This is a genomic window from Hominenteromicrobium sp. (assembly GCF_046974225.1).
In the GTDB taxonomy this organism is placed as follows: Bacteria; Bacillota; Clostridia; order Oscillospirales; family Acutalibacteraceae; genus Hominenteromicrobium; species Hominenteromicrobium mulieris.
On record NZ_JBKWAE010000005.1, the window covers coordinates 1 to 57,671 of the forward strand.

General features: G+C 54.5%; 49 protein-coding genes and 1 other annotated feature. Of the genes, 34 read left to right on the forward strand and 15 right to left on the reverse strand.

Annotation, left to right across the window (positions count from 1 at the left end; translation table 11 throughout):
- The first annotated feature begins 199 nt into the window (after positions 1–199).
- The 9 genes from rbr (at position 200) to ACLTX1_RS05185 (ending at position 9,696) form a co-directional block, all read left to right on the forward strand.
- On the forward strand, positions 200–739 hold the full coding sequence (gene rbr, locus ACLTX1_RS05145; protein ID WP_412330565.1) for a rubrerythrin: 540 nt from the start codon (positions 200–202) through the stop codon (positions 737–739).
- Between the two features lie 158 nt (positions 740–897).
- Positions 898–1,764: a sugar phosphate isomerase/epimerase family protein gene (locus tag ACLTX1_RS05150; RefSeq protein WP_412330566.1), complete on the forward strand. Its 867-nt coding sequence runs from the start codon at positions 898–900 to the stop codon at positions 1,762–1,764.
- Positions 1,765–2,065: 301 nt separating this feature from the next.
- Positions 2,066–2,902 (forward strand): Mrp/NBP35 family ATP-binding protein, encoded by an 837-nt coding sequence (locus ACLTX1_RS05155; protein ID WP_176820188.1) that lies wholly within the window; start codon positions 2,066–2,068, stop codon positions 2,900–2,902.
- A gap of 323 nt (positions 2,903–3,225) precedes the next feature.
- Positions 3,226–3,455, forward strand: a binding site (T-box leader).
- Between the two features lie 79 nt (positions 3,456–3,534).
- Positions 3,535–5,850 (forward strand): AMP-binding protein, encoded by a 2,316-nt coding sequence (locus tag ACLTX1_RS05160; protein WP_412330567.1) that lies wholly within the window; start codon positions 3,535–3,537, stop codon positions 5,848–5,850.
- Positions 5,851–6,012: 162 nt separating this feature from the next.
- Positions 6,013–6,948 carry a diacylglycerol/lipid kinase family protein gene (locus tag ACLTX1_RS05165; protein ID WP_395506698.1) on the forward strand — a complete coding sequence of 312 codons (936 nt, stop codon included), beginning with the start codon at positions 6,013–6,015 and terminating at the stop codon, positions 6,946–6,948.
- A gap of 145 nt (positions 6,949–7,093) precedes the next feature.
- Positions 7,094–7,942 carry an ABC transporter permease gene (locus tag ACLTX1_RS05170; protein WP_395506697.1) on the forward strand — a complete coding sequence of 283 codons (849 nt, stop codon included), beginning with the start codon at positions 7,094–7,096 and terminating at the stop codon, positions 7,940–7,942.
- 13 nt (positions 7,943–7,955) lie between these two features.
- Positions 7,956–8,687 carry an ABC transporter ATP-binding protein gene (locus tag ACLTX1_RS05175; protein WP_308449777.1) on the forward strand — a complete coding sequence of 244 codons (732 nt, stop codon included), beginning with the start codon at positions 7,956–7,958 and terminating at the stop codon, positions 8,685–8,687.
- Between the two features lie 39 nt (positions 8,688–8,726).
- Complete coding sequence (locus ACLTX1_RS05180) at positions 8,727–9,236, forward strand: hypothetical protein (RefSeq protein ID WP_308449778.1); 510 nt, start codon at positions 8,727–8,729, stop codon at positions 9,234–9,236.
- An 85-nt stretch (positions 9,237–9,321) separates the two neighbouring features.
- Entirely contained in the window at positions 9,322–9,696 is a 375-nt protein-coding gene (locus tag ACLTX1_RS05185) for a RidA family protein (RefSeq protein ID WP_176820182.1), read from the forward strand.
- Between the two features lie 101 nt (positions 9,697–9,797).
- On the opposite strand, the gene ACLTX1_RS05190 is transcribed toward ACLTX1_RS05185, so the two are convergent.
- From ACLTX1_RS05190 to ACLTX1_RS05200, 3 genes are all read right to left on the reverse strand, one after another.
- The gene (locus ACLTX1_RS05190; RefSeq protein WP_308449779.1) at positions 9,798–11,159 is read right to left on the reverse strand and encodes an AI-2E family transporter; all 1,362 of its coding nucleotides are present in this window, start codon (positions 11,157–11,159) and stop codon (positions 9,798–9,800) included.
- A gap of 133 nt (positions 11,160–11,292) precedes the next feature.
- Positions 11,293–12,258, reverse strand: a complete 966-nt coding sequence (locus tag ACLTX1_RS05195; RefSeq protein ID WP_308449780.1) for a Gfo/Idh/MocA family oxidoreductase — start codon at positions 12,256–12,258, stop codon at positions 11,293–11,295.
- A gap of 23 nt (positions 12,259–12,281) precedes the next feature.
- Positions 12,282–12,680 carry a hypothetical protein gene (locus ACLTX1_RS05200; RefSeq protein ID WP_308449781.1) on the reverse strand — a complete coding sequence of 133 codons (399 nt, stop codon included), beginning with the start codon at positions 12,678–12,680 and terminating at the stop codon, positions 12,282–12,284.
- A 330-nt stretch (positions 12,681–13,010) separates the two neighbouring features.
- Here ACLTX1_RS05200 and dinB point away from each other — a divergent pair, with 330 nt between their 5' ends.
- The 3 genes from dinB to ACLTX1_RS05215 are packed head-to-tail and all read left to right on the forward strand — an operon-like array spanning position 13,011 to position 16,327.
- Positions 13,011–14,258 carry a DNA polymerase IV gene (gene dinB / locus ACLTX1_RS05205; RefSeq protein WP_308449782.1) on the forward strand — a complete coding sequence of 416 codons (1,248 nt, stop codon included), beginning with the start codon at positions 13,011–13,013 and terminating at the stop codon, positions 14,256–14,258.
- A gap of 27 nt (positions 14,259–14,285) precedes the next feature.
- Positions 14,286–15,590 (forward strand): putative DNA modification/repair radical SAM protein, encoded by a 1,305-nt coding sequence (locus tag ACLTX1_RS05210; RefSeq protein ID WP_308449821.1) that lies wholly within the window; start codon positions 14,286–14,288, stop codon positions 15,588–15,590.
- Positions 15,569–16,327, forward strand: coding sequence for a TIGR03915 family putative DNA repair protein (locus tag ACLTX1_RS05215; protein WP_308449783.1), 759 nt, complete (start codon positions 15,569–15,571; stop codon positions 16,325–16,327). The genes ACLTX1_RS05210 and ACLTX1_RS05215 overlap by 22 nt, the downstream gene beginning before the upstream one ends.
- A 63-nt stretch (positions 16,328–16,390) precedes the next feature.
- Here the strand turns inward: ACLTX1_RS05215 and ACLTX1_RS05220 are convergent, their stop codons facing one another.
- Complete coding sequence (locus tag ACLTX1_RS05220) at positions 16,391–16,990, reverse strand: hypothetical protein (RefSeq protein ID WP_308449784.1); 600 nt, start codon at positions 16,988–16,990, stop codon at positions 16,391–16,393.
- Between the two features lie 133 nt (positions 16,991–17,123).
- Positions 17,124–18,719 (reverse strand): MGDG synthase family glycosyltransferase, encoded by a 1,596-nt coding sequence (locus tag ACLTX1_RS05225; RefSeq protein WP_308449785.1) that lies wholly within the window; start codon positions 18,717–18,719, stop codon positions 17,124–17,126.
- Positions 18,720–19,150: 431 nt separating this feature from the next.
- Between ACLTX1_RS05225 and ACLTX1_RS05230 the strand changes: the two genes are divergently transcribed.
- The 7 genes from ACLTX1_RS05230 (at position 19,151) to ACLTX1_RS05260 (ending at position 28,325) form a co-directional block, all read left to right on the forward strand.
- Positions 19,151–20,707, forward strand: a complete 1,557-nt coding sequence (locus tag ACLTX1_RS05230; RefSeq protein ID WP_308449786.1) for a VanW family protein — start codon at positions 19,151–19,153, stop codon at positions 20,705–20,707.
- A gap of 100 nt (positions 20,708–20,807) precedes the next feature.
- Positions 20,808–22,706 (forward strand): NAD(+) synthase, encoded by a 1,899-nt coding sequence (locus ACLTX1_RS05235; protein ID WP_308449787.1) that lies wholly within the window; start codon positions 20,808–20,810, stop codon positions 22,704–22,706.
- The gene (locus tag ACLTX1_RS05240; protein ID WP_412330568.1) at positions 22,703–23,653 is read left to right on the forward strand and encodes a D-2-hydroxyacid dehydrogenase; all 951 of its coding nucleotides are present in this window, start codon (positions 22,703–22,705) and stop codon (positions 23,651–23,653) included. Before ACLTX1_RS05235 ends, ACLTX1_RS05240 begins: the two co-directional genes overlap by 4 nt.
- Before the next feature lie 6 nt (positions 23,654–23,659).
- Positions 23,660–24,805, forward strand: a complete 1,146-nt coding sequence (locus ACLTX1_RS05245) for a cysteine desulfurase family protein (protein ID WP_412330569.1) — start codon at positions 23,660–23,662, stop codon at positions 24,803–24,805.
- 32 nt (positions 24,806–24,837) lie between these two features.
- Entirely contained in the window at positions 24,838–26,004 is a 1,167-nt protein-coding gene (gene thiI / locus ACLTX1_RS05250) for a tRNA uracil 4-sulfurtransferase ThiI (protein WP_412330570.1), read from the forward strand.
- A 17-nt stretch (positions 26,005–26,021) separates the two neighbouring features.
- On the forward strand, positions 26,022–27,275 hold the full coding sequence (locus tag ACLTX1_RS05255; RefSeq protein ID WP_412330571.1) for a competence/damage-inducible protein A: 1,254 nt from the start codon (positions 26,022–26,024) through the stop codon (positions 27,273–27,275).
- Positions 27,276–27,278: 3 nt separating this feature from the next.
- The gene (locus ACLTX1_RS05260; protein ID WP_395506687.1) at positions 27,279–28,325 is read left to right on the forward strand and encodes a class B sortase; all 1,047 of its coding nucleotides are present in this window, start codon (positions 27,279–27,281) and stop codon (positions 28,323–28,325) included.
- A gap of 78 nt (positions 28,326–28,403) precedes the next feature.
- Here the strand turns inward: ACLTX1_RS05260 and ACLTX1_RS05265 are convergent, their stop codons facing one another.
- The gene (locus ACLTX1_RS05265; protein ID WP_395506686.1) at positions 28,404–30,284 is read right to left on the reverse strand and encodes a heavy metal translocating P-type ATPase; all 1,881 of its coding nucleotides are present in this window, start codon (positions 30,282–30,284) and stop codon (positions 28,404–28,406) included.
- Between the two features lie 122 nt (positions 30,285–30,406).
- Entirely contained in the window at positions 30,407–30,625 is a 219-nt protein-coding gene (locus ACLTX1_RS05270) for a cation transporter (RefSeq protein ID WP_176821090.1), read from the reverse strand.
- Positions 30,626–30,802: 177 nt separating this feature from the next.
- On the opposite strand from ACLTX1_RS05270, the gene ACLTX1_RS05275 reads away from it, so the two are divergent.
- From ACLTX1_RS05275 to ACLTX1_RS05285, 3 genes are all read left to right on the forward strand, one after another.
- Positions 30,803–31,612: a metalloregulator ArsR/SmtB family transcription factor gene (locus ACLTX1_RS05275; RefSeq protein ID WP_412330572.1), complete on the forward strand. Its 810-nt coding sequence runs from the start codon at positions 30,803–30,805 to the stop codon at positions 31,610–31,612.
- 84 nt (positions 31,613–31,696) lie between these two features.
- Positions 31,697–31,936, forward strand: coding sequence for a hypothetical protein (locus ACLTX1_RS05280; RefSeq protein ID WP_412330573.1), 240 nt, complete (start codon positions 31,697–31,699; stop codon positions 31,934–31,936).
- 112 nt (positions 31,937–32,048) lie between these two features.
- A complete protein-coding gene (locus ACLTX1_RS05285) occupies positions 32,049–33,449 on the forward strand; it encodes an MATE family efflux transporter (protein ID WP_412330574.1) in 1,401 nt (466 codons plus the stop codon).
- A 108-nt stretch (positions 33,450–33,557) separates the two neighbouring features.
- Here ACLTX1_RS05285 and ACLTX1_RS05290 read toward each other — a convergent pair whose 3' ends face one another.
- A complete protein-coding gene (locus ACLTX1_RS05290; protein WP_412263264.1) occupies positions 33,558–34,217 on the reverse strand; it encodes an HAD family hydrolase in 660 nt (219 codons plus the stop codon).
- A 249-nt stretch (positions 34,218–34,466) separates the two neighbouring features.
- On the opposite strand from ACLTX1_RS05290, the gene ACLTX1_RS05295 reads away from it, so the two are divergent.
- On the forward strand, positions 34,467–35,051 hold the full coding sequence (locus ACLTX1_RS05295; protein WP_176819542.1) for an ECF transporter S component: 585 nt from the start codon (positions 34,467–34,469) through the stop codon (positions 35,049–35,051).
- Between the two features lie 210 nt (positions 35,052–35,261).
- A complete protein-coding gene (locus tag ACLTX1_RS05300) occupies positions 35,262–36,707 on the forward strand; it encodes a S1C family serine protease (RefSeq protein WP_412330575.1) in 1,446 nt (481 codons plus the stop codon).
- A gap of 465 nt (positions 36,708–37,172) precedes the next feature.
- Here the strand turns inward: ACLTX1_RS05300 and ACLTX1_RS05305 are convergent, their stop codons facing one another.
- The 4 genes from ACLTX1_RS05305 to ACLTX1_RS05320 all read right to left on the reverse strand — a co-directional run bounded on the left by ACLTX1_RS05305 (position 37,173) and on the right by ACLTX1_RS05320 (position 42,055).
- A complete protein-coding gene (locus ACLTX1_RS05305) occupies positions 37,173–38,510 on the reverse strand; it encodes a penicillin-binding transpeptidase domain-containing protein (RefSeq protein ID WP_412267011.1) in 1,338 nt (445 codons plus the stop codon).
- Positions 38,507–40,417: an FtsW/RodA/SpoVE family cell cycle protein gene (locus tag ACLTX1_RS05310; RefSeq protein WP_412330576.1), complete on the reverse strand. Its 1,911-nt coding sequence runs from the start codon at positions 40,415–40,417 to the stop codon at positions 38,507–38,509. Before ACLTX1_RS05310 ends, ACLTX1_RS05305 begins: the two co-directional genes overlap by 4 nt.
- Before the next feature lie 27 nt (positions 40,418–40,444).
- A complete protein-coding gene (locus ACLTX1_RS05315) occupies positions 40,445–41,125 on the reverse strand; it encodes a UDP-N-acetylglucosamine pyrophosphorylase (protein WP_176819546.1) in 681 nt (226 codons plus the stop codon).
- A 168-nt stretch (positions 41,126–41,293) separates the two neighbouring features.
- Positions 41,294–42,055, reverse strand: coding sequence for a nucleoside phosphorylase (locus ACLTX1_RS05320; protein WP_412330577.1), 762 nt, complete (start codon positions 42,053–42,055; stop codon positions 41,294–41,296).
- Positions 42,056–42,242: 187 nt separating this feature from the next.
- Between ACLTX1_RS05320 and ACLTX1_RS05325 the strand changes: the two genes are divergently transcribed.
- From ACLTX1_RS05325 to ACLTX1_RS05365, 9 genes are all read left to right on the forward strand, one after another.
- Positions 42,243–43,976, forward strand: a complete 1,734-nt coding sequence (locus ACLTX1_RS05325; protein ID WP_412330578.1) for an ABC transporter ATP-binding protein — start codon at positions 42,243–42,245, stop codon at positions 43,974–43,976.
- Complete coding sequence (locus tag ACLTX1_RS05330) at positions 43,973–45,757, forward strand: ABC transporter ATP-binding protein (RefSeq protein WP_412330579.1); 1,785 nt, start codon at positions 43,973–43,975, stop codon at positions 45,755–45,757. The genes ACLTX1_RS05325 and ACLTX1_RS05330 overlap by 4 nt, the downstream gene beginning before the upstream one ends.
- Positions 45,758–45,978: 221 nt before the next feature.
- Complete coding sequence (locus ACLTX1_RS05335) at positions 45,979–47,970, forward strand: LTA synthase family protein (RefSeq protein WP_412330580.1); 1,992 nt, start codon at positions 45,979–45,981, stop codon at positions 47,968–47,970.
- Positions 47,948–48,877 (forward strand): hypothetical protein, encoded by a 930-nt coding sequence (locus ACLTX1_RS05340; protein WP_373367788.1) that lies wholly within the window; start codon positions 47,948–47,950, stop codon positions 48,875–48,877. The genes ACLTX1_RS05335 and ACLTX1_RS05340 overlap by 23 nt, the downstream gene beginning before the upstream one ends.
- A gap of 104 nt (positions 48,878–48,981) precedes the next feature.
- Entirely contained in the window at positions 48,982–49,542 is a 561-nt protein-coding gene (gene folE / locus ACLTX1_RS05345) for a GTP cyclohydrolase I FolE (RefSeq protein ID WP_176819551.1), read from the forward strand.
- Positions 49,543–49,552: 10 nt separating this feature from the next.
- Complete coding sequence (gene folP / locus ACLTX1_RS05350) at positions 49,553–50,386, forward strand: dihydropteroate synthase (RefSeq protein WP_412263247.1); 834 nt, start codon at positions 49,553–49,555, stop codon at positions 50,384–50,386.
- Between the two features lies 1 nt (position 50,387).
- The gene (gene folB / locus ACLTX1_RS05355) at positions 50,388–50,750 is read left to right on the forward strand and encodes a dihydroneopterin aldolase (protein WP_308449808.1); all 363 of its coding nucleotides are present in this window, start codon (positions 50,388–50,390) and stop codon (positions 50,748–50,750) included.
- Complete coding sequence (folK, locus tag ACLTX1_RS05360; protein ID WP_395506677.1) at positions 50,747–51,247, forward strand: 2-amino-4-hydroxy-6-hydroxymethyldihydropteridine diphosphokinase; 501 nt, start codon at positions 50,747–50,749, stop codon at positions 51,245–51,247. Before folB ends, folK begins: the two co-directional genes overlap by 4 nt.
- Positions 51,248–51,432: 185 nt before the next feature.
- Complete coding sequence (locus ACLTX1_RS05365; RefSeq protein WP_316688264.1) at positions 51,433–52,704, forward strand: murein hydrolase activator EnvC family protein; 1,272 nt, start codon at positions 51,433–51,435, stop codon at positions 52,702–52,704.
- A 222-nt stretch (positions 52,705–52,926) separates the two neighbouring features.
- Here the strand turns inward: ACLTX1_RS05365 and ACLTX1_RS05370 are convergent, their stop codons facing one another.
- Both ACLTX1_RS05370 and ACLTX1_RS05375 read right to left on the reverse strand, forming a co-directional pair.
- Entirely contained in the window at positions 52,927–53,973 is a 1,047-nt protein-coding gene (locus tag ACLTX1_RS05370) for a hypothetical protein (RefSeq protein ID WP_412263243.1), read from the reverse strand.
- Between the two features lie 2 nt (positions 53,974–53,975).
- Complete coding sequence (locus tag ACLTX1_RS05375; RefSeq protein WP_308449812.1) at positions 53,976–54,974, reverse strand: NADH:flavin oxidoreductase; 999 nt, start codon at positions 54,972–54,974, stop codon at positions 53,976–53,978.
- A gap of 187 nt (positions 54,975–55,161) precedes the next feature.
- Between ACLTX1_RS05375 and eno the strand changes: the two genes are divergently transcribed.
- Entirely contained in the window at positions 55,162–56,430 is a 1,269-nt protein-coding gene (gene eno / locus ACLTX1_RS05380) for a phosphopyruvate hydratase (RefSeq protein ID WP_412330581.1), read from the forward strand.
- Between the two features lie 51 nt (positions 56,431–56,481).
- On the opposite strand, the gene ACLTX1_RS05385 is transcribed toward eno, so the two are convergent.
- A complete protein-coding gene (locus tag ACLTX1_RS05385; RefSeq protein ID WP_176821101.1) occupies positions 56,482–57,336 on the reverse strand; it encodes a sugar phosphate isomerase/epimerase family protein in 855 nt (284 codons plus the stop codon).
- Between the last annotated feature and the right edge of the window lie 335 nt (positions 57,337–57,671).

Below are 57,671 nucleotides of genomic sequence, written 5' to 3' on the forward strand. Positions count from 1 at the left end.
GCATGCGGCTGTTAACCGCAGGGTCGTTGGTTCGAGTCCAACAGGGGGAGCCAGATAAAAGCACTTAGCGTATTGCTGAGTGCTTTTTATTTTTTATATGGTTCAAAATCATTTGTTTTTTTCGAAAAACGAGCTATACTTAAGAATGTAAGGTCGCCTTAGGGCGAAATTGATTTTAATGGACATGGGAGGTATTTCTATGGCAAACAAGTATACAGGCACCAAAACCGAGAAAAATCTGCAAGAGGCCTTCTCCGGCGAGTCGCAGGCGAGAAATAAGTACACCTATTTCGCATCTGTCGCGAAAAAAGAGGGCTACGAGCAGATAGCTGCACTCTTTATGAAGACAGCCGATAACGAAAAAGAACACGCAAAAATGTGGTTCAAGGAGCTCATGGGCATCGGCGATACAAAGGCAAATCTCGGGGCCGCTGCGGACGGCGAAAACTACGAGTGGACCGATATGTATGAGGGTTTTGCAAAAACCGCCGAAGAGGAAGGTTTCCCGGAGCTTGCCGCAAAATTCAGAATGGTCGGCGAGATCGAAAAGCACCACGAAGAGCGCTACCGTGCGCTGCTCAAAAATTTAGAGACTGCACATGTTTTTGAAAAGAGCGAGGTAAAAGTGTGGGAGTGCCGCAACTGCGGTCATATCTGCGTCGGCGTCAAAGCGCCGGAGGTATGTCCGGTCTGCAACCATCCGCAGAGCTATTTTGAGGTTCACGCGGAAAATTATTGAGCAAACTCTATGAACGGCTGCTCGGTTCTAAATTGGGCGGTCGTTTTTGTGTCGCTTTGTACAGTGCTTTCGGCTTTTTCCACAAACCAAACGCCGAAAGACTGGCTTGACAAGCCCCTTTTTCGGCTCTATAATGGCGATAAAAGGGAGGAGTTTTCATGAGAACATCCACACAGATCGAAACCGCGTCCGTTCTGGTCGGCGAAGAAAAAGCCGTGGAATACGTCGCAAAAGCCGGGTTTGACGCCTGGGATTTTTCCATGTTTGCTATGTGCGATTACGATTGGCGACTCGGCGCAGTCCGCCCCACAACACATCCGCTTGCCGGGGAAAATTATCTCGCGTTTGCGCGCAAGCTGAAGCAGATCGGCCTCGATAACGGCATCACCTGCAACCAGTCGCACGCGCCGTTCCCGACATCCTGCCCGGAGATTCGCTCGTATTTCAAGCGTGCGATTGAATGCACGGCAGAAGCCGGCGGCAAGATCTGCATCATTCACCCGGATAACGACAAATCCGCCGCAGAAAATGCCGAAATGTACCTTGAACTGTTGCCGTTTGCGAAGGACTGCGGCGTGAAGATCGCCACGGAAAATATGTGGAACTGGGATGATGCGAAAGACGAGTCCTGCTTTGCGGCATGCGCTACCTCAGAGAGCTTCATCGAGCACATCGACGCCGTAAATGACCCGTATCTCGTCGCATGCCTCGACATCGGTCACGCAGAAATGCGCGGCTCCGGTTCAGGCGCGGCGAACATGATCCGTGCGCTGGGCCACCGCCTGCAGGCGCTTCACATTCACGATAACGACCGTTGGCACGATTCCCACCAGATCCCGTTCTCCATGTCCATTGATTTCGCGCCCATTGCCGCCGCGCTCAAAGAGATCGGTTACAAAGGCTGGTTCACGCTGGAGGCCGATCATTACCTCAAAGAAAAGTTCAACGCAGAAAATGTGATTGAGGGCATGAAAGACCTGCACACCGCCGCCGTTCGCTTTGAAAAATTATTTGACGAAGCCTGAAATTAAACTTTCCCGTATCTTGAAGTCAAAAACCGAGGTACGGGAAAAATTTTCATTCCCAAAAACCATGCTTATTTCCTGCGGCATTTTGGCGCTCGCGTTTCTTCTGTTGTTTTTAACGCCCACCGTTGCGAACGATACGCACGAATAGCTTAACTGTGCAGTTCCATAGCTTGTCAAAATCTTGACAAAAGCGGAAGAACAGGGTAGAATAAAAAGACCGAAATATCCTGTTTGATGCGGCGGAATAGCTTACCGCACAAACGAAAAAAGACATTATTTTTGAGAGGAAGTATCAGCAATGAGCGAAAATTGTACGCACGACTGCTCCAGCTGCGGCGAGGAATGTCCTTCCCGCCAGAATCCGGAAAGCTTTCTTGCGCCCATGAATAAGATGAGCAATGTCAAAAAGGTCATCGGCGTTGTCAGCGGCAAAGGCGGCGTAGGTAAAAGCCTTGTCACCTCTATGCTGGCCGTTACCATGCAGCGCCGCGGCTTTAAAACCGCCATTCTCGACGCCGACATCACCGGTCCGTCTATCCCGAAGTGCTTCGGCATCCACGAAAAGGCCATGGGCAGCGATGACGGCCTGTTCCCGGTCAACACAAAGACCGGCATCGAGACCATGAGCATCAACGAGCTTCTGCCGGATGAGACCTCCCCGGTCGTCTGGCGCGGCCCGGTCATCGCCGGTGTCATCAAGCAGTTCTGGAGCGACGTCATCTGGAATGAAGTCGATTATATGTTTGTTGACCTGCCCCCCGGAACCGGCGACGCACCGCTCACGGTGTTCCAGTCCATTCCGCTCGACGGCATCATCATCGTTACCTCCCCGCAGGAGCTCGTCTCCATGATCGTCTCCAAAGCGGTCGAAATGGCAAAAATGATGAACGTGCCCGTGCTCGGTCTCATCGAAAATTACAGCTATGTCAAGTGCCCGTGCTGCGGTGAGCCGTTCAAGGTTTACGGCGAAAGCCACATCGACGAGGTCGCGGCAAAGTACGATCTCAAGGTGCTCGATAAGCTCCCGCTTGACCCGCAGATCGCCTCCCTGTGCGATCGCGGTGCCATCGAGCTCATGGGTGACGGCCTTCTCGATAACGCCGCCGACGCCGTAGAAGCCGCACATCGCGCGTAAAGTGTCATTGATATTTTCATTTTATTAAAATAAGGTAGTTCAAAGATAAACGGTTAAATGTTTATCGGAGGGCGACCCGTTCACACGAAACAGAAAGCCGGATAAAATGCGGGCTGCAATGCCTGTATTTATCCGGTTTTTATTATTATTTCACGTTTTGAGGGCGTAAGTTATGCGCGAAATGCGTGAGACCGCAAAAGTGTGAAGCTTTTTGAAATTTTTGAAAAAACAATTGACATTGAAATGAAAACCAGATAAGATAAGAATATATCTAAAAACAAGTTTTGTCTTTTCAGATATACCCCATATAATACAGAGAAAATATAAAAGCGATGACGAAGACAGTGCGGGCTTTCCCGTTTCAGAGAGTCGGCGGCGGGTGTAAGCCGATACGAAAAGCCCTGTCACAATCCCTTCCGAGCTGAAAGCCCCAAAGTGAACCCGAGTAGGGCTTTCCGCGCCATGCTGCGTCAGTGCATAGGGCTTCATGGGAGCCCGTGAGTGGCCTTTTCAGGCAATTTGAGTGGTACCGCGGATTAACTCCGTCTCAAAGCGATTTGAGACGGAGTTTTTTGCATGAAAAACACCAAAACTATCGATATAGCCATACCAAAACGAAAGGAATGAAGAAATTGGCAAATGAAGCACAAACCCCCGTAACGGAAAAAACAGACCTGAAAGCACAGCTCGCAGAGGTGGCGGAGCGCATTCGCACCATGCGCGAGATCATCGGCCTTTCCGAAGAAGAAATGGCGCAGCGCACCGGCGTCACGCTGGAGGAATACCGCGGCTTTGAAAGCGGCGAGCATGATTTCAGCTTCACGTTTATTTTTAAATGTGCAGAGCGCTTCGGTATCGACCCCACCGACCTCATCAAGGGCACAAGCCCGCGTCTTTCCACATATACCGTCACCCGCCGCGGCGAGGGCCTGCCCATTACGCGCCGTCAGGGCTTTAAGTATTTAAATCTTGCCCCGCTCTTTAAGGGCAAAACGGCAGAGCCCTTTTTTGTCACCATGCCGTATAACGAGGCGGAGCAGAAGGTTGCGATCAAGCTTTCCACCCATCAGGGGCAGGAAATGGACATCGTCATCAAGGGCAAAATGCGCGTGCAGATCGGCTCGCACATCGAAGAACTCGGCGAGGGTGATTCCATTTACTACAACAGCGGCACGCCCCACGGTATGATCGCCGTCGGTGGCGAGGAATGTACCTTATACGCCGTTGTCATGCGCCCGCAGAAGGAGAAAAAGCCCGAAAAGGACACGTTCGAGGCGCTCATAAAGGCCAAGCGGGACCGTGCCGACCGCGAAACGGTCGCAAGCCCGTTTGTGCACACCGAGCTTGACGAAAACGGCATCTTAAAATCCATTGATTTCATGAACGAAGAAAAGTTCAACTTCGCGTTCGACATCGTCGATAAAATGGCGGAAAAAGAGCCGGATAAGCTTGCGATGCTCTGGGTCTCCAAGCACCACGAGGAAAAGCGCTTCACGTTTAATGATATGAAGCGCATGTCGAATAAGACGGCAAACTACTTCAAGTCCCTCGGCATTAAGCGCGGCGATAGAGTCATGCTCATCTTAAAGCGCCACTACCAGTTCTGGTTCGCCATTTTGGCGCTGCATAAGCTCGGCGCCGTCGTCATCCCGGCAACGAACCTTTTAATGGAGCACGACCTCGATTACCGCTTCAAGGCCGCAGGCGTGCGCGCGCTCGTCTGCACGCCGGACGGTCAGGTCGCAGATGAAGCTTTGCGCGCCGCCGAAAGCTGCGGCACCGTTGAATTTTTGATGATGGCAAACGGCGCACGCGAGGGTTGGCTCGATTTCGACGCCGAGGTTGAAAAGCAGAGCGACGTGTTTGAGCGTACAGAGGACACCGCCTGCGGCAGTGATCCCATGCTCATGTTCTTCACCTCCGGCACCACGGGCTACCCGAAGATCGCAGAACACAACTATAAATACGCACTCGGACACTACATCACCGCCAAGTACTGGCACAACGTCAACCCGGAGGGCCTGCACTTCACCATTTCGGATACCGGCTGGGGCAAGGCGCTGTGGGGCAAGCTCTATGGCCAGTGGATGTGCGAAGCGCCCATTTTCACTTATGATTTTGATAAGTTCAATGCACACGACATCCTGCCCATGTTCAAGCAGTACAACATTACCACGTTCTGCGCGCCGCCCACCATGTACCGTTTCTTCATCAAGGAAGACCTCTCCAAATATGACCTTTCCTCCATCGAGTACAGCACCACGGCAGGCGAAGCCCTGAACCCCGAAGTCTACGAGCAATGGAAGCGCGCCACCGGCTTTTCCATTTATGAGGGCTTCGGCCAGACGGAGACCACGCTTTCCATTTACAACCCGGTCGGCTCCGTGCCGAAAAGCGGCTCCATGGGCATCCCGAGCCCGCTTTACGATGTCGACCTCATCCTGCCGGACGGCACGCCTGCGCCGGTCGGCGAAACGGGCGAAATTGTCATCCGTACCGATAAGCACACGCCCTGCGGCCTCTTCATGGGCTATTACCGCGACGAAGAGAAGACCCGCGAAGCGTGGAGCGGCGGCGTATATCACACCGGCGACACCGCATGGCGCGATGAAGACGGCTACTTCTTCTATGTCGGCAGAACAGACGATGTCATCAAGTCGTCCGGTTACCGCATCGGGCCGTTCGAGATCGAATCCGTCATCATGGAACTGCCGTATGTGCTCGAATGTGCCGTCACCAGCGCTCCGGACCCCATTCGCGGGCAGGTCGTCAAGGCGTCCATCGTGCTCACAAAGGGCACGCAGGGCACAGAAGCGCTGAAAAAAGAGATTCAGACCTACGTCAAGACGAACACCGCACCGTACAAATACCCGCGTATCGTTGAGTTCCGCGATGAGCTGCCGAAGACCATCAGCGGTAAAATCCGCCGCGTAGAGCTCAAGGGCTGATTTTAAACCGAATAGACACATAAGCGCCGCTGTATGGCTTTTTCCCGTATGGCGGCGTTTTTTCTATGTTTGTGTGTTCTAAATTCAAATTTTGTTCACCGTTTTTCTCCCGTATTTGCGTATAATGTTTATGAATAAATTTGTGCGTAAAGGGTGAGAGAAATGGATAAAAATTTGGAATACGAGCCGGTACGCGGCGCGCACATTTTAATGATCGTCAACCCCGTTTCCGGCCGCATCGGCGGCGAGCATACCGCCGATAAGCTTGAAGCATGGCTGAAGGAAAACGGCGCCGCCGTTGACCGCTTTGAAACGACCGAAACGGAAAACGGAAGCGGCTACACCGCAAAGCTCGCAGAAAACGACTATGCCCGCGTCGTCGTGCTCGGCGGCGACGGCACATTAAACGCCGTCTTAAACGGCATGCTGCACCGCGCACTGCGCACGCCCATCACATATCTGCCCGCCGGTACCACAAACGATTTTGCCCAGACGCTCGGCATTCAAAAACATCTTTTAGATCCTTATAAGAGCTTTACGGAAACAGAAGACCGCCTCATTGATGCCGGCAAATTCGGCGACGGCTATTTTTCCTATGTCGCGTCGTTCGGCTTATTTACAAAGTGCTCCTACGCCACGCCGCGCACCATGAAGCGCCTTTTGGGCCACTTCGCGTATGTCTTAGAGGGCATGAAGGACCTCCACGCGCTCGACGCCACGCCCCTCACCGTCACGGCAGACGGCAAATTTTTCGAGGGCACGTACATTTTCGGCGCGTTCAGCAACTCGCTTTCCATCGGCGGCATGTTGAAATACGATGAAAACAGCGTCGATATGAACGACGGCAAGCTTGAGATGCTTCTCATTCGCAAGCCGGAAACGCTCCCTGATCTGCACCGCCTCATTCTGGCGCTCAAAAACAACGATTTTTCGGACAAGCACATCGATTTCGCTTCCGCGAGTACGTTCCGCCTGCATGCCGCAGTGGGCTTTGATTGGTCAATCGACGGCGAATACGCCGCAGGCGGCATCGATACCGTCATCCGCTGTGTCAAGGATGCCGTGTGCATCGCCGCGCCGCGTGTCGAAAACGGTTGATTTTTCCTGCAAAACGTGTATAATAGCAAAAGCGATACTGCCTGCGGACTGGAAGAAGGCCGGGCAGTAAGCCTATCCTATCCACCATATTTTCGGAATGCCTTTTTAGGTACGCGCGCTGCGCGGGAAAGGAGGTGCGGCCTGTATGGCCTCATCTTTTGAAATCAAATCCACCAGACCTTCGGTGGGTGAAACCATCGTCACCATCGTTCGGGATCACATCGATTACCGAAAACAGATCTTTAAGCTTGCGGGCTCCGACCTGCGCCGCACATACCGTGCGTCCGCACTCGGTTGGTCTTGGGCCATCATCAAGCCGCTTGTCACGATTTTCGTTTACTGGTTCGCATTTGCCGTCGGCCTGCGCCGCGGCGGCGATATCGAGGGCTACCCGTTCGTGCTGTGGCTCATCAGCGGCATCGTGCCGTGGTTTTATATGAGCGAAATGCTCACGCTTGGCACCGAGTGTATTTTGCGAAACCGCTATCTTGTTACCAAGATGAAATACCCGGTCTCCACCATTCCGACGTTTACCAGCATCTCCAAATTTTCTGTGCACCTCATCTTGATGATGATCACCATCCTCATCTTCGTTATCACCGGCAACGAATTGACCATCTACCTTGTGCAACTGCCGTTTTACATGCTGTGCAATTTCCTGTTCTTCACCGGCTGGGCTATGTTTGCCGCGCCCATCGCCGCCATCAGCACCGATTTCTCAAACCTCGTCAAATCGTTCGTCACAGCGGTGTTCTGGCTTTCCGGCGTGCTTTTCCAGGTCGATACCATGCACAAGGGCCTCGCGCATAAGCTTTTGATGCTGAATCCCGTCACGTTCCTGTGCAACGGCTACCGCAACTGCTTCATTTACCACACGTGGTTCTTTGACCAGCCGAAGCGCCTTTTGTATTTCGCCGTCTGGCTCGTCGTCATTTACGCACTCGGCATCTGGAGCTACCGCCGCACCCGCAGCGAAATGGCGGATGTACTGTAAGGAGGGCAAAAGCATGAGCGAACAAAATAGCATTGCCATCCGTTTTAAAAATGTCTGCAAAACGTACAGACTGTATACAAGCAGCCGCCGTCGCCTTTTGGGGCTGTTTTTCAAAAGCGTGCCGCACAAAACAAAGCACGCCGTCGTCGATATGAACCTCACCGTCGAGCGCGGCGAAGCCGTCGCCATTTTAGGACGCAACGGCGCGGGCAAATCCACCATGCTTAAAATGATCACCGGCGTCACGTTCCCCACAAGCGGCGAAATTTACGTCAACGGCATCGTCAGCGCGCTTCTGGAGCTCACAAGCGGCTTTGACCAGGAATTTACCGGCCGCGAAAACATTTACCTCAAGGGCCGCATTTTGGGCCTTAACGATGAAGACATCGCAAAGCTCGAGCCTGCCATCATTGATTTTGCAGAGCTCGAAGAATACATTGACCAGCCTGTGCGCACGTATTCCAGCGGTATGAAAGCGCGCCTCGGTTTTTCCATCTGCGTCAACATCAACCCGGAAATCCTCATCGTCGATGAGGCGCTGTCCGTCGGCGACCGCGCGTTCCGCGATAAGTGCACCAAAAAGGTGAAGGAGATCATGCAGGGCGACATCACGCTTCTGTTCGTCACCCATTCGCCGGAGATTGCCAAAGCGTTCTGCACCCGCGGTATCGTGATGAAAAACGGAAAGATCGTGTTTGACGGCACCATCGATGAAGCCATCGACTACTACGCCACAAAATACTAAACTACCCCTTCGATTTTGAAACCGGAAAGGAAATTTACCATGAGAAAACCCAAAAAGCTTACGGCGCTCTTGCTCGCGCTCACACTGCTTTTCGCCTGCGCCGCCTGCGGCAGCGGAAACAGCACAACAGACAGCGGCAAAACCATCTCGGGCACGCTGCCGGAGATTATAGACCGCCTGTATGACACCGTAGATGTCGATGACGAGCAGCGCGATTTTCTCAAAAACAGCGTCGGCACGGTCGAGATTCCGAAAGACCAGTCTGCGTATTACTTCGGCGTCGAAAACCTCGATTTTGAAGAAGCCGTCGCGAGCGAGCCGCTCATCAACGCCATCGCGTTTTCCGTTTGCCTCATGCGTGTCAAGGACGGTACCGACATCGACGAGCTGAAAGCGGAGATCCGCCGCAGCGCGAACCCCGCCAAGTGGATCTGCGTGGATGTCAACCCGAACGACGTGCGCGTGGAAAGCGTCGGCGACCTTGTCCTGCTCATCATGGCGGACGATTCCGAAAAATACAGCGAAGCATTCTACGCCCTCGCCGAGTAAAAAGCAAAACTTGACGAAAACGCCAAAAATCGCTATGATGAATATAAACGCGGCGTGATGCCGTGTGACGAAAGGAAGTTATATCATGCTGAAGAAAATCGATACAAAGAAAGCCCCCGCAGCCATCGGCCCGTATTCGCAGGCCATCGTTTGCGGCAATATGCTCTTCACCTCCGGTCAGATTCCGATCGACCCCGCAACGGGCGACATCCACGGTGCAGACATCACCGAGCAGGCAGAGCAGGTCATGAAGAACCTCGCCGCCGTCCTCGAAGAAGCCGGTACCACGTTTGAAAACGCCGTGAAGACCACCTGCTTCCTCGCCGATATGGGCGATTTCGCCGCGTTCAACGCCGTCTACGGCAAGTATTTCACCGAAAAGCCGGCACGCTCCTGCGTTGCCGTCAAGACCCTGCCGAAGAACGTCCTCGTCGAAGTGGAAGTCATCGCAGCGCTTTAATTTCCGCAAAACAAAAGGCATACGGTAAGCGAAAAACGCTTTGCCGTATGCCTTTTGGCATATAAAAAGCGCCGTACGGGTTCCCGTACGGCGCCGAAAAATCACTTTTTCTTGCTCGTTTTAAACTTCGGGAACAGCGGCTTTTTACCCTGTTCCTTTTTCTTTGCCGCGCGTTCCAAAACGGGGGCGCACAGCGGGCGGCCCTTAGAATACCCCGCCGCGTAGTGAGAGCTTTCCAGATATGGGTATTTGCCCGGTTCTAAATCAGCGTTTGAAAGCCCGCGCGCCGCAAGGCGGTTCGTTGTCACGCGGCGCATCACCGTGTATAGAACCGCTGCAATCGGTGTGCCGAGAATAATGCCCAAAATGCCGAACAAATTGCTGAAGATCGTCACGGCGGTCATCACCCACACGCCCGGCAGACCAATGGTCGAGCCCACGACCTTCGGGTAAATGAGGTTGCCCTCAAACTGCTGAAGGCAGATGAAGAAGATGACGAACCATACAGCATCCATGGGGTTTACGATCAGCAGCAAAAACGCGCCGATGCCGCAGCCGATGTACGCGCCGAGAATCGGTATTAACGCAGTGATCGTCACAATGCACGAGATGAGCAGCGCGTAGTCAAACCCGATAAGCGACATGCAGATGAAGCACAGGCAGCCTAAAATGACACACTCCGTCAGCTGGCCGCGCACAAAGGAAGAAAACACGTTGTTCGAGGTTACCGCAATGTCTGCCAGCGTTGCCACCACCTTTTTCGGCAGCAGGGAATAGGAGACACGCTTTAAGGAAAGCAGCAGGCTCTCCTTGCTCGTCAGGAAGTACGCGGAGAAGATAACGGAGAGCACAAACGTGAAAATGCCGCTCGCCACATTCACGGTCACGTTTACAAGCGAGCTGAAAAAGTTCGTCGTAAACTCCGTTGCGCCCGATAAAATCGAAGACCAGTTGAAGTTATTCAACGAATCCACCATCGTGGAAAAATCGAGGTCAAACTGCTTGGAAAGCTCGTCTGCCCATTTGGCAATCTGGTCTGCATACACCGGAATATTCACGCGTGCCGTCTCGCCGATGAGTTCTAAAGACTTGAAAATCTCCGGCACGACATACAGCGTGATGGCGAGGAGGATGAGCACGATCACCGCATAGGAAAGCGCCACGCATACCGGGCGCTTCAGCTTTTTCCACACCTTGTTGTCACTGCGTGTGAGCCTTCCGAACACCGTGTTCTCAAACAGATTCAAAAACACATTTAAAATGTACGCGATAAAAAGGCCCAGAATAAACGAGCTCACCGCGTTAAAGAGCACGCCGCCCACCTTCGAGACCGCATCGAACTTGAACAGTACGAAAATCAGCCCCACCGCAAAGGCGGCAATGGCAATGCCGGGCTTTACATAGTCCCACGGGGTGTATTCCCGCATCGGTTTCTTTTCTGCAGAATGGTTTTCTTTTTCCACAATGACCCTCCGGTTTCCAATACACGTTAAGGCGATACCGCAGGCTTCGCCCTAAAAATGACCCGCCGCACACGGAAATGCGCGCGGCGGGTGCTCAGAGTTTTTTATTTAAGAATTAAAATAAGAATTAAAATCAGAACGTCGCCTTTGCGCCAGTCTCAAATGCCTTGTAAGCACCGTCCATCAAACGGGTCAGCATCACAGCCTCGTCAATCGTGAACGGAGACGGCTTGCCGTTTACAACAGCATCGATCCACTGGTCGATCGGCAGCGGCTCCTTTTCCGGCAGCTCAAGGTCTACCCACTTGCCTTCGGTCGCCTTGCCACCCCACTGTACGCTGTCGCCGTGTACCATCACAGCGCCGTCCGTGCCGCTCACTTCCAGCGTGTACGGGTTGCACTCGGAGACAAAGCCGGTCTCGGAAACGCCGATCTTGCCGTCTGCAAACTCGATGACGGAAACCGCATTATCCTCAACGCCGCGGTTCGTCACCTGCGTGAACGTGGAGGTAATGGATTTCGGCTCTCCCAGCAGCCAGTAAAGCGTGTACATCGGGTGTGAGCCAAGGTCTATCATTGCGCCGCCGCCGCACTGTGCTTTATCGTAGAAATGCGGGGGAAGCCAGTTTGCGGAGCTGCCGTTGTGTACGTTGCGCACGCGTGCGTAGGTCACACGGCCCAACTTGCCGCTGTCCATCAAAGCTTTTACCGCGCGCAGCGTCGGGAACGTGCGGTGCGGGTAAGAGATCGTAAATACCTTGCCGGAAGCCTTCACAGCCTCGGCGACCTTCTCTGCGTCCTTGGGGTCGATGGTGAGCACCTTCTCGGTGAAGATGTTCTTCTTCGCCGCCGTCACCTTCATCATGATCTCCGGGTGGTCGCAGGTCGCAGTGCAGATGACCACGCTGTCAATGCTCTCGTCGCCGAGTACAGCGTCAAGGTTTGCGTTGAACGGCAGGTTCATTTCATCGGCGAACTTCTTGCCGCGCTCTGCGTCGTTGTCCCAAACTACAGCGACTTCCGCGTTCGGGTTGTTCAGTACACCCGTGGTGTACTCTTTGGTGTGGACGTGCCAGGTGCCTAAAATTGCAACTTTCATAGTTTTCAAACTCCTTGCCCTAATCAGGTCTTTTGTTTAAACTGCTTATGGCAGCGCTGGCAGGTGACAAGAATTTTACCGCGTCCGCGCGGTGCGCGCAGCTGCTGGCGACAGCCCGGACAGCGGAAGTACTTGTATTGCTTGCGCTCGCGAAAAGCCGTTTTCTTAATTCTAAACCATTTTTGCACCGGTGTCCATACCTTTAAGAAAGAATAATATTCTTTTTGCCGCGCGGGGATGTTGCGCGAGAACATACGGAACAGCGCATAGATGTAAAGTGCGTAAGAAATAATTGCGAGCGGCCAGAACCAGAAAATGCGCGAAAGGAACATCACGATGATACCGAGGATCATCAAAACAAGGTTCAGTTCGTCCGTGCCGTACCGGCCGTACATAAATCTTCTCAATTTTTCAAGAAACAAATAAAAACACTTCCTTAGAAATGAGGGTATAGAGATAAGGTTAAAAATAAAATTTTACAGTTAAAAGTATAATGCGCGAAAAACTTTTTTTCAAGAAAACCGAGACTTCTTTCACACTAAGTTTACACTTTGTTCTTAGGGTAACACTAAGGTAACAAATTGTGCATAAATCTCTGCGGTTTCAGAAGCAGAACATCACAGGACACAAGCGGACATCTTTTTCAAAACGCGCTTTTTCCGGTATTTACCGCTTGACAAATCAGAACGCATGTTCTATAATAAGAGCATAGAGAACGCATGTTCGTAACGCGCCGAAAGGAGGCAAAAGCCGTGGATCGGGTCATTCTGCACATCGATATGAATAACTTTTATGCCTCTGTGGAGACGCTTTATGACCCGTCGCTGAAAGATATTCCCATGGCGGTCGGCGGCGATAAAGAGCGTCGCCACGGCATTGTCCTCGCGAAAAATATGCTCGCGAAGGCCAAAGGCGTCAAAACGGCGGAAGCCCTGTGGGAAGCGGAACGCAAATGCCCCGGCATCAAGTTCGTCCCGCCGCATTTTGAGCGCTACGCAAAGTATTCGCGCCTTGCAAAGGAGATCTACATGCAGTACACCGACATGGTGGAAAGCTTCGGCTTAGACGAGTGCTGGCTCGACGTGACCGGCAGCCGCCGCTTGTTCGGCAGCGGCCGCGAGATTGCGGAGGAAATTCGCGCGCGCGTCAAAGATGAGCTCGGGCTCACGGTGTCAATCGGCGTGTCGTTCAACAAAATTTTCGCAAAGCTCGGCAGCGACTATAAAAAGCCGGATGCCGTAACGGAGTTCACGCGCGAGAATTTTAAAGAGCTCGTGTGGCCGCTCCCGGCGGCAGACCTGCTGTTCGTCGGCAAATCGACGCAGGAAGCGCTCAGAAAATACGGCATCTACACCATCGGCGACGCCGCAAAGGCCGACCGAAAGCTGTTAAAAAGGCTGTTCGGCAAGGCGGGCGAGCAATTAAGTATGTACGCAAACGGCGAAGACAGGTCGCCCGTGCGCCGTGTGAACGAGCACGAGGAGGTCAAAAGCATCGGCAACAGCACCACCGCCGTGCACGACCTAAAAGACGACGGCGAAATTCGCGCAGAGCTCTACATGCTCTCCGAAAGCGTCGCACAAAGATTGCGCGAAAAGGGCCTTTGCGGCTACAACGTGCAGCTTTCCGTGCGCAAATATAACCTCGAGACCTACCAGCGCCAGAAGATGTTGGAGACCGCCGTGGCGGATTCCAAAAGCATTTTCGACGCCGCCTACGGCCTTTTCCGCGCCCACCACACGGGCGAATCCATCCGCAGCATCGGCGTGCGCGTGTCGTCGCTTGTGCCGCTCGGCATGTCGCAGTGCTCGCTGTTTGAAGATGCCGCACGCGGGCAAAAGGCCCAAAAGCTCGAAACGACGGTCGATTTTCTGCGCTGCAAATACGGCGGCGACATCATTGACCGCGGCATCAAGGTGATGCACAAAGACCTCTTTCAGTCCGCTGCGGAAAACCGCCGCACACACGTCGAAAACCCGTTTAAGGGCGTCGCGCTTTAAGATAGGGAGAACAGCATGAACACACAAATGGACACCATGGAAAAGCTGCGCATTTTATCGGATGCCGCAAAATATGACGCGGCGTGTACCTCAAGCGGCGTAAACCGCGCAGGCGTAAAGGGGCAGCTCGGTTCTGCCGCCGCGTGCGGCATCTGCCACAGCTTTGCAAGTGACGGCCGGTGCATCTCCCTTTTAAAGGTGCTAATGACGAACATATGTGCTTATGACTGCACGTATTGCCTCAACCGCCGCTCAAACGACACGCCCCGCGCGACGTTTCGCCCGCAGGAGCTGGCGGATCTGACCATCAGCTTTTACCGTCGCAATTATATTGAAGGGCTGTTTTTAAGCTCCGCCGTATTCGGCTCGCCGGACATCACCTGCGAAAGAATGCTCGAAACATTGCATATTCTGCGTAACGAGTATCACTTCAACGGTTATATTCACGTCAAAGCCATTCCCGGCGCGGACGAGACACTTTTGCAGCAGCTCGGCCTGCTTGCCGACCGCATGAGCGTCAATATCGAGCTGCCGTCAAACGACAGTCTAAAGCGCCTTGCGCCGCAGAAATCGAAGGAAAACATCCTGCTGCCTATGTCGCGCATTCGCGACGGCATCAAGGAAAACGCGCACGATCTCATACGGTACAAAAGTGCGCCGCGCTTCGTACCGGGTGGGCAGTCAACGCAAATGATCATCGGCGCAACGCCGGAAAACGACCGATGTATTTTGCAGCTGAGCGAAGGACTTTACCACAAGTATTCTTTGAAGCGCGTGTTTTACTCTGCGTATATACCGGTCGTGCAGGACAGAAATTTGCCCGCGCTCGACACCGCGCCGCCGCTTCTGCGCGAGCACAGGCTCTATCAGGCCGATTGGCTTTTGCGGTTTTACGGCTTCACGGCGGACGAATTATTGAGCGAAAAAACGCCCGACCTCGACCCTATGTTAGACCCGAAATGCAGTTGGGCGGTGCGCCACCCGGAGGAATTCCCCGTGGAGGTGAACCGCGCGCCGTATGAGAAATTATTGCGCGTGCCGGGCATCGGCGTGGTGAGTGCAAAGCGCATCATCCGCGCCAGACGGCAAGCCAAGCTCGACCACGAGGGGCTGAAAAAGCTCGGTGTCGTCTTAAAGCGTGCTTCGTATTTTATCACCTGCAACGGCAAAATGCAGTGCCGTTTGCGCACAGACGAACCGGCGGTTTTGGCGGGCATTCTGCGCGACCGCGGGCTGCCGCAAGGCGGCATACAGCCCGAAATTCCCGAGCAGCTTTCATTATTCAACCCCACAAAGGAGGACGCGGTAAAATGTCTGACCGGACAACTGTAATGTATTACTACGACGGCACATATAACGGCTTTCTTTCCTGTGTGTTCGAGAGCTTTGCGGAAAAAGAAACGCCTGCCGCGATTTTGCCCGTTGATGAAGCCGACCAGACGTGTTTATTCGGCGCGAAGTATATCGAGACCGACCTGCGCCGTGCCGAGCGTGTGCGCGTGTCGATTCCGAAGAAAATGGGCATGGAGGCGCAGGATATTTTGGAGCGCGCGTTTTTTACCTGTATGCCCGAAAAGGAACTGCGTATGCTGGAATTCATGCGGTTGGGGTACAAGGTCGGGCGCGGCGTGTGCGGGCGACTGACCGAGCCTGCCGTCGATAAGATCACGAAAGCGGTGCAGTTCCTTGAGCGGGAAGCGCACTTGTACCTCGGTTTTCTGCGCTTTGCGGAGTACGGCGACGTTCTTATCGCGCAGATTGAGCCGAAAAACAGCGTTTTACCCGTTATCGCGCCGCATTTTATCAACCGTTTTTCCGGTGAAGATTTCATGATCTTCGACCGCACGCATAAGCTTGCTTTATTATATAAAGACGGCGCGACGGAATTTTTGCAGGCAGAGCACATCGAGCTGCCGCCGGAATCGCCGGAGGAGGAGAAATTCCGCGCCATGTGGCGCACGTTCTACGACACCGTGGGCATTGAGGGCAGACGGAACGACCTGTGCCGCCGCACCCACATGCCAAAGCGCTACTGGAACCGTATGACGGAGATGCGGGATAAAGTTTGAGATAAAATGAGAATGAAAAAGGACGGCTTCCGGGGAAGCTGTCCTTTTGAAGTTTTACTAAAATTACGTTCGCGGGGTTTGGCAGACGATGTCTACAAAAAGGCGGCCGTCGGGGAGAAAGCTGACGCCGAGTGACGCGTCGCAATTTTCAGACACCGACCAGTATTCGTTGTAGACCTCGCCGAAGCCGACGGCGTCGGTGCTCAGGCGGTCGAGGTGCGTGGAGATGCGGTTTTCAAGGCCGGGGTAGGTGGTCGGCTCGCCGTACTGCGCGGTGAGGGTGCTGAGGAGCTTTTCGGGCAGCTTACAGTCCGCATCGGTCGGGTTTTCGACGAATAGGATCCTGCGGTAGCCGTAAAGCGTATCGGTGTTGAGATCGAAAAGCAGGTAGACCGAAAAATCACGGTTTTCGAGCGTTTCGGTCCGGTCTAAAACGTAGGCGTTGGCATAAAGGTCGTCTTCCTTGTAGGTGAGATTTTCCGCATCGAGCGCCGCAAGTACTTCGTTTTTCGTTTCGCCGAACATAGCGGGATAATCGAGCGCTTTGGCGCCTTTTTCCGCCGAGCAGGCGGTGAATCCGAGCAGAAGCAGGAGCAACAGAAAAACGGGGAATGCGCGGTTTGCGGCATAGTACGCAAAATGAGAAAGCGAGCGCTTTTTCATGGTATGACCTCCTGTTCAGGACGATGTTTTTTATCTTGATTATAGAAAAGTGCGGAGAAAAAATCAATCGTCAAAGAAGATAAAAACGAGGGGGCGTTTGTTGGGTGAAATGACGGGCTGCGGTGAACGTGCGTCAATCTCCAAGCGTAATAAACTGCGTATGCTCCGGCAGGTTTTGAACTTCGGTTTTCAAAAACGCCGGTCTTAAATCAATATACGGCAGCTCTTCAAACGGGAACCACGCGAAGTGGACGCTCGGTTCATTCGGGCTGTCGAAACGGTCGCCGCGGGTGATGAGATCGGTGCCGGAAGCGTCTACGGTGAAGTAGGTGCAAAGCTCGTGGTAACGCTGCTTTTTGCCTGTCGGGGTGAAGAAGCTTTGGGCAATCCACACGGCGCGCTCCGGCGCGACGGTGACACCCAGCTCTTCTTTTAACTCGCGCGTGAGGGCGTCCTCGGCCTTTTCACGCATGGTGACGCGGCCGCCGGGGAGGTAGTAGTGCTCTGCGCTGTCGTCTTTTGTGACGAGCAGCTTGCCGTTCTGCACGATGATGGCGGCGGTGCGGAAGTTGAACACGCCTTTATCCGTGGAGAATGAGATGTTCGGGTTATACGAGGCAAATTCCTTTGCGAGCCTTACGGCGAGCGCGACGATGTTCTCGTTCGCGCGGGATTTGTCGAATGTGCGGCAGCTTTCGCGCATGCGGCGCAGACGCTCTTTATGCTCGATGAGCGAGGACACGACAGCGGAGAAATTCTCCTTTGTGACGCGCACGCCCATATCGTGCGTTTGCAGGAAGTTGGCGTTATCTTCCTCCTGACCGGGAATGGCGTCGAACACGGCGAGCGGCAGGTTGCATGCGAGCGCTTCCGAGACGGTGAGGCCGCCCGGCTTTGTGATGATAAGGTCGGACGCGTGCATAAAGCGCTCTACTTCCGTTGTGAACTGGACAAGCTTTGTCTTTTTCGACGAGTTCGGAATTTCGCTTTCAAAGAGCTTATAGAGCTTTTTGTTATTGCCCGTGATGATGATGATCTGTAAATCGAGTGGGGAGGAGCACAGGCCGCGGTAGAGGTCTGCAATGTTGGAGACGCCCATGCTGCCGGCCATGAAGAGCACGGTGGGTACTTCCGGCTCGAGGTCCATTTCGGTGAGGAGTTTCGCCTGGTCTTCCTTGTCGAAGAAGACGTCGTGTACCGGGATGCCGTAGGGGTAGATATGCTTTTTCGGAATGCCGAGACGGCGCAGGTCGTTCACCATGTCGTCGCAGGCAACGACGTAGGCATCGACATTCGGGGCAATCCACGCCTTGTGCACGCCGTAGTCTGTCATGAGGCAGATGAGCGGGCAGGTGATGCGGCGGCGCTCCTTTAAACCGGAGATCATCTCTGTTGCGAACGGGTGCACGCTGATGATGACGTCCGGCGCGACCTCCGCTAAACGCGGATAGAGCTGGAGCGCCAGAAGCTCCGTTGTGCGGGGGACGAAATCCGCAAGGGGATTATCTTTATTTGTCGTTTTGTAGAGGCGGCCGAAGAGAGACGGGGTCTTCTTTGCCATAAAGAGGTAGCTGTCGCAAATGGTTTTGTCGAGCAGCTTGCCGATGCTTTTTAAGAAGTCCATTTGAATGACTTCGTGGGTGGTGGTTTCGCGTATGTATTTTTCAAGTGCCGCAGCCGCGCGCAGGTGGCCGCCGCCGGTGGCACAGGTGAGAATCAAAATGCGCATGATACCGCTCCTTTTCAATAGCCTTTTCATCGGGTGTGTCTGAAAAATCAAAACTTATTTTCAGATACTCCCTGTCCTTTGCTCCAGTTTATCACATTTTTTTGTGAATTTCCATATATTGCGCGGAAATTAAGAAATCAAATCCGAAAAAAGAGTGAAATTTGCGGAAAATTTGCATTTTTCTGGAGACTTTTTTGCGGCTTTGCGGTATACTTAAAGTAAGCGGAGAACCTATATGCGTTCAAAAACTTTTAAGACATATTTAAACGTATGTCTTTACAAGAAAAGATGCGGCAGGTATAATATTCTCAGCCGGTATTTTGTCGGCGAAAAGGAGAGAATATCTGCAAAACGTAAGTCGGTACGATACAGAAAAGCGGCTGTGAGAAGCTGCCGGGATTTTCAGAAAGGCGATCTAGAAAGGCGATCTCATGTATAGACATAAAACGAAAAAATATCGCGCGGCGGCGGTCGGCGCAGTTTTGGCGGCTGTCTTGATGCTGGGCTTTGCGGGCTGCGATAAGCTGCCGACGTCTTCCGACTCTGCGGCGACGGCGGCGCCGACGCCTACCCCGGAGCCGGAAGACCTGACCGTGTTTGCGGAAGGTACTACGATGGACGGCATCGACATTTCCGGCATGAAGCTCGCGGAAGCCGAAAAGGTGTGCAGAGCAGCGGCGTTAAAGCCGTATGCGAATATCAACGTCACAGTGAAAAGCGGCGATACCGAAATGACCGCCAAGGGCAGCGAGCTGACCGTTGTGGATACGCTGGATATTACGCTGACGCGGCTTTTGAAATCGAGAAAAGCGGGCGACTACGAAATGACGTACTGCCTGACGCTCAAGAATTTTGAAAATGAATTAAAACAGAAGCTCGGCGATTTCGTTGTGCAGGCTAAGGATGCGACCGTAGGCTCTTATGACTTTGACGCGGGCGACTTTATGTTTGAGGACGCCGTGAACGGCAAAAAGCTGGACGTTTACGGAACGCTTGCCGCCGTGAAGGCGCAGTTCCTTAAGAAGACGAGCGGCGAAGTAGAGGCTGCTTTGCAGGAGACCGCGGCGAAAGTGACCGTGGACGACCTGAGAAAAGATTTCGGCATGATCTCCTCGTTTGAGACGGTCTCGACGAATACGGAAAACGGCAACCACAACATGGGTCTGGCGCTTTCTCGCGTGAACGGCACGGTTTTGAACCCGGGCGACACATTCTCTTATGAAAACATCGTGGGCGATTCCACAAACGCTTCCACGGGCTTTTTGCCGGCGGGCGGCCTTTCCGGCGGCGCGCTGGTGCAGATGTACGGCGGCGGCATTTGTCAGGCTTCTTCAACGATCTACGGTGCTGCGCTGCGTGCGGGTATGACAATCACGCTGCGCGACTGCCACTCTTCACCGTCTACGTACGTGCCGATCGGTCTGGACGCGACGGTGAGTTACGGTGAGATCGACTTCCAGTTCCGCAATGATCTTGACACCCCGGTGTACATTATGAGTTGGATGGACGGTGTGACGCTGCATGTGCAGTTCTACGGCAAGCACCCGAAAGAGTGGGACACGATCAATGTGTATTCCCAGACGACGAGCGAGATCCCGCCGCTGGACACTGTGAAATACGTGGTGGACCAGAACCTTAAAAAGGGCGAAAAGGTGCTTTCCACAAGCGGCAACTGGGGCTACGAGGCGAGCGCTTGGCGCGATTTTGTGAAGGACGGAGAGGTCATCCGCACCGAGACGCTGCCTTCCTCCTACTACGGCCCAAGCGGTACCATTTACCGCATCGGCCCGGGCACGGAGACGTCTTCCCCGAGCCCGACACCTACGGCAACCCCGACGGCAGCACCCACTGCGACCCCTGCGCCGACGGCTGCCCCGACTGCGGCACCTACGCCGGAGCCGACCCCTGCGCCGACCGCAGAACCGACGGCGGCCCCCACAGAGGAGCCCACACCGGAGCCTGTGACGGCGGCCGAAACCGGCGAATGAGAATAAAAACAGTTTCCCCCTGCTCTTTTTTCGGCAGGGGGAATTTGTGCAAGTGAATATAATTGTGTCACCTCCGGTGACACTTGAGAGGAGCTTATTTGTGAGCATAAAAATAGACGGAATGGTGCGCGTAGCGGCGGCTACACCGCACGTGAAGGTGGCGGACTGCCCGTACAACAAAAACGAGATGGCGAAGATGATCCGCGAGGCGGCCGCAAACGGCGCTTCGGTCATCGCATTCCCGGAGCTTGCGATGACGGGCTACACCTGCGGCGACCTGTTTAAGGACAGAAAGCTGATGGAAAGCGCGAAGGCGTGCCTGTTTGACCTCATCGAAGAGACGGAAGACCTCGATATTCTGTGCGCGGTGGGTATGCCGATCCCGTCCGGCGGGGCACTGTATAACTGCGCGGCGGTGTTCAGTCGCGGCGTTTTGCTGGGCCTGCCGGCAAAGCAGCATATTCCGAATTACTCCGAATTTTACGAGCTGCGCCATTTTTCCCCCGCGCCGGAAAGCGGCATGCTGCGCTATGCGGGCGACTGGTACGGCTGCCGTGACGTGGTGTTTGAGCTTGCGCCGGACGTGACCGTGGGCGTGGAGATCTGCGAGGATGTTTGGGTGGCAGACCCGCCGAGCGTGACGCTTGCAAAGGGCGGCGCGACCGTTTTATTAAATCTTTCGTGCAGCGATGAAATTATCGGTAAGGCGCAGTACCGCCGCGACATGCTGCGCATGCACTCCGGTCGTCTGCTTGCAGCGTATGTGTACGCGGACAGCGGCTTTGGCGAAAGCACGACGGACATGATCTTTGCGGGACACAATTTGATTTGCGAAAACGGCTCGTTACTGAACGAGAGCGATTTGTTTACGAACGGCATCACCTACGGCGACATCGACGTGGAGCGCCTTGTGCAGGAGCGCCGCCGCATGAATACGTGGCAGGACGAGCCTGTGTGCGACATCATCGACGCTTCGATGGACTTGCCCGAGTTTGAGACGACGCGCACGGCGTACCCGTACCCGTTTGTGCCGAAGGACGACGCCGACCTTTCCGCACGCTGCGAGACGATCCTCAAAATGCAGGCGACGGGTCTCGCGACGAGACTGAAGCACATCGGCTGCAAAACGGCGGTCATTGGGCTTTCGGGCGGTCTCGATTCCACGTTGGCGTTGCTTGTGACGGCGAACGCGTTTGATATGCTCGGCCTGCCGCGCACGGGCATCCGCACGGTATCGATGCCATGCTTCGGCACGACGGCGCGCACGAAGAGCAACGCGCAGTGCCTTGCGGAAGAGCTCAAGGTGCATTTTGACGAAATTCCGATTGCGAAGGCGGTGGAGCAGCACTTTAAGGACATTCAGCACGATCCCGAGGTGCTGGACGTGACGTATGAAAATTCGCAGGCGCGCGAGCGCACGCAGCTTTTGATGGACATTGCGAATCAGCACGGCGGCATTGTCATCGGCACGGGCGACCTTTCTGAGCTTGCGCTCGGCTGGGCGACGTACAACGGCGACCACATGTCGATGTATGCGGTGAACGCGTCTATCCCGAAGACACTGGTGCGCCACCTCGTGCGTTATGAGGCGATGCACGGCAACGACGAGCTGCGCCGTGTTTTACTTGATATTTTGGACACGCCGGTCAGCCCGGAATTATTGCCGCCGAAGGACGGCGAAATTTCACAGAAGACGGAAGACCTTGTGGGGCCGTATGAACTGCATGATTACTATTTGTATTATATGCTGCGCTTTGGATTTACTCCGCGTAAAATTTATGCGATGGCGCTGCGCTCATTTGCGGGGCAGTATGACGCCGAGACCATTAAAAAGTGGCTGAAAACGTTCTACCGCCGCTTCTTCCAGCAGCAGTTTAAGCGCTCCTGCCTGCCGGACGGCCCGAAGGTGGGCTCTGTGACGCTTTCGCCGCGCGGCGATTTCCGCATGCCGAGCGATGCGTGCAATACGGTGTGGAGAGAGGAGATCGAGACACTGTGAACATTTTAGTTGCGATGGAGACGAAGCCCTATCAGCGCGTGTGGCTCGAAGAAGTCGCGCCGGGGGAGACGTTTATTTATAAAGAGGGCAAGGCAGAGCGCGAGGACGTGCAGAACGCGGATATAATCCTCGGCAACGTGAGCCCGAAGCTCATCTCGACCGGCGATAAGCTTAAATGGTTGCAGACGAACAGCGCGGGCGTGGACGGGTATATCCACGGCTGTCTGCCGAAGGAGACCGTTTTAACGAATGCAACGGGCGCGTATGGCCTTGCGATTTCGGAATACATGGTCGCGGTGTGGCTTGAACTTTTAAAAAAGCTGCATTTGTACCGCGATGTGCAGCGCACGGGCAAGTGGTGCGACCTTGGGCAGGTGCGCTCGGCATGGAACTCGACGGTGCTGGTGCTCGGCCTCGGCGACATCGGTGGGGAATTTGCGAAGCGTGCGAAAGCGCTGGGCGCAAGGGTGATCGGCGTGCGCCGCACGGGTACGGATAAGCCCGATTTTGTGGACGAGCTCATCCACACCGATAAGCTTGACGAATATTTGCCACAGGCGGACTGCGTGGCCATCACGCTGCCGGGCACGACGGCAACGAAGGGGATGTTTGCCGCAGAGCGCATGGCGAAGATGAAGGACGGCGCGATTTTATTAAACGTCGGCCGCGGGATGATCGTCGACACAGATGCGCTGTGCGCGGCGCTGAAAAGCGGGAAGCTGGCGGGCGCGGGCGTGGACGTGACCGACCCGGAGCCGCTGCCCGCAGATCACCCGCTGTGGAAGATGGAAAACGCGGTCATCACACCGCATATCTCCGGCGGATACCATTTGCAGGAGACGCACGACCGCATTGTGCGTATTATGGCGGAGAATTTAAAGCGTTTTCTGGCGGGTGAGCCGCTTAGAAATGTGGTCGATTTTTCGACCGGCTACCGAAAACTGTAAGGGATAATGATGGATACGACACAGGAAATTTATTTGGACAACAGCGCGACGACGCGCGTTTCAAAAGAGGCGGCGGAAAAGGCGCTTTACATGATGACGGAATGCTACGGCAACCCCTCTTCACTGCACAGCAAGGGCTTTGCGGCGGAAAAGGAGATGACTGCGGCGCGGGAGATCATCGCCGAGAGACTTTCGGCGCAGCCGGGGGAGATTTATTTCACGTCCGGCGGCACAGAAAGCGACAACATTGCGATTTTGGGTGCGGCGCACACGAAAAAGCGCGCGGGCAACAAGATTGTGACGACGGCGATCGAGCATCCGGCGGTGCTCAATACGATGGCACAGCTTGAAAAAGAGGGCTTTGAGGTTGTGTATGTGCAGCCGGAGGCGGACGGAAATATTCCGAAAGAGAAATTTGACGCGGCCATTGATGCGAAGACGATTTTGGTCAGCGTGATGGCGGTGAATAACGAAACAGGCGTTTTGCTGCCGTTGAAAGACATTGCGGGCATGATCAAGAGGAAAAAGGCCCCGGCGCTGTTTCACACGGACGCGGTGCAGGGCTTCTGCAAAATTCCGCTCCAGCCGAAAAAGCTCGGTGTTGACCTCATCAGTGTTTCGGGCCACAAGGTGCATGCGCCGAAGGGCGTGGGTGCGCTGTACGTGAAAAGCGGCGTGCGCATTTTGCCGCACAGCTTCGGCGGCGGGCAAGAGAAAAATCTGCGCCCCGGCACCGAGGGCGTGCCGCAAATTTGTGCGTTCGGCGAAGCGGTGAAGCACATGATGACGGAAAAAGAGGCGCTCACACACGTAAAAGCGGTGCAGGCGCATTTGATTGAACGGCTGAAATCGATGCCGGAGGTTGTTTTGAACTCGCCCGAAAACGCGCTGCCGTATATTGTGAATCTTTCGGCGGGGCGCGTGCGTGCGGAGACGATGCTGCACTTTTTGGCGGAGCGAAACATTTTTGTTTCAAGCGGTTCCGCGTGCGGCAAGGCAAAACCGAGCCACGTTCTGAGCGCGATGCAGCTGCCGAAGGAGCGCATTGAAACATCGCTGCGCATAAGCCTTTCGACAGAAAACACAGCAGAAGAAATGGACGCGTTTGCGGACGCCTTGAAAGAGGGCCTCCAAACGCTTTCGCACGCGTAAGCGTGAGTTTATAGACGGAAAGGAATTTTGTCATGCAGGAAGTGATTCTGGTCAAGCTCGGCGAGATCGTCTTAAAGGGATTGAATCGCCGCACGTTTGAAGACCGGCTGTTAAAGAACATTCGCCGCCGCATTGCGCGCGCAGGCAACTTTGAGGTGTACTCCATGCAGTCCACCATTTACATTGAACCGAAGGACGAGGACGCGGACATTGACGAGGCCGAGGAGCGCATCTCGAAGATTTTCGGCGTCATCGGCTATGCGCGCGCTTGCGTGTGTGAAAAGGACATGGACGCCATTACAAAAATGGCGCCGGAATACCTCAATGACACACTCGCGGGCTTTAAGACGTTCAAGGTGGAATCGAAGCGTGCGGACAAGAAGTTCCCGCTCGGCTCCATGGAAATCTCCCGCGAGGTGGGCGCGGCGCTGCTGCGCGCGAACCCGCAAATTTCCGTAGACGTGCATAACCCGGAGATCACGGTGCGCGTGGAAATTCGAGAGAAAGCGGCGTATATCCACGGCGAGACGAAGCCCGGCGCGGGCGGCATTCCGGTGGGTACGGGCGGCAAGGCGGCCATTCTCATCAGCGGCGGCCTCGACAGCCCGGTGGCGGCGTGGATGATGGCAAAGCGCGGCGTGGAGCTGACGGCCATTCACTTTGCGAGCCCGCCGTACACGAGCGAGCGCGCACATGAGAAGGTGGTGGCGCTGCTGAAGAAGGTCGGCGAATACGCGGGCAGAATGGACATGATTACCGTGCCGTTCACCGAAATTCAGGAGCAAATTCGAGACAACTGCCCGGAGGAGCTTGCGACCGTGATTATGCGCCGCTTTATGATGCGGGCCGCCGAGCGCATTGCACGCGAGCGCGAATGCAGCGCACTCATCACGGGTGAGAGCCTTGGGCAGGTGGCAAGCCAGACCATTCAGGCCATCGCCTGCACGGACGCCGCGGCGAATATGCCGGTTTTCCGTCCGCTTATCGGCAGCGACAAGTCGGAAATCGTGACGCTTGCGCACCGCATTGACACGTATGATATTTCCATTGAGCCGTATGAGGACTGCTGCACGGTGTTTACGCCGAAGCACCCGCGCACCCGCCCCACTTTAAATGTGGTGGAGGCTGCGGAACAGAAGCTTGATGTGGAACAGCTTTTAAAAAATTGCCTTGAAAAGACGGAGATCCGTCATCTGTAAGAAAGGGGAGTTTTACCATGCAGGCAGAAGTATTATCGGTAGGTACAGAGCTTTTGCTCGGCCAGACCGTGAACACGGACACAACAATCGTTGCAAAGGCGCTTTCGGCGCTCGGCATTGATCTGCTCTACGCCGCCGTAGTCGGCGACAACGTGGGCAGATTGGAAAAGGCCGTTTACGACGCGCTCGACAGAAGCGATATTCTCATCACGACGGGCGGCCTTGGGCCGACGGGCGACGACCTGACGAAAGAGACCGTGGCGGCGGCTGCGGGCAAGAAGCTCGTTTTGCACGAGCAGAGCTACCAGCATTTGCTCGATTACTTTGCAAACGGCGGCATGACCGAAAACCAGATGAAGCAGGCGATGCTGCCGGAGGGCTGCACCGCGCTGAAAAACGACAACGGCACTGCGCCCGGCTGCGCGTTCCGGACGGACAAGGGCAAGATCGTCATCATGCTGCCCGGCCCGCCTTCGGAACTGACCTCGATGCTGCACAACTATGCCGTGCCGTACCTTGAGGAATTCCAGAGCGCGGTCATCGCTTCGCACAGCGTGCATGTGTACGGCAGAGGCGAAGCACCGGTGGCACAGATGATCGAAGACCTGATGGAGCAGAGCAACCCGACCGTGGCGCCGTATGCCAAGGAAGGCGAGATGTTCGTGCGCGTGACGGCGAAGGCCGCAACGAAAGAAGAAGCGGACGCGATGTGCGTGCCGGTGGTGGAAGAATTGAAGAAGCGCATCGGCAACTTCGTGTACGGTGTGGACGTGGAGACGCTGGAGGAGCTTGTGGTCAGTGAGCTTAAAAAGGCGGGCAAGAAGCTTGCGACGGCGGAATCCTGCACGGGCGGTATGCTTGCAAAGCGCATTACAGATATTCCGGGTTCCTCCGCCGTGTTTGAGACGGGCTGTGTGACGTATGCAAACTGCGTGAAGGAGCGTTTGCTCGGCGTACCGCACGAGACGCTTGTGACATACGGCGCAGTGAGCGAACAGACGGCGCGCGCGATGGCGGAAGGCATTGTGCGTGAGAGCGGTGCAGACATCGGCGTGGGTATCACGGGCATTGCGGGCCCGGACGGCGGCACAGAAGAAAAGCCGGTGGGCCTTGTGTACATTGCGTTGAGTGACGGCAAGAACACGTGGGTGGCAAAGCGCCAGCCGATGGGCAGACTGAAATCCCGCGAATGGCACCGCCACTGCGCGGCCTCCAAAGCACTCGATATGGTGCGCCGCTACCTTGCCGGTTTGCCGGTGGACGAGGCGTAACGCGTGCGGCGCAAATACCGCGAGCCGGAGCCTATGCGGCGCGTGGCGGTCTATGAAGACGAAGAAAGTATGCAGCCGAGAAAGCGGAGAATTCTGTTCCCGGTGCTCATCACGCTGTTTTCGGTGATTTTTGTCGTTTCGGCGGCGGTGCTTGTAATTGAGCTCATTGTGAACCCGTATGTGACGGATAAAAACGTAGGTGAGATTCAGAAAATCTACTCCGAAGCGGGCGACACGGAAAGCGTGGTCCCGGCGACTTCTGAAGACGACACGGCGGACAGCGAACGCATGGCAGAGCTGGAGCGCCGTTGCGAAGCTGTTTTGAAGCTGCAAAGTGTGAACAGCGACATTACGGGCTGGGTGCAGCTGGACGGCACGGACATCAATTTTCCGGTGCTGACACCGCCTGCAGGCGACCCGCAGTATTACCTTTACCGCAACTACAAAAAGGAAAGCACGAAGTACGGCAGCATCTTTTTGGACGGTATGTGCACGGTGGACTCCGATAATCAGGTTTTGCACGGGCACAGCATGCAGGACGGCAGAATGTTCTGGCAGGTGATCGGTTTTGGCAGTGCCAAGACCGTGAAAAGCTGTCCGGTATTCCGCTATGACACCGAAAAGGAAGCGGCGGAATGGAAGATTGTTTCGGTATTCAAGACGAATACATACGATAACCAAGGGGAACTGTTCAACTATCTGCGCGGCGATTTTGACTCTGCGGAAGACAAGATGCAGTTTTACTACGATGTGATGAAACGCAGCATGGTGAACACCGGCGTTGACCTGAACGAAAACGACAAAACGGTGATGCTTTCAACATGCTCGTATGAATATGAGGGCTTCCGCACGGTGATCGTGGCGCGCAAGGTGCGTGACGGCGAAGATGCGACCGTGGACACCTCAAAAATCACGGAGAACGAAAACGTGTTGTACCCGGACATTTGGTATCCCTCCGGCAAAGCGCCGGACTACTGGCCCGACTACTTTGAGGACGCTGTCCAAAACGGCATGGTGGATTGGTACACGGGCAATCTGTACAAAGATTAAAAGCTGAAACAGAAAACGAAAAACGCCCTCCCGCTTACGGAAAAACCGCAGCGGAAGGGCGTTTTGGTATGTTATCTTTTATTTTTTGTACTTCAAAGCGCGGATGGCGTTGAGAACCGCGATAATCATGACACCGACATCCGCAAAGATGGCTGCCCACATGTTCGCAAGACCGAACGCGGTGAGCGCGAGACAGCCGAACTTGACGATGAGCGAGAACACGATGTTCTGCTTGACGATGCCGATGCACTTACGGGAAATTTTGATGGCCTTTGCAATCTGCATCGGATCATCGTCCATGAGGACAACGTCTGCGGCTTCGATGGCGGCATCGCTGCCCATGGCGCCCATGGCGATGCCGATATCGGCACGGGTGAGCACCGGCGCATCGTTGATGCCGTCGCCGACGAACGCGAGGTTTGCTTTCTTCGGCTTATTCTGAATGAGCTTTTCGACTTCGTTGACCTTATCGCCCGGGAGCAGCTCGCTGCGAACTTCGTCAATGCCAAGCTCTTTGGCGACCTGATCAGCCACACGCTTGGCATCGCCTGTGAGCATGACGGTTTTTTCAACACCGGCGTGCTTCAGCTTCTGAATGGCTTCCTTGGAATGAGGCTTGATGACATCGGAGATAACGATGTGACCGGCATATTCGCCGTCGATTGACATGTGAATGATGGTGCCGACGCTGTGGCAGTCGTTATATGGAATATTGTGCAGTGCCATGAGCTTTGCGTTGCCGGCGAGGACCTCGTGCCCGTCGACCTTGGCGGTGATGCCCTTGCCGCTGACTTCTTCAATGTCCGTTACGCGGCTGCGGTCGATCTCTTTGCCGTAGGCTTTCTGCAAACTTTTGCTGATGGGGTGGGAGGAGGCGCACTCGGCGAGCGCGGCGTACTCGAGCAGCTTTGCTTCGTCCATCGTGTTGTGGTGGACGGCAGTGACCTCAAACACGCCCTGCGTGAGCGTGCCGGTTTTATCGAACACGACGATTTTTGCATCGGAGAGGGCTTCAAGATAGTTGGAGCCCTTGATGAGCACGCCCTCATGGCTTGCGCCGCCGATGCCCGCAAAGAAGCTGAGCGGGATGGAAATGACAAGTGCGCACGGGCAGCTGACAACGAGGAAGGTCAGCGCGCGGTAGATCCAATCGACCCAAGCGGCATCCATGCCGAACGCCATGCGCAGGAGCGGCACGGCAATGCCGAGCAGTACAGCGGAAATGCAGACCGCCGGGGTGTAAATTTTAGCGAAGCGGGAGATGAACGCTTCCGAACGGGACTTGCGGGAACTGGCGTTTTCAACGAGGTCGAGGATTTTGGAAACGGTGGACTCGCCGAATTCCTTTGTGGTGCGGATTTTCAGAACACCGTTTAAATTGATGCAGCCGCTGATGATCTCATCGCCCTCTTTGACATCGCGCGGGAGGCTTTCGCCGGTGAGCGCGCTGGTATTAAGGCTTGCGTTGCCGCTTTCGACTACGCCGTCGAGCGGGACTTTTTCGCCCGGCTGCACGACGATGATGCTGCCGACCGCGACTTCGTCGGGATCGACCTGTTCTAACTTGCCGTCTTTTTCAATGTTGGCGTAGTCCGGGCGGATGTCCATCAGCGCGGAGATGTTTTTGCGGCTTTTGCCGACGGCGTAGCTTTGGAACAGCTCGCCGATCTGATAGAACAGCATCACGGCGATGCCCTCAAGATAATCGCCGCTCTTTGTCCAAATGGCGAGGAAGAACGCACCGAGGGTGGCGAGCGCCATCAAAAAGTTTTCGTCGAACGCGCGGCCGTTTAGGATGCCCTTGCCGGCTTTTCTCAAAATATCGTAGCCGATGACGAGATAGGCGGCGAGGTACGCGATAAGGCGCGGAATGCCCGTGATAGGTAAGAACTGTAACACGACCAGCATCACGGCGGTGATGATGATGCGGTACAGCGTAATCTTTTGTTTCTTTTTCATGAGGATACCTCTTGTGGTTTTATATAGCAGTTAGATGATACATTACCGTGTGAAAAAGACCGACTGTACCGAGAAAGCGGAGCCGGTCATTTTTTCTGACTATACGGGTAGACCGAAGTAAATTAAAGCTCGATTTCGCAGTCCGGCTCAACCTTCTTGCAGGCCTTGAGGACATTCTTCATGACAGCTTTAGCGTCCTGACCGTCTTCAAACTCAACGATCATCTTCTGGGTCATGAAGTTTACGGTCGCATTTGCAACGCCTGCAGTTTTCTTGGTTGCCTCTTCCATCAGGTTGGCACAATTTGCGCAGTCAACTTCAATGCTGTACGTTTTTTTCATGGGGAAAACCTCCGTAAAAAATCATTTTGTTTTGAAATGTGGTGCTAACGATTAAATACTTGCTTAATCGTTACAGTTGTAGTATACTGGGGCCGGAATAAAAAATCAAGGGGTTTTCGGGTGCTGCTTCCAAACGGGCGAACGGGATTTCCGAAACGGATAAACGGAGGGCTTTTTATGGCGGATTTTGCATTGCCGCACGACCACGGCAGGCACAAGCACGACGAAGCGCTGCATAGAGAATTGATGAATACGGAACGTTTTTCGGCCGTGGCGGATGTGTTCAAGCAGCTGAGCGACCCGGTGCGCGTGCGCATTTTCTGGCTTTTGAGTCACCGGGAAGAATGCGTCATCAACATTGCGGCGATGATGGATATGTCGAGCCCGGCGGTCTCGCACCATTTGAAGTCGCTTTTAGACAGTGGGCTTATCATGAGCCGCCGCGACGGCAAGGAAGTCTACTATAAGGCGTCGGACACCGAGCAGATCGGGCTTTTGCACGAGATTGTGGAGCAGGTGATGGAGATCACCTGCCCGGAAAAGGAAGTGGACTTTCAGGCTTCGCAGGAGGAAATCATTCGGAACGTGCACAATTACCTGATCGAACACATCAGCGAGCGCATCACGATAGAAACGCTGTCGAGGGAGTTCCTCATGAACACCACGACGCTGAAAACGGTGTTCAAAAAAGTGTACGGCACGACGATTGCGGCGCACATGAAGCAGCACCGCATGGAGCTTGCGGCGGGGCTGCTGCTGAAAACGCAGAACGACATTGCGTCCGTGGCGCAGGCCGTGGGGTATGAGAGCCATAGCCGATTTACGGCGGCGTTTAAGGAGGCTTACGGCGAGCTGCCAACGGAATACAGACGGCGGCACGTGTGCGGGGCAAAGAAGCAGGCGTGTGACGCTTGTGCAAAGTGTCCAATTTGTGAGCCGGAAAATTTTGCGAAAACTGCCTTTGAAAAAATATTTTCAAAAGAGTAAAATAATAGAAAACGTGTGGCGTATGTGCGTAAATCCGGTTTGCGTATATGCGCCGCATTTATTTTGATAAGGAATGGCGAAATTATGAAACGAATTCAGTCTGCGTGTATCTGTCAAACGTTGCATTTCCAGCTTAAAGAGGGTGTGGTAAAGGATTACGCCATGCGCGCAGTACAGGAGGAAGTTGCGAATTACAAGAGCGGGTTGGAACGCAGCCACACAAAGTATAAAATCGTAGAGAAGCATAAGGGAACGGACGGCTCAATTGTGATCAAAATTATTAAGCAGTACAATTCCGCTCCGGTGGGCGACTATTTGAACTGACGGCATACAAGTTTATAGGTTTCAAAATCGAGCAGCGAGATGCGTAAGTCCGGATTTTCGGGCGGCGTATTCCGCTGCTTTGTGATTTAGATTTATATCAGGGAGTAAAGGTATGGAAGAAAACACCAACGTATTTTTGGGCACGGAGCGTGTGGGCAAGCTGATGCGCGGTTATGCAGTGCCGTGTATCATTTCGCTTCTGGTCGGCGCGCTGTATAACATTGTTGACCAGATCTTCATTGCAAACTCGGACTACCTCGGTTCTTACGGCAACGCGGCGAACACCGCTGTGTTTCCTCTGACCGTGGCGGCGCTCGCAATCGCGGTAATGGTCGGCGACGGCTGCTGCGCGTATGTGAGTATCAACCTCGGTAAAAAGGACGTGAAAACGGCGAAGAAGAGCGTAGGCAACGCCGTGGTGCTGGTTTTGCTTGCAAGCGCAGCTTTGACGGCTGTGTATTTGCTTTTGGCGGAACCGATTTTAACGATGTTTGGCGGGCGTGTGAACGTGGAGACGTTTCGTTATGCGAAGGAGTACTTTTTCTATATTGCGCTCGGCGTGCCGTTTTATATGTTCGGACAGGCGCTGAACCCAATTATCCGCGCAGACGGCAGCCCGAAATTTGCGATGGCATCGACGCTGGCGGGCGCGATGTTGAACACGATCTTAGACCCGGTGTTCATTTTTGTGTGCCGCTGGGGTATGATGGGCGCGGCGGTTGCGACGGTGCTGGGGCAGATTGTGACGGCGGTGCTTGCAATCTGGTATTTGTGCAATATGCGTGTGATTCGCCCGGGAAAGGGAGATTTTAAGCTGAGCGGCGGGCTTTGCAGGCGCATTTTGTCGCTTGGTATGACAAGCTTCCTCTCACAGATCAGCCTTGTGGCGGCAATGGCGGCCATCAACAACATGCTGCGCAAATACGGCGCACTGGACCCGATTTTCGGGCAGGCGCAGTACGCACAGATCCCGATGGCAGTGGTCGGCATTGTGATGAAGTTCTTTCAGATTGTGATTTCGATCGTTGTCGGTATGGCGGCGGGGTGCATACCGATTGTGGGCTTCAACATGGGTGCGGAGAAATTTAGGCGCGTAAATAAGCTGTTTACGATGCTGCTGATCTCGGAAGCAGCGGTGGGCGCCGTGGCGCTGATTTTGGTGGAGTTTTTCCCGCAACAGCTCATTTCGCTGTTTGGCGCGGCAAATGAAAGCGCATTTTACACGGAGTTTGCGGTGAAGGCATTCCGTATTTACCTGTGTATGATGATTCCGGCATGCGTGAACAAGGCGTGCTTTATTTTCCTGCAGGCACTTGGCAAGGCGCTGAGCTCGACGGTACTTTCCATGCTGCGCGAGGTGGTGTTCGGCGTGGGCTTTGCCATCCTGCTGCCGATTTGGTTCGGCTTGGACGGCGTTTTATACTCGATGCCGGTTTCAGACATTTTGACGTTTGTGGTTTCGGTGGTGTTAATTCTTGGGACATATCGGGAGCTAAACAGCAAAGCGCAATAAAAGAAGAAATCCTCTCCGGACGCAGCCTGGAGAGGATAAATTATATTTAGGCAAAAAGTTTTCTGAAGAAAACTTGACGAAAGACTTGTAATTGCCATTGCCGTTAGCTTAGAGGATAAGGTTTTCCAGCTCCTCTGCGTTATGGACGAGGGTATCGGCGCCGTTTTCTTCGAGCTCTTTTTCGTCCCTGAAGCCCCAGGTGACGCCGGCGGTGAAGAGGCCGGCGTTCTGCCCGGTCTGCATATCAACGCCGCTGTCGCCGACGTACAGGCATTCGGCGGGGGTGACGCCTAATTCTTCGCACAATAAAAGTGCGGCGCTGGGGTCCGGCTTTTTCGGTACGCCTTCCCTTTGTCCGTGGACGACATCAAAAAGCCCGGTGAACAGCTTTTCGGCGATATAGCACGTCATGTTATCGGGTTTGTTGGAGAGCACGGCGGCTTTGACGTTGTTTTCACGCATTTTTTGGAGCAGCTCTACGATGCCGGGGTAGGGGGTGACGTCTTTTGTGGGATCACTTTCATATAAAGCGTCATACGTTTTGCGCAGGGCTTTTACATCTTCTTCGGTGTACGTGCCCTTAGCGGCAGTGAGCATGCGGCGCATGAGAATATCTGCGCCGTTACCGACGAATGTGCGGTAGCGGTCTACGGGGAACGTTTTTAAGCGGTGCGCTTCAAGCGCGGCGTTGCCGAATCCGGCGATGGAAGTGAGCGTATTGGCCACGGTTCCGTCCATATCAAAAATAACGGCTTTTACTTTTGCCATGAATATCCCTTCTTCATATCATAGATAATCGAAAAGCGAACAACACTTTTCGCACCGCCAGTATACCGCTTTTTTGACGAAAATGCAACCGGGGCGGGCTTTTTGGGATGTGAAAAAACCATCTGACCTTAAAAATTATATTAAATCTGGACATTGCGATAATACCAGCGCGGTGCTATACTGGGTGCAATCTTCAAGGCACGGCGCACGAACGGTGCAGTCGCGCCCCAAAGCAAAGGGGTAATCAAAATGAAAAACAAGAATTCCATCTACAAGATTGTCACCGTGGGCCTTTTGGGTGCGCTGGTGTTCGTTTCCAACTACCTGAGCTTCCCGATTCCGGTGCCGGTGGGCGATATTTCCCGTATCCACCTCGGCAACGCGTTTTGCCTGCTTGCGGGCTTTGTGATGGGCCCGATCGGAGGCGGTCTGGCTTCCGGTATCGGCGCGATGCTCTACGACCTGACGAACCCGGCGTACATCGCTTCGGCTCCGTTTACGTTTGTATTTAAGTTCCTGCTGGCTGCGGTTTGCGGCCTCATCGCGCACAAGGGTAAAATCACCGGCAACATGCTGGAGGAAGACTTTACCATTACCGTACCGCGCAGCATTGTGGCGGGCATCTGCGGCAGCCTGACATACATTGTGCTGTATCTCGCAAAGTCCTACATTACGACGGTGCTTGCGGGCAGTGCGCCGGAGGCTGCGGCGATTGCGCTTGCGACGAAAGCGGCTTCGAGCACGGTGAACGCGATTCTCGCCATCATCATTTCCGTGCCGCTCTCCGCTTTGATTCGCAAGGCGCTGAAAAGTGCGCACCTGACGACAAAATAAAATCAGCGTATAAGGAAAGCCGCCGGAACACGCACCGGTGGCTTTCGTTGTTTTTGTGTGACAGAGATTTCTTGCTTTTTTCATGAAACTGTTCACTGCACTTCACATGAACTTCACAGAACTCCGAAATAATATAGATAATCCGAACGGAAAGAAAAAAGGTTGAAAAACCGTTTGGAATATGGTATCATGTGAAAGGAGTAAGGAACCATGAGTGACAATCATGAGAAATTCCAAAATGGTTTTGACCCGAACAATGGGTCTGAACCGGTGAACACCAATACTTCCGCTAATAACGCTGTAAACAGCACAAACGCCTACGGCACCTATCATAACGCACAGTATCCAACGAACAACACCCCCGCATATACGTGGAACGCACAGAGCGCTCCGCAGCAGAACGCGCCGGTGCAGCCAAACGGACAGCCTGTGTATTACGGTGTGCCTGTGCATCAGCCGCAAAAACAGCCGAAGCCCAAAAAGCACGGCTCGAAATTCGGCTTGAAGCTTTTAGCCGTTGTGCTTTGCTGTGCGATCACCTCGGTGGCGTCGCTTGGCGTATTCGTCGTGATGATTCAAAACGGCGTCATCAATGTGCAGTCTTCCGAAGCGAGCAGCAATGCTGCGTTCACAATCTCGCGCGTGGTGAACGGCGACACGAGCTCGGATACGAGCGCGAGCAGCGACGGCACGGTTTCCGCGATGAGCGACCAGGACATTGCCGCAAAGCTTACACCGTCTGTCGTGTGCATCCAGAATTATCAGGTGACACAGAATTACGGCTTTATGCAGACCGACACGTCGGACAGCAGCGTTTCCCCGGCGAGCGAAGGCTCCGGCATCATCATGAGTGAAGATGGCTATATCATCACGAATGCGCATGTTGTAGAGGGTGCGACTTCCTTGAAGGTTATGACCTCCGACGGTGAGACGTATGAAGCGCAGCTGATCGGCAGCGATACCGTGACGGACCTTGCGGTCGTAAAGATCGATGCGACGGGCTTGACGGCTGCGGAATTTGGTTCTTCCGAAGATTTGCGCGTTGCGGATAAGGTCATGGCCATCGGTAACCCGGGCGGCCACGAGCTGAGCTCCAGCGTAACGATCGGTTACGTTTCCGCTTTGAACCGCGCGATTGCCAATAACACGACCGGCTACACGATGGAATATATCCAGACCGATGCGGCGATTAACCCCGGTAACTCCGGCGGCGCACTCATCAACGAGTATGGTCAGGTCGTTGGCATCAACTCCGCGAAAATTTCCGCTACGGGCTATGAGGGCCTTGGATTTGCGATTCCGATCGATACGGCACAACCGATTATCTCCGACCTCATCCAGTACGGTTATGTGAAGGACAGAGCTGTTCTCGGTATTTCCGGTCAGTTCATCGACAGCATGACGGGCCGCTTCTACGGCTTGCCGCAGGGCGAGTATGTGGCACAGCTCAATTCGAGCGAGGCACAGGCTTCCGGCTTGCAGGTGGGCGATGTGATTACCGCTATTGACGGCCAGCAGCTGGACAGTGAATCCACATTGCGTTCCGCAATCCTCAGCAAGAAGCCGGGCGATACGGTAACACTTCAGGTGTACCGCTCTTCGACGCAGCAGTCCGCAACCGTGGAACTGAAGCTTTCCGAATACAGCGCGGGTTGATTTAATTTAGAGTACGAGTCTTTTTCATAAATCTCCTTTTTCAAGCAACGAACCCCGAGGTAACCCCTCGGGGCTCGTTGCATTTTGTCGGCTTTTGATTTTGCTGCCGTGGGTGTTTCCGGCTGTGATTGGGGGTGCGCAGTATCTCACTCTTTTTCTCGGTCAGAGGGAGTTTGAATTTTATACGAAGGCATAAAGTAACGCCGCACTCTCAATGAAAAATCGAGGGTGCGGCGTTGCTTTATTTCTAAGAATTCGCTGTGGCGAGTTCTTCAAGGAACCCCTTAATAGGGTTCCTTGCGGCAGAACAGTCCACCGGACTATTCTGCCTATCTTCCTGATTTTTGGTAGGTAAAAAGGTCTCGCCGTTTGCGAACGACGACCAGAGGCGTTGCCTTTGGAAACCACCACCTTTGAAAAGGTGGACGAAACTTTATTCGTCGCTTCGCTGTGGTTTACGGAAGATCAGTTCCCTGTAATGGCGTTTAAGGCGGCGGAGACGACTTCACCGGCGGTATAGAGTCCGGAGGAGCCCTCCTGCACGCACACGGCGAACGCATACGGGGTGCTTTCGTCCTCCGAGAAACCGACGATCCAGCAGTTCGGGTTTTTATCGTCGAGCTCGGCGGTGCCGGTTTTGGCACACAGCGAATAACCGTCGAAAAGATACTCGCCGTAGTAATTGACGACGTTGTTGCGCATCATGCTGTGGAGAGAAGCGGCAGTGGAGCTATCCGTTAAGGTGTAGCTCGTGCGGCTTTTGCCGCCCGTGAGGTATGGTTCCGGTGTAGAGCCGCCGTTTGCGATGGCGCCCATCAAAAGCGCCATGTGGTACGGGTTTGCCATGACATCCGCCTGACCGACGGAGCTCCACGCGAGGTCTATGGCGCTGGTGGAGCTGCTTAAATTGGTACTGCTTTTGTCGGTGGTGACGGAATCAAACGAGAAGTTTTTACCGAAGCCCATTTCTTCGGCTTTCTTTTTGAGGTTTTCCGCGCCGATGTCCTCCGCAAGCTGCGCAAAGTAGAGGTTGCAGGAATAGCCGAGCGCCTGCTCGAGGTTCAGCTCGCCATGGTAATTGAGACACGTCACCTTGCCGGAGCCGATGTCCATTTCTTCTTCGCAGGTATAGGTGCGGGTGTCCCAATCGGGCAGGTACTCCATGGCGGCAGCCGCTGTGACGAGCTTAAAGATGGAGCCCGGCGTGTAGGTGGAGGAAAGCGTGTGGTCGAGGAAAACGCCGTTGTATTCTTCGTTGTCGTTGAGGTCTTCCGGGACGTTCATGGGGTCGTATGTGGGAGCGCTGACCTTGACGAGTACCTCGCCGGTCTTATAGTTATAGACAAACGCGGAGCCGTTGCGGCCGTTGAAGGCGTTGTACGCGGCGGCGCTGGCGTTGGCATCTACCGTTAAAACGAGGTTGTTGCCGAGGTCCGAAAGCACGGTGCGCGCAAGGCCCGTGATGGGGTTATAGCCCACGAGCTGCGAGCGGTGCACGGCCTGCACGGCGGTGCCGATGTAGCCGCTGGAATCGCCCACAGTGTGGAGCAGTGCGCGGCGAATGTCTTCACTTTCGGCGTAAACGCGGGAGCCGTCCTCCGTTTTGGCGAGCACCATGCCGCTGCGGTCTGTGATGGTACCGGCGGAAACGGCGGTGTCATCGCCGTAAATGTGACCGTTATACGGCTGCGTGGCCCATGTGGAGCCGTTTAACGCGAGGTTGATGAGGAACCAGACGAAGCCGCCGCAGAAGGCGAACAGCAAAATGTAAAGGACAAAAGAGCGAAAGCCGGTCGTTTTCATCGGCGGTCACCATCCTTTCTGCGTGTGCGGGACTGACCCGGCGAGAGGTTTTCTTCGGAAATATGGACGCGGTATGCGCCGCGGGAACGCGGGGCCGTGTTTTCGGCGCGGGTATTCACGCGGGGCCGCGGCGTGGGCGGGTCGTTCGGGGAGTAGCGCGGCGGGGTGAAGGAAATCGTGTCTTCGTCGGCCTCGCCTTTCGGGTGTCTTCCCGCACGGCGGGCAGCGTAGGTGCGTTCATCGGACGCTTTGAGGAATGCCAGAAGCCCCCAGACAGAGATCATACTGGAGCCGCCTGCGCTGATGAACGGCAGCGTGACGCCGGTGAGCGGCAGAACATCCGTGGGGCCGAAGACATTGAGCGCGGCCTGAAAGAGCAGCATGCCCGAGACGGCGCACGCCGCGATGGCGTAGAACGTGGAGCGACTGCGTGTGACATCGCTGCGGGCGTAGAGGATAAAGAGGACGAGTGCGAACAGCACCGCCATGCCCATTAAAAGGCCCTGCTCCTCGCACAGCATACCGAACACGAGGTCGCTGTCGCCGGCGGCGACATATTTTAAGATGCCGTTGCCGAGGCCGAGACCGAAGAGGCCGCCGCTTGCGATATACGTCATGGTGCGCACCTGCTGGTAGCCGAGGCTGTCCTGTGTGTGCTCCCACACGTGCATCCAGCCCGAGAAGCGCTGGGCAACGTAGGGTTTAAACTGCAAAATGAGGAACACGCCGAAGCACGCTGCCGCGAGGATGAGGAAAATGGTGCGGAAGCTGCCGGAGCGCATGAACGCGATGATGAGGAAGCAGGCGAAGAAGATGAGCGCCGTACCGAAATCGCGCATGAGGAACAGGAATGCGAGGCAAATGGCGGCGAACACGATGAACTCCGTGATATTCTTTTTCGTCTGCAAATGGTCGAGCGTAGACGCGCCGACGAACACGAATGCGATTTTGATGAACTCCGAGGGCTGGAAGCTGAACGGCCCGATGAAGATCCAGTTGCGGGAGCCGTTGACGTCTTTGCCGAGCACAAGGTTTGCAACAAACAGCAAAATGGCGCCGATGGCGATGTAGAGCCGCAGCTTCATGACGCGCTCGAGGTCGCTCATGAACCAAACAAGGAAGCAGAAAAGCACAATGCCGATGCCGAACGCGGCAATCTGCATTTTAACGGTGTCGAGCCCCTCACCGCTGAGGAGCAGGATGCCGATGCTGCTGAGGAGCAGTCCAACGGTTTCAATCTCAAAGCTGACGCGCTTTAAGATGCGGCGGGAGAAAAAGTACAGCACCCAGCTTGCCGTGAACAGAATCACGAACGGTGCGGCGGGGTAGAGGCGGAATTCGCCTGTGCCGATCATCAGTTGCAAGGTGAGCGACATCTGAACGAGCGTGACGACGAGCATCAGCTTAAAGGGGGACGCCGCCTCTTTGGAAAAGCCGGTGAACATGCTGCGCTTTTTCTGCGGCACGTCGGACGCGTTACGCAGCGTGAGCGTGGTGGATCCCATGCGGATTTTGTCGCCGATCTGCACGAGCGTGGGCTCTGTGATCTGTTTATTGCGCACGCGTGTGCCGGCGTGGGAGCCGGTATCGCACACGAACCAGCCCTCTTCGCGGCGCATTAAAACGGCATGGTCGCGCGAAACGGAATTATCGGGTATTTGAATATCGCAGCTGCGGCTGCGCCCAATGGAATTTTCCCAGTACAAAACGGGGAAATGCGCGCCGGTGGCGGCATCCTCCAGCATGACGACCGGGTCTTTGCGGCGCTGTCCCTTTTTAAACGAGGTATAGCAGCGCCAGATGACGTACAAAACCATCAGGACGGTGACGGCGCGCACGAGCACAAGGGCGGTGGAAAGCAGCCCGGAGCCGAGTATACGCGTGATGAGTTGCTTTAAAAACTCCATAAAGACCTCTTTTCTTTACGGCGAAGATCAGTCGTGAATTTCGGCGACCTCACCGGCCTTTTTATAGATGTGGTTCGCGGGCACGAAGCCGCGCACCATGGAAAGCGGATAGACGCGTGCGTTTTTGCCGACGACCGTGCCGGGATTCAAAACGCTGCCGCAGCCGATTTCGGCGTGGTCGCCCAGCATGGCGCCGAATTTGCGCATGCCGGTCTCTACGCGTTCGCCGTCCTTTAAGACGGTGACGTTCGAGTGATCCTGCTTTAAGTTCGACGTGACGGCGCCCGCGCCGGTGTGGGCCTTATGGCCCATGACGGAATCGCCGATGTAGTTATAGTGCGGGGCCTGCGCGCCGTCGAACAGGATGGCGTTTTTCACCTCGGTGGAATTGCCGACGACGCAGCCTGCGCCGATGAGCGCGTTGCCGCGGATAAATGCGCCGGGGCGCACCTCGGTCTCCGGCCCGATGATAGTGGGGCCTGCAATGTAGACGTTCGGGTAAAGTTTGGCGCTTTTCGCGACCCACACGTCTTCACCGCGCTGGTCGTATTCTTCGGGCGAAAGTGTTTTGCCGAGCGCTTTAATGAACTCGCCGATCTTCGGCAGCGCCTCCCACGGGTAGGTGCAGGCTTCAAGCAGCGGGCGCGCCGCGGTGTAGCTGAGATCATATAAGGCGCGGACGGTCAATTCTTCATGTTTTACGTTCATATTCATGTTCCTTTCTTGACTCAATCGTACTGAAATTCCGACTCTGCGGAACGGACTTGCGACTTTCCCATAAAACCCATTTTATCATTTTATATAGTATAATACAACTCCCCGCACATTTCCAGTCTGTGCGGGGAGAATTCAGGTTTTCTTAACTTTTTTGTATGTTTACAGGTACTCTAAGGTGCGGATGGCGGCTTCCATGTAGATCTCGCCGGCATCCGTGCCGAGCTTATTTAAGTTGCGGGCGTCCCATTTTTCGCCGGAAAGGGAATCTGCCGCCCACATGAACTGGGCGAATTTGACGTTTCGGAACGCCGCGACGGTCGCCATGGCGGCACATTCCATCTCGACGACGGAGCAGCCTTGCTTTAAACGCTTTTCAACCTTGCCGCGCGTCTCACGAAAGAATGCGTCGGTCGTCCATGTTTTCACGCGGGCATAGGGGACGTCCATGTCTTCGAGCGCTTGGCAGACGGCATCTACACAGGCAGGCTCGAGTACGGCTTCCTCGGCGGGCGGGGCGTAGTGGTAGCTGGTGCCCTCATCGCGCACGGCGGCGTAAGGCACCAGAATGTGCCCGGCGGTGATGGTGTGATCGAGTGCGCCGCAGGAGCCGAGCATCAAAAACTTTTTCACGCCGTGGGGGATCATCTCTTCCATGATGCCGCAGGCAGACGGCGCGCCGACGCGCATGCACATCAGCGCAAACGCGGTGCCGTTCGGCGCAGTGCAGCGATAGACCGGTTCTCCACCGTTGCAGTCCTGATATTGCATGATGACTTCGCCGTGAAATTCCGCCGCGTATTTCTCCGTAAGCGGGCGGGAGAACACGCCGATGAGTGCCTCCGGCATATTTTCCATCGGGTGATAGAATTCGCTCGGCTCAATGACGGCTGTTTTCTCCGGGTCAAAATCTGTGTGGATCATGGAATTCCTTCCTTCGTTTTCGCAAACGGTAAATTTTATCCATTATACCACGGGTGGGCTTTTTGTCAAGCAAAGGCTTAAATTTACCAAAATATTTTATGATTATATTGAAAAGTTGTGCGGGATACGCTATAATAGTTGCAAATACAACTATTGAGAGCTTCTTAGGGGAAAGAGGGCATGTAATTTGAAAAGACTGGCGGTGTATTTAAAACCGTTTTTGCCGTGTATGGGCATGGGCATCAGCTTTAAGGCGGTCGGTACACTTGTGGAGCTTGCGATCCCGTGGATTTTGTCGTATATCATTGACGATCTGATCCCGCTGAAAGAAATTCGCCCGGTATGTCTGTGGGGTGGATTGATGATCGTGTGCTCGCTTATTGCGTGGGGCGGCAACATCACGGCGAACCGCATGGCGTCCGCTGTGGCGCGCGACTGCACGCGGCAGATCCGGCATGACCTGTTCCAAAAGATCTCGTATCTTTCGGAAAGCAGGGTCGATGCGTTCACAATTCCGTCGCTTATTTCGCGTATGACGAGCGATACATACGTTTTGCACCAGACGATTGGCATGATCCAGCGCATCGGCATCCGTGCGCCGCTGCTGCTTTTTGGCGGCATCATCGTATCCTTGACGATGGACCCGATGCTGACGCTCATTATGGTGGCATCCTTACCCATCGTGGGCGTAATTGTATTTTACGTCTCGCGAAAAGGTGCGAAGCTTTTTAAGATCGTGCAGAAGGCTTCCGATTCCATGCTGCGTGTGGTGCGTGAAAACGCCGTGGGCGTGCGCGTCATCAAGGCGCTTTCCAAATCGGACTATGAGCGTGCGCGGTTTAAGAAGGTGAACGACGATCTCACCGAAAAGGAGCGCACGGCAGAGAGCACCATGGCGCTCATTAACCCGGTGATGAGCCTTTTGCTGAACCTCGGCATTGTGGCGGTTATCACGGTGGGTGCGGTGCGCGTGAACAACGGCACCTCCGAGATCGGCAAGATCATCGCGTTTATGAATTTATACACCATCGTTTTGAACGCTTTAATGGCGATTAACCGCATTTTCATGATGCTTTCACGCGCATCGGCTTCCTCTGCGCGTGTATTGGAGGTGCTGGATACGCCGGTGGAGCTTTTCGAGACTGAGCCGCGCTTCAGCTTTTTGCCGAAGGACGTGCCGCACGTGGAGTTTGACCACGTGACGTTCCGCTATGCGCGCGGCAGCTTTGCGGTGCGGAACATCGATTTTGCGTTAAAGCGCGGCGAGACGCTCGGCATTATCGGCGCGACAGGCGCGGGTAAATCGACGATTATTCGTTTACTCATGCGTTACTACGACGTTTCGGAGGGCTCCGTGAAAATAGACGGCGTAGATATCCGCGACTACGCGACGTCCGATTTACGCGCGAAGTTCGGCGTGGTGTTCCAAAACGACACGCTGTTTAAGGACACGATACGCGAGAATATCCGCTTAGGGCGAAACCTGACGGACGAGCAGCTTCTGGAAGCGGCACGACGCGCACAGGCGCTGGAATTTATTGAAGAACAGGGCGGCCTGGACGCGCCGATCGCCATTAAGGGCGCGAACCTTTCGGGTGGGCAGAAACAGAGACTGTTGCTTGCGCGCGCGTTGGCGGGCGACCCGGACATTTTGCTGTTGGACGACTCCTCGAGCGCGCTCGATTACAGGACGGACTCGAAGCTGCGTGAAGAAATTCGCCTGCATTGTGCGGACGCGACAAAGATCATCATTGCGCAGCGCATCAGCTCCATCATGCATGCGGAAAAAATCATGGTGCTCGAAAACGGCAATGTCATCGGCATGGGTACGCACGAAGAATTGATGGAGACCTGTCCGCTTTACCGTGAGATCGGGGAGTCGCAGATCGGCGAGGGACTCGCAAAGGAGGTGCACGCATGAAAAGGCCGGAAACCGTGCAAACGGAAAAACACGAAAAGCCCAAAATGAAAAAAACGGCGGTGCTGTCGCGCCTTTTGCCGTATTTGATGCGCTACAAATTTTTGATGCTCGGGGCGATTTTACTGACGGTCGGCGGCAATTTGCTTTCACTGGCGGGACCGTACATTTCGGGTCTTGCGGTGGATGCGATGGAGCTCGGCCGCGGCAAAGTCAATTTTGAAAAGGTGGGCTGCTACGGCGTTCTGATGGTTGTGATGTACGCGATATCCGCAGCACTTTCGTATGCGCTGACGCGCCTTATGATCGTCATCAGCCGCCGCGTGGTGAACACGATGCGGCACGATGTGTTCCAAAAGCTGAGCGAGCTGCCGGTCGGATACTTCGATACACACCAGACGGGCGACATTTTGAGCCGTATTTCGTATGACATCGACACCATCAACACCTCGCTTACGAATGATATGGTGCAGGTGTTCGCGAGCGCCGTCACAGTCATCGGCGCGCTCATCATGATGCTTTCCATTTCGCCGACGCTTGTGCTGGTGTTTGTTTTCACCGTACCGCTTTCGATGTTCATGACGAAGAAGATCACGGGCTTTACGCGGCCACTGTTCCGCAAGCGCTCTGCAAAGCTGGGCGAGCTGAACGGCTTTGTGGAGGAAATGATCAGCGGGCAGAAGACGCTGCGCGCGTATAGCCAAGAAGAAAACACCATTAAGAAGCTCGATAAACAGAACGACGAGACCGTGGACGCGTACTACCGCGCCGATTATTACGGCAGCATGGTGGGACCCTCCGTCAACTTCGTCAACAACCTTTCGCTTTCACTCGTCAGCTTTTTCGGCGCACTGCTGTTTTTGGGCGGGTCAATCTCTATCGGCAACATTTCGAGCTTTGTACTGTACTCCCGCAAGTTCAGCGGGCCGATCAACGAAATCGCGAACATCATCGGCGAATTGCAGTCGGCGTTTTCGGCGGCGGAGCGCGTGTTCCGCTTACTGGATGAAGAGCCCGAGGTCGCGGACAGTCCGAATGCCGAAGGCCTTACCGAAGCTGAGGGTGACGTAGACCTTTCGCACGTGAACTTCGGCTACACAAAGGACAGACAGATCATCAAAGATCTCTCGCTGCATGTGCCGAAGGGCGCGCTTGTGGCCATTGTGGGCCCGACGGGCGCGGGCAAAACGACCATCATCAATTTGCTGATGCGCTTTTACGATGTGGACAGCGGAGAGATTACGCTTGACCATAAGCCGATCAAAGACCTGACGCGCCGCAGTTTGCGCCTCAATTACTCCATGGTCTTGCAGGACACATGGCTTTTTACGGGCACGGTGTATGAAAACATCGCCTACGGCAGCGAAAAGGCGACGCGCGAAGACGTGGAGCGCGTGTGCAAGGCGTGCGGCATCCATGACTACATCAGGACGCTGCCGGCCGGTTACGAAACGGTGCTCGAGGACGACGGCGCGAATATCTCAAAGGGACAAAAGCAGCTGATGACCATTGCACGCGCGATGCTGCTGGAGTCGTCCCTGCTCATTCTGGACGAGGCGACCTCAAACGTCGATACGCGCACGGAGCTGCGCATACAAAAGGCCATGCGTACGCTGATGGCGGACAAGACCTGCTTTGTCATTGCGCACCGCTTATCGACCATTCGCAACGCGGATATGATCTTAGTCGTGCGCGACGGCGAGATTGTGGAGCGCGGCACGCATGAAAGCTTGATGCAGGGCGACACATTCTACCGACATTTGTATAACGCACAGTTCGCGTAAAAACGCAGAAACGGGGGCTGTTATGAGACGTATACGGAGAACACTGCCCCACGCGGCGTGGATGCGAAAGATATTCAGGCTGCAAAGGCGCGTGAAGCGTAAAATGCGGCCCCAAAAATTTTAAGAAAATACTAAGTTGAAACCGCTTGAAAAAATTCATTTTCGGTCTTATAATCATGCTGAATACGCAGTTCTGAGAAACTGTGAGCAGGAGACCGGGGGTGGAGGACATCAGGCGGTTTTTACATACGCTGTACGGGCTGTTTGAAAAGGGAACGCGCATTCGGGGTATTTTGGGGTGCTTTCTCGGCGGATTACTTTTGAATATCGTCATAGAGTTGATGGACAGGCAGAGCTTTTCCGCTGTTTTTGTGCTGCTCGAATCGCACCCGCTGGCGTTTTTGGAAAACGTGCTGATTTTGACGTTTTCCCTTTCGCTGTGCCTGTTTTCCAAGCGGCGGTGGTTTTTCGGCATTTTGATCGGCACGGTGTGGCTTGGACTCGGCATTGCGAATTTATATGTGCTCAGCTACCGCGTTTCGCCGCTTTCCGCCATTGATTTTGCGATTTTGCAGCTCGATTGGTCGTTTATCGGCATTTACATGAGTGTACCGGCATTTATTTTGCTTGTTATTGCGGTGATTTTGCTGCTTGCGGGGCTTGTGATGCTTTTTAAAAAGTGCCCGAAAAGCCCGGTGCACCGGCTCTTTAACACGGCGGTGAGCGTGATACTCCTTTGCGCATGCATTGTCATTCCGTATCTGCCGACGTCCTTAGGCTTCGGTGAGAATACATATACGGATGTTATCCGTTTGACAGAGAATTACGGCTTTACGTACACGTTTACGCGCAGTCTCGTTGACACGGGTATCGACCGGCCGGAGGATTACTCCGCCCGCCGCGTGCGCGCCATTGCAGCGGAGGTGCTGCGCACAAAGGACAAAGCGCCCGAGGACGTGCCGAACATCATCTTTTTGCAGCTGGAGTCGTTTTTCGACGTGAACCGCTTAAAAGACGTGACGTTCTCCGAAAACCCGGTGCCGTATTTTGAAGAGCTGAAGGAGACATGCCCCAGCGGGTATTTCACCGCGCCGTCCGTTGGCGCGGGCACGGCGAACACGGAATTTGAGGTCATCACGCAGATGAATGTGCAGGACTTCGGCACGGGCGAATATCCGTACAAGACGATTTTGCAGGAAACGCCGTGTGAGTCCATCGCGTATGACTTAAAAAAACTTGGGCTCGCGTCGCACGTCATTCACAATAACACGGCGACATTCTATGACCGCAACATCGTGTTCCCGAAGCTCGGGTTCGATTCATTCACGACGCTTGAATACATGAACCACGTGGAGACAAACGAAATCGGCTGGGCGAAGGATAAGATTCTGACAAAAGAGATTGTGCGGGCGCTTTCCGAAACGGAGGAACGCGACCTTATTTACACCATTTCGGTGCAGCCGCACGGCGCGTACCCGGTGGAGAGCGAGACGGCGGATATCAAAGTGCTTTCCGGCATAGAAGACCCCGCTTTGCGCGGACAATTGGAATATTACGCGACGCAGATTCACGAGGTGGATGAATTTCTGCGCACGCTGACCGATGTGCTGACGACGTGGGAGGAGCCGACCGTTTTGGTGCTGTACGGCGACCACATGCCGTCGCTGGAGATCAGCAAGGATATGCTGGACCTTTCTGCGGGCGGCCTGTTTGAAACGGAGTACGTCATTTGGAGCAACTGCGGCGTGGGGGGTGCGGATAGAAACGTGAAGGCGTATCAGCTTTCGTCCCGTGTTTTGGAGCTTTTAGACATCGACGTAGGCACACTGACGAAATTCCACCAGTTAACCCCGTGGCGCGGTGCATACGAAACGGAGCTGCGCACGCTGCAATACGACATGCTGTACGGCGACCGTGTGGTGTACCACGGCGAGCAGCCGTTTGAGGAGACCGACATGCGCTTCGGCACGCGGGACATCACCGTGAACACGGCGTATGTGCAGAACGATATGCTGATGGTGCGCGGCAAAAATTTCACGCCGTACAGCGTGATTTACGTGGACGGCAACGCGAAGGAGACGACGTTCCTGTCCGAATACGCCGTGACCTGTGCGGCGGACGACATAGAAAAAGGCGACCGTGTGACGGTGCGGCAGGTGGCGGAGGACGGCACGGAGCTTTCGGAAGCCATTGCCGACCCGTACGGGGATTAAATCGGAGGGAAACGTGACAGCGTACTATCATTTGCCCGGCTTATTTGAATTTTTCGAGCTGTACAGTGTGTTTTTGCCGCTGTACGGAGCGCACAGAGAATATTTTTACGAGTGGTGCGAGATCGCGTCTGTTTACGGCGCGCCGGCGGACTGCCTTTGGGGCGGCGGACGCCTCGGCGACGGCGAGCACGACCCGCGCGCGGTACTCTCGCTCATGCAGGAATATAACATCTCCGCGCGGCTGACGTTCAGCAATTCTTTGTTGGAGGAAAAGCATTTATCTGACCCGAAGTGTAACACGCTGTGTAAGCTGTTTGCGGAGAGCGAAAGCCCGCAAAACGGCGTGATCGTGCATTCCGATTTACTGTTAGACTATTTAAAAAAGACGTACCCGGGGTTGTATTTTGTTTCGTCTACGACGAAGGTGCTGACGGACTTTGAAGACTTTAAACGGGAGCTCGAACGCGAAGATTTTCGGTTTGTCGTGCCGGATTTTCGGCTGAATAAACAAGTTGAAAAGCTGAACGCGCTGCCGCAGGCGCTGAAGGACAAGGCGGAGTTTCTCTGCAACGAGTGCTGCTCTTTCGGCTGCAAAGACCGCAAAGCGTGTTATGAAGCGGTGAGCCGCAAAAACCTCGGTATAGACGGCCCGGAGCACGTCTGCACCGTGCCGAATGCAAAGGAGGGCTACCGCTTTTCAAAGGCGATGGAGAACCCGGGTTTTATCGGTGTTGCAGATATACAGAACGTATATCTGCCGATGGGCTTCACGAACTTTAAAATTGAGGGTAGGGGACTCGGCAGTGCGCTCATTTTGGAATTTCTGCTTTACTACATGACAAAGCCGGAATACCGGCTGCGCGTGCGGGAAGAAATATATTTAGACAACATGCTCGATCTGTTTTGAAGAAAGCACGGTTTGCGGCAAATTTCGCTGCGGGCCGTTTCTTTTTCTCAGCTTCTGTGCTATAATGACGGAAACGAGAAACATGAGGGAAAGGGTGTTCATTTATGGATCTGGAACGAATCGAAAAAGCGGTGCGGGAAATTCTGCTGGCTGTTGGAGAAGACCCGGAGCGCGAGGGCCTGCAGGAAACGCCGAACCGTGTGGCACGCATGTATGCGGAGATTTTCTCGGGGTTAAAATCCGACCCGAAGCAGCATCTCAAAATTTTCCACGAAGAGGGCGAGCACGACGAGCTCGTTTTTGTGCGGGACATTCCGCTTTACTCCGTATGTGAGCACCATTTGCTGCCGTTCATCGGCAAGTGCCATATTGCGTATATCCCGCGCGACGGCAAGATCATCGGGCTTTCCAAATTTGCCCGTATTGTCGATTGCTTTGCGCGGCGTCCGCAGGTGCAGGAGCGTCTGACGGCGCAGATTGCGGACTTTATCGAAGAAAACCTGAATCCGCGCGGCGTGGCGGTGTTCATTGAAGCGGAGCACCTGTGCATGACGATGCGCGGCGCGCGTGCGGCGGGCGCTTTGACGCAGACCTCTGCCTTGCGCGGCTGCATGCGTACGGAAGCGAAGACCCGCAACGAGGTCATGCTGCTGCTCGCAAAGTAAGGAGACCGATATGACGGAATTTTACGCGGCGGGAAAACACTTTCCGCTGAACAGAACCTATGTGATGGGCATTTTGAACGTGACGCCGGATTCGTTTTCCGACGGCGGCAAGTATTTTGACCCCGAAAAAGCGGTGCGCCACGCGGTAGAGATGGAAGCGCAGGGCGTGGACATTGTGGACATCGGCGGGCAGTCCACCCGCCCGGGCAGCGTGCGCATCTCACCCGAAGAAGAATGGGCGCGCATTGAAAACGTGGTGAAGGCAGTTGCGGAGAAGACGAATCTTGCTGTTTCCATCGACACGTTTTACCCCGAGGTGGCAGAAAAAGCCCTCAAAGCCGGCGCACATATCATCAACGACGTGACGGGTTTTGCACCGGAAATGTGGCGCGCGGTGGAAAACACCGACTGCGGCTGCATCGTGATGCACCCCGGCGATCCGGATGACCTGAACGGCGCGGGCGGCGACATTTTGGAACGCGTTCGGGCATTTTTCGAGAAGAAAACGACGGAAGCGGAACAGCGTGGCGTCAATAAAAATCGCCTTTGCTTCGACCCGGGCATCGGCTTTGGCAAGACAAATGAGGAAAATTTCGCGCTTATCGCAAACCCGGAGAAAATCCGCGTGCCGGGTACGGCACTTTTGATGGCGGCGTCGAGAAAACGCGCTATCGGTGCTGTTTGCGGCAACCCGCCGTTTGAAGACCGCATGGCGGGCACGGTGGCGGCACATACGGCATCGGTGCTGTTCGGCGCAGACATGGTGCGCGTGCATGATACGTTTGAAGCGGTGCAGGCGGCGCGCGTAGCGGACGCGATAAAGCAATTCAGAAAGGGAGTATAAAATGGAAACAATACGTATTAAGGGCCTTGAGATATTTGCCTACCACGGCGTGAACCCGGAGGAAAAGGAAAACGGCCAGAAGTTTATTTTAGACATTGCAATGCAGGCGGACATTTCCCGCGCGGCGCAGACAGATGACCTCAACGAGACTGTGAACTACGCCGCCGTGCGCAAAACGGTGAACGCGGTGTTCACGGCGCAGAAATATGACCTCATTGAGCGCGCGGCGCAGGTGGTATGCGATGCGATTTTGGAGAACTACCCGAAGGTGCAGAGCGTGACGGTGGAGCTGAAAAAGCCGGAAGCGCCCATCAACGCGGTGTTCGATTACGTCTCGGTCGAAATGACAAGGAGCCGTGCATGAAGCGCGTCGTCTTGGGGCTCGGCACAAATTTAGGCGACCGCCGGGAAAATCTGCGCGCAGCGCTCGCGGCGCTTTCGCATTTGCCGAAAACGGAGGTCGAAAATGTTTCTTCCGTGTGGCAGACCGCGCCGTTTGACGTGCCGGACGAGCAACAGGACTATTGGAATATCTGCGTTTTGCTGAAAACGGAGCTTTCGCCAAGCGCGGTGCTCGGCGCGTGCCTCGGCATAGAGGCAGCGATGGGGCGCGTGCGGGAAATTTACCACGGTGCACGGTGCATGGACTTAGATGTTTTGCTGTACGAGGGCTTCACACAGCGCGAAAAGGAGCTCAATGTGCCGCACCCCGGCATTTTGGAGCGCGCGTTCGTGCTGTTCCCGCTTTTGGAACTGTTTCCGGAAAAGAATGCGTTCGGCTTCGATTTTGCGGACGCACCGGGCTTTAAAGACGGGGACGACGTGCAGCGCGTCGGCGCGGCGAAAGAAATCTTGGATTGATATTTCTAATGCAGAAAATTGAGGAAGCTAAGTGCTTCCCTTTTTTCTTTTGAAATGTAAACTTTCCGTGTCTGATTACAGAAAGATTTCAAAAAGCCTTGAAAAAGTTACCGAATTGTAATATATTATAAGGGTAGAGTTTTTTTAGGACTCTTGATTTTTGTGAAAACACGGAGTTAATCGATATGAAGATGAAGAAAAAAAGCTTGCGTTTTGTGGCCGGTGTGCTGGCGGTGACGATGCTCATTTCCTCCAACTCGGTCTTTGCGACCACGACGGCAGAATACGATGAGCAGATTGAATCCATTAAATCACAGCAGGCGGAAAATGAAGCCGAGGCCGAGCGCCTTAACGAAAAACTTGATTCGCTGCGCGACCAGACGAGTGAAGCCGAAGCATATCAGGCAACGCTCGAAGAGCAGATCACGACGTACCAGACGAGCATCGACCTTGCGGTGCAGAACATTACGCAGCTCAATACGAACATCACGAACCTCGAAGCCGAGATTAAAAAGGCGGACGAGGAATATGCCGATACATTTGCGGAATTGAAAGTCCGTTTGCGCTCGCTGTATGCTTCCGGCGGCAACCTGACGACGCTGCAGATCTTATTTGATTCCACGAGCCTTTACGATTTTTCCATGCGCTCCGAGGCAATGAAGACCATCACGAAGCACGACCGCGAGCTGATGGAGAAAATCCGCCTTTACCGCATTCAGACGCAGGATCAGCGCGATGAGCTCAACAAAGAAAAAGAAGAGCTTGCCGACCAGAAGAAAGACCTTGAAAAGAAGCAGGAAGAATTGCAGGCGCTCGAGGAAGAAAACCAGAAGCTCATCGACGAGCTGAATGTCCAGAGCAGCGAGACGGAAAGCGATTTGGCGGCGGCCGAGGCGGCGAAGGAAGATTACGTTTCGCAGCTTGACCAGCTTATTGCAGACCGAAACGCGCAGGCCGAAAAGGAAGAGGAAGCACGCCGTCAGGCAGAAGCGAACCAGAATGCCGCGAACAACAACTCCGGCAGCGGCAACACGTCTTCCGGCTCGGGTAACACGAGCGATGTTTTGAACACCGGCGACCTTTCATTCAGTTGGCCGCTTGCGGGCTACGGCTACGGCAGCATCACACAGTATTTCGGCGGCATGTTCAGTGGCTCGCCGCACGGCGGTGTGGACATCGGCGTTCCGTACGGTACCCCCATTTACGCGGCGGAATCCGGCCAGGTCATCTCTGCGGAGTACCACTGGTCCTGGGGCAATAACGTGCTCATCTGGCACAACGGTACATATTCCACGCGCTACGCGCATTGCAGCTCGCTTGCGGTTTCCGCAGGCGAATATGTGGAAAAGGGCCAGATCGTCGGCTATGTCGGCTCCACAGGTCAGTCCACGGGCAACCACCTCCACTTTGAGGTCTACCAGAACGGCACGCGCGTTGACCCGCTGAATTTCGTGTAAGATAGCTTATAAAATGATAAACACTCCAAAAAGTTGGTTTTAACCGCTTTTTGGAGTGTTTTTTTATGTGGCGCAGGGTTTTAGAGAGTTACAAAGAAGTGCCTGTTTGTGCGGGTAAAAACGGTCGGTTATAATAAATCCGAAGAAAGGCGGAAAGCCGAAACGGAAGGGGATTTTCCACATGAACGAAGTCATAGGCTCACAATTTTACCGCTCAAGTTTTTATAGAAGAGGAAATGTCTCGGGTGCAAACGGCGTTTCATGGAAGACGATGCGCCACGTGATCTTCTTCGGAGGCGCAAAATGCAGCGCCGAGCAGGCGGTCAGCACGGTTTTGTCTTCGCTTTTTGCCGTGACAAACAGCGCCGTGGGTCCGTCTGCGCCACCGATGATGCCGATAACGGCAGCGTTTTGCGCTTCGGGCATGAACGGGTAGTCCTTGGGCGCTTCGCGCTCAACAGGCGGATCGTTCTGCGCGCAGTCCTCAACGGAGATGAGGTTTTTCGGCGGGGCAGGCGAGACCGTATAGGTCATTGCGGTAAATCGATTTGGAAAATCGAAACGCGCGTCGGAAAAAGCGTTTTTCGGCAGCGTCTGCGGCTCCAAATTCTGAGCCGTCAGCGTGTACGGTATGCCGTTATGGGAAAACGTAAATATGTCGCCGGGCTTTTGAACTTCAAACTCCGCGCCGGGCACGCGCACGGGCTGCGGGGTCAGCGTCAACGCGAGCGACGAAATGCTTTTCGGGCGGCGCTTCGTCTTCCACGGGAACGAATAGCGGTGAATCGCCCAGCCGTCTTCGGGGTTTAGCCCGTAGTGGTCGATGATCGCGCGCTCGGTGGGCGTGTCAAAATCGATTTCGTCTTCGTCGAGTGCAGGCTCACAAGCCGCAGCGTTTTGAAACAGCGGGTGGTACGAAAGCCCGTGACCCTGCGAAAACGGGAGCGTCTGTCCGTTCAGCTCAATTTGCGGCGAAAACTCAAAAGCCAGCGGATTTTCGCGCTCCGCCTGTTCGAATACATCGTTCGGCACGTCTTCATCTTCAAGGTGCTCCCATTTTTTACAGAAATCTTCGAGCGCCGCTTTATCAGCGCGCATGAGAATGTCGAGCACAAGTCCTTTTGCGGTAAGGTACGCCGCGGGCACGTACCAATCGCGTCCCGCAAAGCGGAACTTTTGATTTAGCTTGAGCACCTGCCCGGGGTGGCTGCCGTCCGGGCTTTTGCCGCCGAAGCTGCCGTTAAAGTAGACTTTCCACACGTCTTTCATGGTTATTCCTCCATTTCCTTTTTCGCCCAGTCGGCGTCCTTGAAAATCGCGCGGCCTACGCCGATGAGGTCGGCGGCGCCTTCCTCAAGCAGTACTTCGGCTTCGTTCGCCTTTGTCACGCCGCCCGTCAGAATGACCGGCACATGCACGGCTTCGCGAATCGCGGAGGAAGCGTCCGAAAAGAAACCGGGGCCCTTTCTGTTTTTCACCGTAAAGCCGCAGAAGCCGCCGGAAATATCGAGCAGGTCAACACCGGCTTTCTCAAACTTTTTGCAGGCATACACCGCGTCGTCAATGGTCGCGCCGCTCTCGGTGTAGTCGCTCGCGCCGAGACGCAGGGCAACGAGGTAATCCGCGCCCACGGCTTCGCGCACCGCGCGGATGACGTCCAAAAGCAGGTGAATGCGCCCGTCGAGGTCGCCGCCGTAAGCATCCGTGCGCTTGTTGCCGAGCGGGGAGTAGAACTGGTCAAGAAGATACCCGTGTGCCGCATGAATTTCTACGCCGTCAAACCCGGCTTCTTTTACGCGCAGCGCGGCTTCGGCAAACTTTTTTGCAACGGCGTGCATGTCGTCCGCGGTCATTTCGCGCACGGGCTTTTCGCTTTTGCGTGCATACTCCGGCTGTGCCGTGACGCTCGCACTGATTGCCGGATAGCCGGTGATTTCCTCCATTGCCGCGCTGCCCGCGTGGTTGATCTGCGCGATGACGGCGGTGTTGTTTTTATGAATAGTCTCCACAAGCTTTGTAAGGCCCGGAATATCGGTGTCGCGCGAAACGGAGAGCTGGCCCTCGTGCGCCTTGCCCTCGGGACTGATGTAAGCGTGTTCGGTGACGATGAGTCCGATGCAGCCGCCTTTGGAGCGCGCGTCGTAGTATGCGAGCAGGTCGTCCTGCACGGTACCGTCCGGCGTTTTGCCGGTTGCCATCGGCGGCATGACAAGGCGGTTTGCGAGTTCCACATTATGGACGGTGAGCGGGGTGTGCAGAAGTTTGTTCATGGTGAAAATTCCTTTCCGTTCGGTTTTTAAAGCGATGCTGTTTTATTTGATATCATGCAGAAATTACTTTTTGGTGCAGTGTACTGAGGATGAGCACAGTATATCACAGCGGTTTTCAACTTTCCAGATATAAAGCATGAAAAAATGGCTTTTGGACATACTGAAAGCGTATTGCAAAACAGAAAGGATGAAAACGATGAAAATACAAAAGGTTCTGGCGACGGAAATTCTCGATTCCCGCGGCACGCCGACCGTCGGCGCAACGGTCATCTTGAGCGACGGCTCCGTCGGCACGGCGAACGCGCCCTCCGGCGCATCGACGGGCAAATTTGAAGCGCACGAAAAGCGCGATAATGACCGCAAGCGCTATCTCGGGCGCGGCGTGAAAAAAGCCGTGGAGGGCATTGAGGAAACCGTTGCCCCGGTGCTCGAAAATATGCAGCGCGTGACGGTGCAGAACGTCGACAGAATGCTCATTGAGCTTGACAACACCAAAAACAAAGAAAAGCTCGGCGCAAACGCCACATTGGCGGTGTCGCTCGCTGCTGCAAAGGCGCTTGCCGCGCACTATAAACAACCGTTTTTCCGCTACCTCGGCGGCACGAACGCACAGAAGCTTCCCGTGCCGATGATGAACATTTTAAACGGCGGCGCGCACGCGGCGAATAACGTGGATATTCAGGAGTTCATGATTGTGCCCGTGGGCGCAAAATCGTTTTCGGAGGCCGTGCGCATGGGCAGCGAGATCTACCACACGCTCGGCAGCATTTTGAAGCAGCGCGGTCTTGCGGTCTCCGTGGGCGATGAGGGCGGCTTCGCGCCGAACCTCGCAAGCGACGAAGAAGCGATAGAGGTCATTTTGGAGGCCGTTTCGAGCGCGGGCTACACGACGGACGAGGTGAAGATTGCGCTTGACGCGGCTGCGAGCGAATGGGCGGCGAACGACGGCTATCTTTTACCGAAGCGCGGCACAAAATATACCTCCGCGCAGCTCATCGCGTATTGGGAAAAGCTGTGCGAAAAGTACCCCATCTGCTCGATTGAAGACCCGCTTGGCGAAGAGGATTGGCCCGCGTGGACAACCGTTACCGAAAAGCTCGGCAAAAAAATCATGCTTGTCGGCGATGACCTGTTCGTTACGAATTCGATGCGAATTCGCGAGGGCATCGGGCGCAAGGCCGCAAACGCACTGCTTGTAAAGCCGAACCAGATCGGCACACTGACGGAAACGCTCGCCGCCGTGGAGCTTGCAAAGGAGAACGGCATGAAGATCGTCATGTCGCACCGCTCGGGCGAAACGGAGGACACAAGCATCGCGGATATTGCCGTTGCCGTAAACGCAGGGTTCATCAAATCCGGCGCGCCGTGCCGCAGCGACCGCACCGCAAAATACAACCGCCTGCTGCGCATTGCAAAGGAAAATGAAATGGACGAAATGTACGGTACAGGCAAATAAAAAAGGGTATCTCGGTTTTCGCCGAGATACCCTTTTAAGTTCAGAAAAGGTTTACCAATCCAGGCCGGAGAACTTGTGGAAGCTGTCCATGCTGATGCGGACGCTTTCCATCTGGGTCAGCTGGGTGTGATCCTGCTCAAGCACAATGTACTCTGCGCCAAGCTCATTGCCCTTGTTGATGATGGACTGGATGTCCATGATGCCGGTGCCGATTTCGCAGAAATCCTTGTGGTCGGAACCCTTGCCGAAGCTGTCCCACGTGACGAGCACGTTCGGGTCGTTGACGGTCCACAGGTTGATCGGGGAATCGGAGGTCTTGGAGAAATCCTTCTGGTGAATGAGCTTCAGGCGGTCGCCGAGGCGGTCCATAACAGCGAGCGGATCCATGCCGCCGCGCATTGCCCAGAACGTATCAAGCTCAAAGCTGACGTAGTTCGGGTCGGTATTGTCCATGATGTGGAACAGAATTTCCTTGCCGTTCAGCTTCTGGAACTCGTGGTAGTGGTTGTGGATGAGGAACTTGATGCCGTGCTCGGAGAGCTTTTTGCCCGCCCAGTTGTAATACTCGCAGCGCTCCATCAGCTGGTCGTAGCCGGTGTAGAAGTCTGCGGACTGGCCAAGGTACTTCGTGCCCACCTGCGTGTGGTACGCAATCATCGGGTCGATGGTCTCCTCATTGATGGGGCGGATGTGGCCGCTAATGAGGTTTGCGCCGGTCTCTTTTAAAAGCTTCTGCATGTCCTCAACGCTGACGCCGAAGCCTACGCCCGGGTCTGTATCTGCGTTGGAGCTTGCAAACTCAAGGTTCTTATAACCAATCTCTGCGACCTGGCGGATCGCGTTGATCGGGTCTTTTTTCATTTCGTCGCGCACGGAGTAAAGCTGAATGCCGACTTTAAGTGCCATAATAGGTTCAATCCTTTCTTGTCCGTTTGCCTGCTGTGCAGGTTATTTCACTATAATTGTACTGCGTTTTTACTCTGTCGTCAAGCGTCCGAAACGGGAGATGGCGTGCAAAATGTGAATTAGGAAAGTTACAAGACGGTATCTTGCGTATTTTCGGGTCAGAGGGGGAAGAAGCAAATGTGAATGAAGTTTTTCGCCTTTTTGAAGACAATTTTAAAAAATTACAAAATTGTAATTTGGTACGCCGTTACAGTGTACAACTCGAAAATTATTTGATTAAAAGATAAACATGATTTAACAATAAAAATAAAGGTACGTTTATATTATTTCAACTT

Bases quoted from the DNA above. Each gene is read 5' to 3' on its own strand.
- ACLTX1_RS05165 (WP_395506698.1), top strand. From the start codon at position 6,013: ATGGATAAAAATTTGGAATACGAGCCGGTACGCGGCGCGCACATTTTA.
- ACLTX1_RS05370 (WP_412263243.1), bottom strand. From the start codon at position 53,973: ATGAAAGACGTGTGGAAAGTCTACTTTAACGGCAGCTTCGGCGGCAAA.
- ACLTX1_RS05270 (WP_176821090.1), bottom strand. From the start codon at position 30,625: ATGAAAAAAACGTACAGCATTGAAGTTGACTGCGCAAATTGTGCCAAC.
- ACLTX1_RS05320 (WP_412330577.1), bottom strand. From the start codon at position 42,055: ATGATCCACACAGATTTTGACCCGGAGAAAACAGCCGTCATTGAGCCG.
- ACLTX1_RS05295 (WP_176819542.1), top strand. From the start codon at position 34,467: ATGAAAAACAAGAATTCCATCTACAAGATTGTCACCGTGGGCCTTTTG.
- folE (WP_176819551.1), top strand. From the start codon at position 48,982: ATGGATCTGGAACGAATCGAAAAAGCGGTGCGGGAAATTCTGCTGGCT.
- ACLTX1_RS05305 (WP_412267011.1), bottom strand. From the start codon at position 38,510: ATGAAAACGACCGGCTTTCGCTCTTTTGTCCTTTACATTTTGCTGTTC.
- ACLTX1_RS05175 (WP_308449777.1), top strand. From the start codon at position 7,956: ATGAGCGAACAAAATAGCATTGCCATCCGTTTTAAAAATGTCTGCAAA.
- ACLTX1_RS05385 (WP_176821101.1), bottom strand. From the start codon at position 57,336: ATGGCACTTAAAGTCGGCATTCAGCTTTACTCCGTGCGCGACGAAATG.
- thiI (WP_412330570.1), top strand. From the start codon at position 24,838: ATGCAGGAAGTGATTCTGGTCAAGCTCGGCGAGATCGTCTTAAAGGGA.
- ACLTX1_RS05245 (WP_412330569.1), top strand. From the start codon at position 23,660: ATGATGGATACGACACAGGAAATTTATTTGGACAACAGCGCGACGACG.
- ACLTX1_RS05210 (WP_308449821.1), top strand. From the start codon at position 14,286: ATGGACACCATGGAAAAGCTGCGCATTTTATCGGATGCCGCAAAATAT.
- ACLTX1_RS05170 (WP_395506697.1), top strand. From the start codon at position 7,094: ATGGCCTCATCTTTTGAAATCAAATCCACCAGACCTTCGGTGGGTGAA.
- ACLTX1_RS05290 (WP_412263264.1), bottom strand. From the start codon at position 34,217: ATGGCAAAAGTAAAAGCCGTTATTTTTGATATGGACGGAACCGTGGCC.
- ACLTX1_RS05315 (WP_176819546.1), bottom strand. From the start codon at position 41,125: ATGAACGTAAAACATGAAGAATTGACCGTCCGCGCCTTATATGATCTC.
- rbr (WP_412330565.1), top strand. From the start codon at position 200: ATGGCAAACAAGTATACAGGCACCAAAACCGAGAAAAATCTGCAAGAG.
- ACLTX1_RS05280 (WP_412330573.1), top strand. From the start codon at position 31,697: ATGAAACGAATTCAGTCTGCGTGTATCTGTCAAACGTTGCATTTCCAG.
- ACLTX1_RS05225 (WP_308449785.1), bottom strand. From the start codon at position 18,719: ATGCGCATTTTGATTCTCACCTGTGCCACCGGCGGCGGCCACCTGCGC.
- ACLTX1_RS05310 (WP_412330576.1), bottom strand. From the start codon at position 40,417: ATGGAGTTTTTAAAGCAACTCATCACGCGTATACTCGGCTCCGGGCTG.
- ACLTX1_RS05230 (WP_308449786.1), top strand. From the start codon at position 19,151: ATGTATAGACATAAAACGAAAAAATATCGCGCGGCGGCGGTCGGCGCA.
- ACLTX1_RS05285 (WP_412330574.1), top strand. From the start codon at position 32,049: ATGGAAGAAAACACCAACGTATTTTTGGGCACGGAGCGTGTGGGCAAG.
- ACLTX1_RS05180 (WP_308449778.1), top strand. From the start codon at position 8,727: ATGAGAAAACCCAAAAAGCTTACGGCGCTCTTGCTCGCGCTCACACTG.
- ACLTX1_RS05330 (WP_412330579.1), top strand. From the start codon at position 43,973: ATGAAAAGGCCGGAAACCGTGCAAACGGAAAAACACGAAAAGCCCAAA.
- ACLTX1_RS05220 (WP_308449784.1), bottom strand. From the start codon at position 16,990: ATGAAAAAGCGCTCGCTTTCTCATTTTGCGTACTATGCCGCAAACCGC.
- ACLTX1_RS05150 (WP_412330566.1), top strand. From the start codon at position 898: ATGAGAACATCCACACAGATCGAAACCGCGTCCGTTCTGGTCGGCGAA.
- ACLTX1_RS05300 (WP_412330575.1), top strand. From the start codon at position 35,262: ATGAGTGACAATCATGAGAAATTCCAAAATGGTTTTGACCCGAACAAT.
- ACLTX1_RS05375 (WP_308449812.1), bottom strand. From the start codon at position 54,974: ATGAACAAACTTCTGCACACCCCGCTCACCGTCCATAATGTGGAACTC.
- ACLTX1_RS05195 (WP_308449780.1), bottom strand. From the start codon at position 12,258: ATGAAAGTTGCAATTTTAGGCACCTGGCACGTCCACACCAAAGAGTAC.
- folB (WP_308449808.1), top strand. From the start codon at position 50,388: ATGGAAACAATACGTATTAAGGGCCTTGAGATATTTGCCTACCACGGC.
- eno (WP_412330581.1), top strand. From the start codon at position 55,162: ATGAAAACGATGAAAATACAAAAGGTTCTGGCGACGGAAATTCTCGAT.
- ACLTX1_RS05265 (WP_395506686.1), bottom strand. From the start codon at position 30,284: ATGAAAAAGAAACAAAAGATTACGCTGTACCGCATCATCATCACCGCC.
- ACLTX1_RS05255 (WP_412330571.1), top strand. From the start codon at position 26,022: ATGCAGGCAGAAGTATTATCGGTAGGTACAGAGCTTTTGCTCGGCCAG.
- ACLTX1_RS05275 (WP_412330572.1), top strand. From the start codon at position 30,803: ATGGCGGATTTTGCATTGCCGCACGACCACGGCAGGCACAAGCACGAC.
- ACLTX1_RS05215 (WP_308449783.1), top strand. From the start codon at position 15,569: ATGTCTGACCGGACAACTGTAATGTATTACTACGACGGCACATATAAC.
- folP (WP_412263247.1), top strand. From the start codon at position 49,553: ATGACGGAATTTTACGCGGCGGGAAAACACTTTCCGCTGAACAGAACC.
- folK (WP_395506677.1), top strand. From the start codon at position 50,747: ATGAAGCGCGTCGTCTTGGGGCTCGGCACAAATTTAGGCGACCGCCGG.
- ACLTX1_RS05365 (WP_316688264.1), top strand. From the start codon at position 51,433: ATGAAGATGAAGAAAAAAAGCTTGCGTTTTGTGGCCGGTGTGCTGGCG.
- ACLTX1_RS05155 (WP_176820188.1), top strand. From the start codon at position 2,066: ATGAGCGAAAATTGTACGCACGACTGCTCCAGCTGCGGCGAGGAATGT.
- ACLTX1_RS05185 (WP_176820182.1), top strand. From the start codon at position 9,322: ATGCTGAAGAAAATCGATACAAAGAAAGCCCCCGCAGCCATCGGCCCG.